This is a genomic window from Clostridium sp., from assembly GCF_021372645.1.
Classification (GTDB): Bacteria; Bacillota; Clostridia; order Clostridiales; family Clostridiaceae; genus Clostridium.
Genome location: NZ_JAJFUC010000057.1, coordinates 1 through 57,671 on the forward strand (window position 1 = coordinate 1; position 57,671 = coordinate 57,671).

At 28.3% G+C, this 57,671-nt stretch carries 54 protein-coding genes and 3 pseudogenes (1 of these 57 running past the window's edge); 48 read left to right on the forward strand and 9 right to left on the reverse strand.

Annotated elements, in window-relative coordinates:
- Nucleotides 1–122: 122 nt before the first annotated feature.
- From LLF98_RS09520 to LLF98_RS09605, 18 genes are all read left to right on the forward strand, one after another.
- Nucleotides 123–860, forward strand: coding sequence for a CpsD/CapB family tyrosine-protein kinase (locus tag LLF98_RS09520; RefSeq protein ID WP_291702970.1), 738 nt, complete (start codon nucleotides 123–125; stop codon nucleotides 858–860).
- Between the two features lie 169 nt (nucleotides 861–1,029).
- Nucleotides 1,030–1,809 carry a CpsB/CapC family capsule biosynthesis tyrosine phosphatase gene (locus tag LLF98_RS09525; protein ID WP_291702973.1) on the forward strand — a complete coding sequence of 260 codons (780 nt, stop codon included), beginning with the start codon at nucleotides 1,030–1,032 and terminating at the stop codon, nucleotides 1,807–1,809.
- 351 nt (nucleotides 1,810–2,160) lie between these two features.
- On the forward strand, nucleotides 2,161–2,823 hold the full coding sequence (locus LLF98_RS09530; protein WP_291702975.1) for a sugar transferase: 663 nt from the start codon (nucleotides 2,161–2,163) through the stop codon (nucleotides 2,821–2,823).
- 249 nt (nucleotides 2,824–3,072) lie between these two features.
- Nucleotides 3,073–4,425, forward strand: a complete 1,353-nt coding sequence (locus tag LLF98_RS09535) for a UDP-glucose/GDP-mannose dehydrogenase family protein (protein WP_291702977.1) — start codon at nucleotides 3,073–3,075, stop codon at nucleotides 4,423–4,425.
- A gap of 95 nt (nucleotides 4,426–4,520) precedes the next feature.
- Nucleotides 4,521–4,970: a PssD/Cps14F family polysaccharide biosynthesis glycosyltransferase gene (pssD, locus tag LLF98_RS09540; protein ID WP_291702978.1), complete on the forward strand. Its 450-nt coding sequence runs from the start codon at nucleotides 4,521–4,523 to the stop codon at nucleotides 4,968–4,970.
- Nucleotides 4,967–5,455: a PssE/Cps14G family polysaccharide biosynthesis glycosyltransferase gene (gene pssE / locus LLF98_RS09545; RefSeq protein ID WP_291702979.1), complete on the forward strand. Its 489-nt coding sequence runs from the start codon at nucleotides 4,967–4,969 to the stop codon at nucleotides 5,453–5,455. Before pssD ends, pssE begins: the two co-directional genes overlap by 4 nt.
- An 82-nt stretch (nucleotides 5,456–5,537) precedes the next feature.
- Nucleotides 5,538–6,614: a glycosyltransferase gene (locus LLF98_RS09550; protein WP_291702980.1), complete on the forward strand. Its 1,077-nt coding sequence runs from the start codon at nucleotides 5,538–5,540 to the stop codon at nucleotides 6,612–6,614.
- Between the two features lie 14 nt (nucleotides 6,615–6,628).
- A complete protein-coding gene (locus LLF98_RS09555) occupies nucleotides 6,629–7,183 on the forward strand; it encodes an acyltransferase (protein WP_291702981.1) in 555 nt (184 codons plus the stop codon).
- A 104-nt stretch (nucleotides 7,184–7,287) separates the two neighbouring features.
- Entirely contained in the window at nucleotides 7,288–8,505 is a 1,218-nt protein-coding gene (locus tag LLF98_RS09560) for a hypothetical protein (protein WP_291702983.1), read from the forward strand.
- Nucleotides 8,506–8,555: 50 nt separating this feature from the next.
- Nucleotides 8,556–9,698, forward strand: a complete 1,143-nt coding sequence (locus LLF98_RS09565; RefSeq protein ID WP_291702985.1) for a glycosyltransferase family 1 protein — start codon at nucleotides 8,556–8,558, stop codon at nucleotides 9,696–9,698.
- An 85-nt stretch (nucleotides 9,699–9,783) separates the two neighbouring features.
- Nucleotides 9,784–10,752 (forward strand): glycosyltransferase, encoded by a 969-nt coding sequence (locus LLF98_RS09570; protein ID WP_291702986.1) that lies wholly within the window; start codon nucleotides 9,784–9,786, stop codon nucleotides 10,750–10,752.
- A 113-nt stretch (nucleotides 10,753–10,865) separates the two neighbouring features.
- Nucleotides 10,866–12,047 carry a glycosyltransferase family 4 protein gene (locus LLF98_RS09575; RefSeq protein ID WP_291702988.1) on the forward strand — a complete coding sequence of 394 codons (1,182 nt, stop codon included), beginning with the start codon at nucleotides 10,866–10,868 and terminating at the stop codon, nucleotides 12,045–12,047.
- 95 nt (nucleotides 12,048–12,142) lie between these two features.
- The gene (locus LLF98_RS09580; protein ID WP_291702989.1) at nucleotides 12,143–13,573 is read left to right on the forward strand and encodes a lipopolysaccharide biosynthesis protein; all 1,431 of its coding nucleotides are present in this window, start codon (nucleotides 12,143–12,145) and stop codon (nucleotides 13,571–13,573) included.
- A 76-nt stretch (nucleotides 13,574–13,649) separates the two neighbouring features.
- Nucleotides 13,650–14,180: a VanZ family protein gene (locus tag LLF98_RS09585; protein ID WP_291702990.1), complete on the forward strand. Its 531-nt coding sequence runs from the start codon at nucleotides 13,650–13,652 to the stop codon at nucleotides 14,178–14,180.
- A gap of 115 nt (nucleotides 14,181–14,295) precedes the next feature.
- Nucleotides 14,296–16,263 carry an ABC transporter ATP-binding protein/permease gene (locus LLF98_RS09590; protein WP_291702991.1) on the forward strand — a complete coding sequence of 656 codons (1,968 nt, stop codon included), beginning with the start codon at nucleotides 14,296–14,298 and terminating at the stop codon, nucleotides 16,261–16,263.
- A gap of 216 nt (nucleotides 16,264–16,479) precedes the next feature.
- On the forward strand, nucleotides 16,480–17,589 hold the full coding sequence (locus LLF98_RS09595; RefSeq protein WP_291702992.1) for a PrsW family intramembrane metalloprotease: 1,110 nt from the start codon (nucleotides 16,480–16,482) through the stop codon (nucleotides 17,587–17,589).
- A 266-nt stretch (nucleotides 17,590–17,855) separates the two neighbouring features.
- A complete protein-coding gene (locus LLF98_RS09600) occupies nucleotides 17,856–19,427 on the forward strand; it encodes a hypothetical protein (protein ID WP_291702994.1) in 1,572 nt (523 codons plus the stop codon).
- A 299-nt stretch (nucleotides 19,428–19,726) separates the two neighbouring features.
- Nucleotides 19,727–20,359: an ankyrin repeat domain-containing protein gene (locus LLF98_RS09605; RefSeq protein WP_291702996.1), complete on the forward strand. Its 633-nt coding sequence runs from the start codon at nucleotides 19,727–19,729 to the stop codon at nucleotides 20,357–20,359.
- A 129-nt stretch (nucleotides 20,360–20,488) separates the two neighbouring features.
- Here LLF98_RS09605 and LLF98_RS09610 read toward each other — a convergent pair whose 3' ends face one another.
- The 4 genes from LLF98_RS09610 to LLF98_RS09625 form a co-directional block, all read right to left on the reverse strand.
- Nucleotides 20,489–21,043 (reverse strand): 3D domain-containing protein, encoded by a 555-nt coding sequence (locus LLF98_RS09610; protein ID WP_291702997.1) that lies wholly within the window; start codon nucleotides 21,041–21,043, stop codon nucleotides 20,489–20,491.
- A 420-nt stretch (nucleotides 21,044–21,463) separates the two neighbouring features.
- Complete coding sequence (aguB, locus tag LLF98_RS09615; RefSeq protein WP_291702999.1) at nucleotides 21,464–22,342, reverse strand: N-carbamoylputrescine amidase; 879 nt, start codon at nucleotides 22,340–22,342, stop codon at nucleotides 21,464–21,466.
- 19 nt (nucleotides 22,343–22,361) lie between these two features.
- On the reverse strand, nucleotides 22,362–23,408 hold the full coding sequence (locus LLF98_RS09620) for an agmatine/peptidylarginine deiminase (protein WP_291703000.1): 1,047 nt from the start codon (nucleotides 23,406–23,408) through the stop codon (nucleotides 22,362–22,364).
- Nucleotides 23,409–23,609: 201 nt separating this feature from the next.
- On the reverse strand, nucleotides 23,610–23,774 hold the full coding sequence (locus LLF98_RS09625; protein WP_291703001.1) for a hypothetical protein: 165 nt from the start codon (nucleotides 23,772–23,774) through the stop codon (nucleotides 23,610–23,612).
- Nucleotides 23,775–24,185: 411 nt separating this feature from the next.
- Here LLF98_RS09625 and LLF98_RS09630 point away from each other — a divergent pair, with 411 nt between their 5' ends.
- The 10 genes from LLF98_RS09630 to LLF98_RS09675 all read left to right on the forward strand — a co-directional run bounded on the left by LLF98_RS09630 (nucleotide 24,186) and on the right by LLF98_RS09675 (nucleotide 37,004).
- Nucleotides 24,186–24,575: a thioesterase family protein gene (locus tag LLF98_RS09630; protein WP_291703002.1), complete on the forward strand. Its 390-nt coding sequence runs from the start codon at nucleotides 24,186–24,188 to the stop codon at nucleotides 24,573–24,575.
- A 217-nt stretch (nucleotides 24,576–24,792) separates the two neighbouring features.
- Complete coding sequence (locus tag LLF98_RS09635) at nucleotides 24,793–25,179, forward strand: thioesterase family protein (RefSeq protein WP_291703003.1); 387 nt, start codon at nucleotides 24,793–24,795, stop codon at nucleotides 25,177–25,179.
- A gap of 895 nt (nucleotides 25,180–26,074) precedes the next feature.
- Nucleotides 26,075–27,637 carry a CoA-transferase gene (locus LLF98_RS09640; protein ID WP_291703004.1) on the forward strand — a complete coding sequence of 521 codons (1,563 nt, stop codon included), beginning with the start codon at nucleotides 26,075–26,077 and terminating at the stop codon, nucleotides 27,635–27,637.
- Between the two features lie 52 nt (nucleotides 27,638–27,689).
- Nucleotides 27,690–28,106 (forward strand): VOC family protein, encoded by a 417-nt coding sequence (locus LLF98_RS09645; protein ID WP_291703005.1) that lies wholly within the window; start codon nucleotides 27,690–27,692, stop codon nucleotides 28,104–28,106.
- A 150-nt stretch (nucleotides 28,107–28,256) separates the two neighbouring features.
- On the forward strand, nucleotides 28,257–29,033 hold the full coding sequence (locus tag LLF98_RS09650) for an acyl-CoA dehydratase activase (RefSeq protein ID WP_291703007.1): 777 nt from the start codon (nucleotides 28,257–28,259) through the stop codon (nucleotides 29,031–29,033).
- 57 nt (nucleotides 29,034–29,090) lie between these two features.
- Entirely contained in the window at nucleotides 29,091–30,359 is a 1,269-nt protein-coding gene (locus LLF98_RS09655) for a 2-hydroxyacyl-CoA dehydratase family protein (RefSeq protein ID WP_291703009.1), read from the forward strand.
- Entirely contained in the window at nucleotides 30,352–31,470 is a 1,119-nt protein-coding gene (locus LLF98_RS09660) for a 2-hydroxyacyl-CoA dehydratase family protein (RefSeq protein WP_291703010.1), read from the forward strand. The genes LLF98_RS09655 and LLF98_RS09660 overlap by 8 nt, the downstream gene beginning before the upstream one ends.
- 286 nt (nucleotides 31,471–31,756) lie before the next feature.
- A complete protein-coding gene (locus LLF98_RS09665; protein WP_291703011.1) occupies nucleotides 31,757–33,262 on the forward strand; it encodes a hypothetical protein in 1,506 nt (501 codons plus the stop codon).
- A 516-nt stretch (nucleotides 33,263–33,778) separates the two neighbouring features.
- A complete protein-coding gene (locus LLF98_RS09670) occupies nucleotides 33,779–34,087 on the forward strand; it encodes a nucleoside triphosphate pyrophosphohydrolase (RefSeq protein WP_291703012.1) in 309 nt (102 codons plus the stop codon).
- A gap of 34 nt (nucleotides 34,088–34,121) precedes the next feature.
- On the forward strand, nucleotides 34,122–37,004 hold the full coding sequence (locus tag LLF98_RS09675) for a DEAD/DEAH box helicase (protein ID WP_291703013.1): 2,883 nt from the start codon (nucleotides 34,122–34,124) through the stop codon (nucleotides 37,002–37,004).
- Between the two features lie 147 nt (nucleotides 37,005–37,151).
- Here LLF98_RS09675 and LLF98_RS09680 read toward each other — a convergent pair whose 3' ends face one another.
- On the reverse strand, nucleotides 37,152–37,550 hold the full coding sequence (locus LLF98_RS09680; RefSeq protein ID WP_291703015.1) for a (deoxy)nucleoside triphosphate pyrophosphohydrolase: 399 nt from the start codon (nucleotides 37,548–37,550) through the stop codon (nucleotides 37,152–37,154).
- A 471-nt stretch (nucleotides 37,551–38,021) separates the two neighbouring features.
- On the opposite strand from LLF98_RS09680, the gene LLF98_RS09685 reads away from it, so the two are divergent.
- Entirely contained in the window at nucleotides 38,022–38,651 is a 630-nt protein-coding gene (locus LLF98_RS09685) for a DUF975 family protein (protein ID WP_291703017.1), read from the forward strand.
- 421 nt (nucleotides 38,652–39,072) lie between these two features.
- On the forward strand, nucleotides 39,073–40,443 hold the full coding sequence (locus LLF98_RS09690) for an AAA family ATPase (protein ID WP_291703019.1): 1,371 nt from the start codon (nucleotides 39,073–39,075) through the stop codon (nucleotides 40,441–40,443).
- A 129-nt stretch (nucleotides 40,444–40,572) separates the two neighbouring features.
- Here the strand turns inward: LLF98_RS09690 and LLF98_RS09695 are convergent, their stop codons facing one another.
- A complete protein-coding gene (locus LLF98_RS09695) occupies nucleotides 40,573–41,661 on the reverse strand; it encodes a leucine-rich repeat protein (RefSeq protein ID WP_291703021.1) in 1,089 nt (362 codons plus the stop codon).
- Nucleotides 41,662–41,798: 137 nt separating this feature from the next.
- On the opposite strand from LLF98_RS09695, the gene LLF98_RS09700 reads away from it, so the two are divergent.
- The 4 genes and pseudogenes from LLF98_RS09700 to LLF98_RS09715 all read left to right on the forward strand — a co-directional run bounded on the left by LLF98_RS09700 (nucleotide 41,799) and on the right by LLF98_RS09715 (nucleotide 44,332).
- Nucleotides 41,799–42,086, forward strand: a complete 288-nt coding sequence (locus LLF98_RS09700) for a hypothetical protein (protein WP_291703023.1) — start codon at nucleotides 41,799–41,801, stop codon at nucleotides 42,084–42,086.
- 152 nt (nucleotides 42,087–42,238) lie between these two features.
- Nucleotides 42,239–42,418 carry a hypothetical protein gene (locus tag LLF98_RS09705; RefSeq protein WP_291703024.1) on the forward strand — a complete coding sequence of 60 codons (180 nt, stop codon included), beginning with the start codon at nucleotides 42,239–42,241 and terminating at the stop codon, nucleotides 42,416–42,418.
- Nucleotides 42,403–42,618 (forward strand): annotated as a pseudogene (locus LLF98_RS09710) (transporter substrate-binding domain-containing protein); the annotation flags it as partial. The gene LLF98_RS09705 and the pseudogene LLF98_RS09710, both read left to right, overlap by 16 nt.
- A 319-nt stretch (nucleotides 42,619–42,937) precedes the next feature.
- Nucleotides 42,938–44,332, forward strand: coding sequence for an amino acid permease (locus LLF98_RS09715; RefSeq protein WP_291703025.1), 1,395 nt, complete (start codon nucleotides 42,938–42,940; stop codon nucleotides 44,330–44,332).
- 207 nt (nucleotides 44,333–44,539) lie between these two features.
- On the opposite strand, the pseudogene LLF98_RS09720 reads toward LLF98_RS09715, so the two are convergent.
- Nucleotides 44,540–44,761: pseudogene (locus tag LLF98_RS09720) on the reverse strand (lysozyme inhibitor LprI family protein); the annotation flags it as partial.
- Nucleotides 44,762–44,773: 12 nt separating this feature from the next.
- A complete protein-coding gene (locus LLF98_RS09725; protein ID WP_291703026.1) occupies nucleotides 44,774–45,502 on the reverse strand; it encodes a lysozyme inhibitor LprI family protein in 729 nt (242 codons plus the stop codon).
- 323 nt (nucleotides 45,503–45,825) lie between these two features.
- Here LLF98_RS09725 and LLF98_RS09730 point away from each other — a divergent pair, with 323 nt between their 5' ends.
- Both LLF98_RS09730 and LLF98_RS09735 read left to right on the forward strand, forming a co-directional pair.
- On the forward strand, nucleotides 45,826–46,128 hold the full coding sequence (locus LLF98_RS09730; protein WP_291703027.1) for a hypothetical protein: 303 nt from the start codon (nucleotides 45,826–45,828) through the stop codon (nucleotides 46,126–46,128).
- Nucleotides 46,129–46,283: 155 nt separating this feature from the next.
- Entirely contained in the window at nucleotides 46,284–46,703 is a 420-nt protein-coding gene (locus LLF98_RS09735) for a GNAT family N-acetyltransferase (RefSeq protein WP_291703028.1), read from the forward strand.
- Between the two features lie 3 nt (nucleotides 46,704–46,706).
- On the opposite strand, the pseudogene LLF98_RS09740 reads toward LLF98_RS09735, so the two are convergent.
- Nucleotides 46,707–46,865: pseudogene (locus tag LLF98_RS09740) on the reverse strand (MFS transporter); the annotation flags it as partial.
- A 239-nt stretch (nucleotides 46,866–47,104) separates the two neighbouring features.
- Here LLF98_RS09740 and LLF98_RS09745 point away from each other — a divergent pair.
- The 12 genes from LLF98_RS09745 to LLF98_RS09800 all read left to right on the forward strand — a co-directional run.
- Nucleotides 47,105–49,771, forward strand: a complete 2,667-nt coding sequence (locus tag LLF98_RS09745; RefSeq protein WP_291703030.1) for a DEAD/DEAH box helicase — start codon at nucleotides 47,105–47,107, stop codon at nucleotides 49,769–49,771.
- On the forward strand, nucleotides 49,772–50,488 hold the full coding sequence (locus LLF98_RS09750) for an SWIM zinc finger family protein (RefSeq protein WP_291703032.1): 717 nt from the start codon (nucleotides 49,772–49,774) through the stop codon (nucleotides 50,486–50,488).
- A 140-nt stretch (nucleotides 50,489–50,628) separates the two neighbouring features.
- Nucleotides 50,629–52,302, forward strand: a complete 1,674-nt coding sequence (locus LLF98_RS09755) for an AAA family ATPase (protein ID WP_291703034.1) — start codon at nucleotides 50,629–50,631, stop codon at nucleotides 52,300–52,302.
- Between the two features lie 151 nt (nucleotides 52,303–52,453).
- Complete coding sequence (locus LLF98_RS09760) at nucleotides 52,454–52,579, forward strand: hypothetical protein (RefSeq protein WP_291703038.1); 126 nt, start codon at nucleotides 52,454–52,456, stop codon at nucleotides 52,577–52,579.
- Nucleotides 52,580–52,589: 10 nt separating this feature from the next.
- Complete coding sequence (locus tag LLF98_RS09765) at nucleotides 52,590–52,721, forward strand: hypothetical protein (RefSeq protein ID WP_291703039.1); 132 nt, start codon at nucleotides 52,590–52,592, stop codon at nucleotides 52,719–52,721.
- A gap of 126 nt (nucleotides 52,722–52,847) precedes the next feature.
- The gene (locus tag LLF98_RS09770; RefSeq protein ID WP_291703040.1) at nucleotides 52,848–53,189 is read left to right on the forward strand and encodes a hypothetical protein; all 342 of its coding nucleotides are present in this window, start codon (nucleotides 52,848–52,850) and stop codon (nucleotides 53,187–53,189) included.
- A 106-nt stretch (nucleotides 53,190–53,295) separates the two neighbouring features.
- Nucleotides 53,296–53,469, forward strand: a complete 174-nt coding sequence (locus tag LLF98_RS09775) for a hypothetical protein (RefSeq protein ID WP_291703041.1) — start codon at nucleotides 53,296–53,298, stop codon at nucleotides 53,467–53,469.
- A 30-nt stretch (nucleotides 53,470–53,499) separates the two neighbouring features.
- Complete coding sequence (locus LLF98_RS09780; RefSeq protein ID WP_291703042.1) at nucleotides 53,500–54,084, forward strand: ATP-binding protein; 585 nt, start codon at nucleotides 53,500–53,502, stop codon at nucleotides 54,082–54,084.
- Nucleotides 54,085–54,133: 49 nt separating this feature from the next.
- On the forward strand, nucleotides 54,134–55,330 hold the full coding sequence (locus LLF98_RS09785) for a plasmid pRiA4b ORF-3 family protein (protein WP_291703043.1): 1,197 nt from the start codon (nucleotides 54,134–54,136) through the stop codon (nucleotides 55,328–55,330).
- Between the two features lie 86 nt (nucleotides 55,331–55,416).
- On the forward strand, nucleotides 55,417–56,373 hold the full coding sequence (locus LLF98_RS09790; RefSeq protein WP_291703045.1) for a transglutaminase domain-containing protein: 957 nt from the start codon (nucleotides 55,417–55,419) through the stop codon (nucleotides 56,371–56,373).
- A gap of 496 nt (nucleotides 56,374–56,869) precedes the next feature.
- Nucleotides 56,870–57,493, forward strand: a complete 624-nt coding sequence (locus LLF98_RS09795; RefSeq protein WP_291703047.1) for a class I SAM-dependent methyltransferase — start codon at nucleotides 56,870–56,872, stop codon at nucleotides 57,491–57,493.
- A 70-nt stretch (nucleotides 57,494–57,563) separates the two neighbouring features.
- Nucleotides 57,564–57,671, forward strand: the 5' portion of a protein-coding gene (locus LLF98_RS09800; RefSeq protein WP_291703049.1) for a DEAD/DEAH box helicase family protein. The gene runs 2,418 nt beyond the window's last position; the window shows 108 of its 2,526 coding nt (coding positions 1–108); it begins with the start codon at nucleotides 57,564–57,566; the stop codon falls past the right edge of the window.

The window sequence follows — 57,671 nt, forward strand, 5'->3', positions numbered from 1 at the left end:
GAACGAATGTGAGTCGAGTTTCCTTTAAGCAGAGAACCAAAATCATTGATTTTGTGTGAATCGCTTACTCAGCGAACGAATGTGAGTCGAGTTTCCTTTAAAGATTAGAAAGGTGTGAAAGTATGTCATTATTAAAAAGAATAGGAAGCTATAAAAAAGAAAAAGTAATGCTTGATAATAGAGTTCATGCAGGTTTTATAGTGGAAGATAAACCAAAATCAATAGTTGCAGAAACTTATAGAACTTTAAGAACTAATATACAGTATTCTTCCTTTGATAAAGAAATAAAAACTATAGCTGTTACAAGTGCAGAAATGGCAGAAGGAAAATCGACGGTTGCAGGAAATATTGCTTTATCATTTGCTCAAGGTGAAAAAAAAGTTATTTTAGTTGATTGTGATTTAAGAAAGCCATCAGTACATAAGAATTTTAAAACTTCAAATTTAGTTGGAGTCTCAGAAGTTTTGCTTGGAAAAGCTGTCCTTGAAAAAGCAGTACAGAAGCGTAATGATAATTTTTATTTTTTAACCTCAGGAAAAATTCCACCAAATCCATCAGAAATGTTAGCATCTTCAGCTATGACAACATTGATAGAAAAACTAAAAGAAGAATATGACATAATAATATTAGATACAGCACCACTTAAAGCAGTTACAGATGCTCAAATACTTTCAAGAAAAGTTGATGGGACTATTTTAGTTGTAAGAGCAGCAAAAACAAAGAGAGATGTAGTAATAGAAGCAAAGAATCTTTTAGATAAAGTAGGAGCAAACGTAATAGGAACTGTTTTGCATGCAGTAGAAAACACAAGAGGAAAATACTATTACTATTATGGAAATGAAGAAAATAAGGATAATTAGAAACGCACAATTGACAATGAAGGAAGAAAAGCCTCAGGCTTTTCAAAAAAATATATATTAGAAATCTTCTCTGAAGATTTTATCCGTAATTGTTAATTGTGCATTAATTGTAAATTGAATAGTTCTAATTGCAATTCAAGAATTGAGCATTGAAAAGAGGGTGAAGTTTATGATAGATATTCATTCGCATATATTGCCGGGCATTGATGATGGTTCTAAGAATATGGAAATGACTTTAGAAATGTTAAGAAATGCAGAAAGGGATGGAACTAAAGAAATAGTTGCCACTCCTCATTATTTATTAGAGTACGGAGAAGCTACTATTAATGAAGTTAAATTACTAGTAAAAGAAGTTAATTCTCTTATAGATAAAGAAGGACTTAATATAAAAATCTATAGTGGACAGGAAGTTTATTTTAATGAAAATATAATTGAAAATTTTATGGAAGGTAATATAGGAACTATAAATGATTCAAGATATATGCTAATTGAATTTCCGATGCATAGATTTGATAAAAATATATTCGAAACACTTTATGAACTACAAGTTAGAAATATTGTTCCGATAATAGCTCATCCAGAAAGATATAAACCCTTTAGAGAACAACATTCACTTATTAATGATTTTATTGAGGAAGGATATCTATTCCAGATGAATGCAGGAAGCATAGAAGGAAAGTTTGGAGAAGGCATTAAAAAGACTGCTAATTTATTTTTGGAAAATAATATATATAATTTTATGGGCTCAGATGCACATAATATAGAAAATAGAAATACAGGACTACAAAAAGCAATAAACATACTAAATGAAAAAAGTAAAAATAATAAAAAAATAAATGAACACATATTTGAAGACAGTTCTAAAAAATTATTAGAGAATGATCTAGTGAAGTTTATTGGAAAAAAAGTTAAAATAAAAAAATCAATATTTTCATTTCTTAAAATTTAATTTCACTAAAAAATTATCTAAAAGATTATCACCTGAATGAAATAGATGAGGGGGAAGCTCATCTGCTAGACAGATACCATAAAAAAGAAGATTAATTAAATATTTGTCATAAAACGCTATATTAGCAACTATTCTTTATATTGCTTAATATAGCGTTAATTGTGCGTTGAAAATTAGTATAACTTCATTGTAATATATCTAGTATGAAGTGTTGAAAAACATAATATATTATCTGTTAAGCTTATCTAAATGCAACAATAATTAAAATTGTTACTATCTAATTTAATATAATATTGAACACAAAAAAGCAAAACATATGGTTAAAAATTAATTACATAGGGCGGTGATAAAATGCAGCAACTAGGAATTAATAAGGGGGAAGGTATCTTACAAAATAGAACAGAACCTAGTGTTGAGTACTACTTTTTTAAAAGAACTAAGGACATAGTTTGTTCTTTAATTGGATTAATAATTTTGGCTCCAATATTTTTGCTTGTTGGAATTCTAATTAAATTGGAATCAAAAGGACCTGTATTTTTCTCTCAGGAGAGAATTGGAAAAGATGGGTGTAAATTTAAAATGTATAAGTTTAGGTCCATGGTTATCAATTCAGAAGAATTAAAAGAAAAATTATATAGTAAAAATGAGATGAGTGGACCAATGTTTAAGATGAAAGATGATCCGAGAGTTACTAAATTTGGTAAGGTTATAAGAAAGACAAGCATAGACGAACTTCCACAATTATTTAATGTTTTAAAAGGTGATATGAGTTTAGTTGGACCAAGACCATCACTTCCAAAAGAAGTAGAAAAATTTGATAAGTGGATGATGAAAAGATTAGAAGTAAGGCCAGGGCTTACATGTTACTGGCAAGTATTAGGAAGAAATGATATTGATTTTGAAGATTGGATGAAATTAGACATCAAATATGTAAGAGAACGAAGTATTTTAGTTGATATTAAGTTAATATTCAAAACATTTTTTGTATTGTTTGGAGACAAGCATGCAAGATAAAAAAGTGCTAAGCACTTTGATTAATGATGAAAAATGAATGATCAAGGAGAAAAGCTCAAAGAGAAAGTTCGAATAACCAAATATGAAATTTGGACTCTCACTTTTCCATTAGGGAATTTTAAACTTGTTAGGTGCTACGCACATAACAAGTTTAAATTTTATAAAGCAAAATATCCGTAATCATTCATTAATTTTGCTTTGCAAAATTTGTGCATTGATAATTGAGTATTAAAATATATGGAGGTAAATATGAAAATAGTAGTTGCAGGAACAGGATATGTAGGATTAGTTACAGGTACATGTCTTTCAGAAATAGGACATAATGTAACTTGTGTTGATATAGATAAAAACAAAGTTGAAATGATGAAACAAGGAATCTCACCTATATATGAACCAGGTTTAGATGAATTACTTAAAAGAAATCATGATGAAGGAAGATTAGATTTTACAATAGATTATAAAAATGCTTATAAAGATGCTGATTTAATATTTATAGGGGTTGGTACTCCAGAAAGAGAAGATGGATCAGCTAACTTAGATTATGTATTTAAGGTATGTAAACAAATTGCAGATAATGTTGAAAAAGATTGTTTAGTAGTAGTTAAATCAACAGTTCCAATAGGTACTAATGACAGAATTGAAGAATTTTTAAAAGAAAATGTTAAAAATGATATTCATATAGAAGTAGCTTCAAACCCAGAATTCTTAGCTCAAGGTACAGCTGTTGTTGATACTTTATATGCTAAGAGAATCGTAATTGGAGTTGAATCTAAAAAAGCAGAAGACCTTTTAAGAGAATTATATGAAGGATATAATCAACCAATAGTTGTTACTAATAGAAGAAGTGCAGAGATGGTTAAGTATGCTTCAAATGATTTCTTAGCTCTTAAGATATCATTTATGAATGAAATAGCAAATTTCTGTGAAATGGTTGGAGCAGATATTGAAGATGTAGCTAAAGGAATGAGCTTTGATCCAAGAATAGGAGATAAATTCTTAAATGCAGGAATTGGATATGGTGGATCATGCTTCCCTAAAGATACTAAAGCACTTCATTGGCTTGCGAATGATAATGGATATGAATTAAAAACAATAAAAGCAACAATTGAAGTAAATGAAAATCAAAAATATAAATTATTTAGACAAGCTAAAAATAAATTTGGAAGCTTAAAAGGATTAAAAGTAGCTGTACTTGGATTAACGTTTAAACCAGGAACAGATGACTTAAGAGAAGCTCCATCAATACCAAATGTAAGAAGATTACTAGATGAAGGTGTAGAAATAGTTGCATACGATCCAGTAGGAATTGATAACTTCAAGAAGTTATACCCAAATGAAATAACATATGTAAATACTCCAGAGGAAACTTTAAAAGATGCAGATATGGCATTTATATTTACAGAATGGAATGAAATTAAATCTTTAGATTTAAGGGAATATGAAGAGTTGATGTACACTCCAATTATTTTTGATGGAAGAAATTGCTATAAAGTAAAAGACGCTAAAGAAAGACAAGTAGATTATTATTCAATTGGAAGAAAAGCTGTATTAAATTTAGAAGAAACTGTTGCAAGCAAAGTAAAAACGGAAATGGCAATATAATAAGTATTTAAAGGGTTATAAGGCACAATCAAAAAAATAATAGACTAGTGTGCTTGTCTATTATTTTCTTTCATGTGTCTAAGGAGGAGAATATTATGAAGGTATGTTTTATAACGTCAAGTGGTGGCCACTTAACTCATTTAATTCAATTAAAAGAGTGGTGGAAATACAAGGAAAGATTCTGGGTAACTTTTGAAAAGGAAGATTCAAAATCTATTCTTAAAGATGAAAAAAAATATTGGTGCTACTTTCCTACCAATAGAAATATAAAGAATTTAATTAAAAACACTTTTTTATCAATAAAAATACTACTAAAAGAAAAGCCAGATTTAATTGTTAGTACTGGTGCAGCACCTGCAATTCCGTTTTTTTACATAGGGAAATTATTAGGTGCAAAGGTTGTTTATATTGAAGTATACGATAGAATTGAGAAGCCAACTATAACGGGGAAGGTAGTTTATCCAATAAGTGATTTGTTTATATTACAATGGGAAGAACAAAAGAAATTTTATCCAAAAGGACAAGTGTTGGAGGGATTATTTTGATATTTGTAACAGTAGGAACACACGAACAAGGAATGGACAGATTATTTATCCAATTGGATAAATTAATTGAAAGTGGGCATATTAAGGAAGAGGTATTTGCACAAATTGGATACTGCAATTATGTGCCTAAAAATTATGGGGTCAAAAAAATGATTGGGTATGATGAAATGGATGAATATGTGAGAAAGAGTGATATAATCATAACTCATGGAGGTCCAGGTAGTATATTTCATCCCCTTCAATATAATAAGGTTCCAATTGTGGTACCAAGAAATCCTGAATTTCATGAACATGTTGATGATCATCAAATACTTTTTACTAAAAGATTAGAAAAGAATTCAAAGATTATAGGAGTATATGATATTGAAGATTTAGAAAATGCAATAAGTAATTATAAAGAACTTTCTAAAAAATGCAATACTTATAGTTCTAGTAAAAATGAATTCATTAGAAAATTTGATAAAGTAATTAGTAAAATAATGTAACATTATAGAAGAATCATTAAACTAAGAATTTATTCTTAGTTTAATGATTTTTTATAAATATTGATTTTTAATGAGGTGAATAATGAACATATTATACATTAATAGAGGTATGGGACTCGGTGGAGTTGAAAAATGCATTGTTCAACTTTCCAAAGTATTTAATAATAGCAATAAAATTATAGTTGCTAGTAAGGGTGGAGAATTAACTCAAGAATTAAAAAAATTAAATATTAAACATTATAATATAATAAATACAGACTCTAAAAATCCGTTGAAGATATTAAAGAATTTGATAACTATATATAAAATAGTGAAAAGAGAAGATATAGATATAATTCATAGTCATCATAGAATGACAACATTATTGGTTAAAGCAATATCAAAATTTACTGAAGTCAAGGTTATACATACTCAACACTTATGTATTGAAGATAAGTTTAAATTAACTAATCTAGCTTTAAAAAATATTCAAACAATAACTGTAAGTGAAACAGCAAAAAGAATATTAATTGAAAAGGCTAATTTAGAAGAAAAGAATATAACTACTATATATAATACAATAGAAACTTGTTGTAATAACAAGATAGTAGATAACAGGCTTTTAAATTTAAAAGAAAAAGGATACTTTGTAGTAGCTCAAGTCAGTAGGATAGTAGATTATAAAGGAGTTTATGATTTTATTGAAGTTGCTAAAAAAACTGTTTTAGATAATGAAAAAATAAAATTCGTATTATTAGGTGACGGACCAGAATTAAATAATATCAAAGAAATTATTAAAAAAGAAAATTTAGAAAATTGTATATATTTATTAGGTTCAAAAGATAATATAATAGAGTACTTAAAATATATAGATTTATTACTTTTATGTTCGTATATAGAAGGCTTGCCTTTAACTCCATTAGAAGCATTTTCACAAGGAGTTCCAGTTATAGCAACTAATATTGATGGAACTAATGAAGAAATAGAAAATGGATATAATGGATATTTAGTAGAAACTAAAGATGTTGAGGCATTCAAAGAAAAAATACTTGAATTATATGAAGATAAAGAAAAATATGCTAACATGAAAAGTCATTGTATAGAAACCTTCAATAATAAATTCAATAATGAAATATATTTTAAATCACATTTTAAAATATACAAAGAATTCTTAAGTTAGGTGAAATTGAGACGATGATAGAAAAAAGTATTAAGTATGCGAAGGCGTTAATAAGAATTGCCATATTAAAAATTATATACAAAAGTAAACTAAAATTTAAATTTAGTGGAATAAAATCACTTTATATAGGAAAAGGAGTAAGAATAAAGATAAATAAAGGAAATATACTATCTTTTGGAAATAATGTTTATATTGATGATTATTGTAGCTTTGAATGTATAGAAGGAAGCATTTATGTAGGAGATAATACATTTTTTAATACCAATAATAAAATAGTATCTTTAAAAAAAATATCCATTGGATCAAATTGCTTATTTGGACCTAATGTGGGAATTTTTGATCATGATCACCGTTATGCTATTAATGATCTTCCAATAACATCTCAAGGATATAACACTGAAGAAATAAATATAGGTAATAACATTTGGATTGGATGCAATTGTACTATTACACGTGGCATAAAAATATGTGATAAAGTAGTTGTCGCTGCAAATTCTGTTGTAACTAAAAACATAATATCAAAAGGTGTATATGGTGGAGTTCCAAGTAAATTTATTAAAAGCTTATAAAGATAAATATATATAAACTTAATTTTATGGTTAAACTAGATTAGTAAATGTTTTATATTGAATCTTGAAATGAGGCTTTTAGTAATTTCAGAAGGGAGTAACAGATGCTTTTTATCTTAAATGTAATATTTGATATCTTCATTTTTCAAAATTGCTTAATTGTATATATTCCACAAGTAAATTATATTGATGAATTATTTACATTTATGTTAATTATCCTATCATTATTTTACATATTAAATAGAAACAATCATATAGCATTGTATTCTAGTGAAGTAAAGACAGCAGTATTATTTTTTATTTTATTATTTGTGGGGGCAATAGGTAATCTTCTACATCATATTCAACCTGCAAAGATTGCAATATATAAGGATATTTTAGCTATAAGCAAGTTTGTAGTTTGTTATATATGCACATTAATTGTATCAAATAATATAGATAAAGATTTATTATTAAAAAAAGTAGCTAAAAGATCAAGAATATACTTAACAATAATATTTGTATTTCTAATTATTAATGTAATTTATAATGTAGGAATGTCAATGGATGTACGATATGGAATAAGAAGTTATAAATTTTTATATCAGCATCCAACATATCTGGTGTCATCAATTGTTATATTTTTATGTGTAATTTTGAGTGATAGAAGAAAGAAGTTTGATATTTTTATTATATTTGAAGCTATAGTTATATTGCTTTTTACATTAAGAAATAAAGCATTTGTATTTGTACTAGGATATATTTTTATGAAAATAGTAATGAAATATACTAAATCTATAAAAATAAGGTACATATTAATACTTGCTGTTATAGGTATTTTTGCGACTTATAGCAAAATAATGGAGTATGCATCATATTATCTTACAGCAGCTCGTCCGGCATTATTTATTGTAGGTTATATGTTAGCTCGTAGATATTTTCCCTTTGGAAGTGGTTTTGGAACCTTTGCTTCGGAAATATCAGGGCAATATTATTCACCAATATATTATGAATATGGAATAAATGTAGTTACTGGTTTGGAAGAAACTGCGCATTCATATATTGGTGATACTTTTTGGCCTTATGTATATGGCCAATTTGGATTTTTAGGATTAGTTATATTTTTGTTAATCATATTAAACATATTTAAATCATTACAAAACAGATACCATCATAATAAAAAAACACAATTTTCAGCTTTTTTAATATTACTTTATATTTTAATAGCATCTACAGCAGAAGCTATATTTACTGATGTAACTGGTTGCTTTAGCTTTGCTGTAATTGCTGGATATTTAGGAAATAATTTTATAGGTCATAATTATCAAAAAAAATGTGAATAATATCTTAAAATGCAAATTAATTTATTGATATTTATAAAGGAAAGATTGTTATGAGGAATAAAACTTTAAGGGTACTTCAAATTGTAGATTCATTAGGAGCTGGAGGAATTCAAGCATTCATATTAAACATAAATAAAAACATGCACCTAGATAAAGTCAAGTTTGACTATGTAGTGTACAGAAATGAAAGAGATACTGAATTTTATGATAAAAGTGCTGAAAAAATGGGCGGGCAAATAATATGTTTGCAAAAAAATAATGGTATTAAAAGAATAAAATCATTTATAGATTTATATAAGCTTCAAAAAGATAAAAAGTATTATGTAGTACATATACATGGAGATCGTGTAAAAAGTTTTTTTGAAGCAATTGTTTTTAAGCTATGTAAAACACCTACAATAATAATGCATTCTCATAATGATAGAATGAGTAAAGATAAGAAACTATATTATCTACATCTAGGGATGCAAAATGCTATAAAACACCTTTGGAAATTTATAGTTGATTATGAATTTGCATGTTCAACTAATGCAGCAGAATGGATGTATTCTAAGTCAGATATAAGAAATTCCAGAGTAAAAGTAATAAATAATGGTATTGATGAAAAAAAGTTTATTTATAATGAAGAAGTAAGGCAAAAGTATAGAAAAAAGCTAAATGTTGAAGAAAAATTTGTTGTAGCTCATGTTGGACGTTTCAGTTATCAAAAGAATCATGATTTTTTAATTGATATTTTTAATTCAGTTAATAAACAATATAGTAACTCAGTTTTACTATTAATCGGAGATGGAGAATTAAAAGAAAAAATCATAGAAAAAGTTAGATTGCTAAATCTAGAGGATAAGGTAATATTTTATGGCCTTTGTGATGAAATTCATAATATATTACAAGCAGCTGATGTATTTGTTCTTCCATCACACTATGAAGGTTTACCTGTGGTTGGAATAGAAGTTCAAGCAAGCGGGCTAATGGCTGTGGCTTCCGATGCTATAAGCAATGAAATAAAAATAACTGATTACTGGACATCAGTTTCATTAAATAAATCTGCAGAAGAATGGGCAAATATAATTTTAAAATATAAAGATGGATATACTCGCGTGAATACATCTAAAGAAATTATGAGCTCAGGATTTAGTGCTAAAGGAATATCAAAAAAACTAGAAGATTTATATATGAATAATAGTAATAATTAAAAATGGTAATGATAATTAAGAATCGTAATAATTTATATAATAATTTAACATGAGAATAATTTAGTGCCTTAAGGAGAATTAATATATGATAAGTATTATTATTCCAGTCTATAATGTTGGAGAATATATTAAGGAATGTTTAGATAGTATTTTAATGCAAACTTATAAGGATTTACAAATAATAATTGTTGATGATGGTTCAAGTGATAACACAATGAATATTGTTAAAGAATATGAAGATAAATTTGAAAACGTTATTATATTGTATCAAAAAAATCAAGGTGTATCTGTTGCAAGAAATACAGCATTTGATTATATAAAGGGAGAATACACAATATATATTGATCCGGATGATTTTTTAGAATTAGATATGCTTGAAAATATGTATAATAGAGCAAAAAAAGATCATGTAGATATTGTAATAAGTGAATATTATGTATATTACAATGACAAAGATAATAGAAATTATATTGAAAAATATAATGTTGATTCAAGAGAAATCTATAACAATTATGATGTTATAGATTTTATGTTAAATTATGAATTACAAGGACAGTTATGGAATAAATTCTTTAAAACTGAATTATTGAAACAAATTAAATTTAAATTTGAACCTAATAGATACATTCAAGATGTTTTTCCAGTTTTTAAGGCAATCTATAAAAGCAAAGGGATAGCTTTTATAGATAAACCATTATATTATTACAGACAAAGGGCAACATCAACTGTTCATAAGAAGAATGCTAAATTGGCAGAAGATTATTATTTTGCTATGAGCAGTATTATTAATTATATAAAAGATAAAAATATAAAAGTAAATAAGAAGAGCTTAAGTATTTTTAAAATTAAAGTGTTATCACATTTTATTGCTCATTATACTAATTCTAATGAATACAATAACTTAAAAAGTTTTAAAGAAAGTAAATATAGTGAATTAAGTATAAAAAATAAAGATTTTCTATTTTTAAATGAAATATCCAAAGATGATAAAATTAAATTGTTTTTATGGAATTGTGGTTTATATCCAATGTTGAAGAAAATAAAAAATAGATAATGAATTGATAATAATGTGAACATTTATAAGAATTAGTATTTAATATATGTTCTAATTTAAAAGAATAGTATTCATATAATTTAATTAATCCAACTTAGAAATAAGGTGAAAATATGAAAATATGCTTTATAACAACTACAATTTTTAATTTAGGAGGAGTTCAAAGAGTATTATCTGTTTTGGCTAGTGAGCTAAGTAAAAACAATAAAGTAGATATAATATGTACAAATAATGATTTTGAAATTAACAGAGACATGTATGATTTAAATTTTGATGTTAATATAAACATTAATTCACAATTATTAAATAAAAAATTTACTAATAAAGTTATTTGTAAGGTTTTTCAAAAAGTAAATTTATCAACTGGAGTTTTTAATAATTTAAATATGAATGATATATCAACATATATATATTATCCTAATGAAATTCAAAATAGATTTATAGATTATTTTAATACGCAAAATTATGATGTTGTTATAGGCGTTGAAGGTTATTATAGTTTATTGCTTGGAATAATAAATGATAAATTAAATGCTAAAACCATAGGATGGCAGCATAATTCTTATGATGCTTACCTAAATAATAAAGATAAATATTACTGGAAACAAGATGAATTATTTAAAAAATATATACCAAAACTTAATAAATATATAGTCTTAACAAATGATGATAAAGCCAAATATAAAGAAAGACTTGGTATAGACTGTGAAGTAATATACAATCCTTTGAGTTTTGAATCACATATAAAATCTACTTGTAATGAAAAAAATATTATATTTGTTGGGAGGTTAATGGAACAACAAAAAGGATTAGATTTTCTTATTGAGGCATTTAATATAGTACATAAAGCAAAAGAAGATTGGATTTTAGATATAGTTGGTGATGGACCAGATAGAGAAAAGCTTATAAATAATATAAACAAGTATAATTTACAAGATAATGTTATCTTAATTGGTCAATCTGATAATGTTAAGAAACATTATTTAGAGTCGTCAATTTTCGTTTCAACTTCTAGATGGGAAGGCTTTGGTTTAGCTATTACAGAAGCAATGGAATGCGGCTTACCAGTAGTAGCTTTTGATAATTCAGGTCCAAAAGAAATAATAAACAAACCTAACATAAATGGAATTTTAGTAAAAAATCATAATGTTACTGAATTGGCTAATAAAATTATAAAATTAATAGAAGATGATGAAAAAAGAAAAAGTATATCTTTACAATCCATAAAAAGAGCACAAGATTTTAATGTAGATAATATTATTAAACAATGGACTGAAATTATAGAAAAACTATAGATATAATATCTATAACCAATTGAGCTCTTTGCATCTTATTGATTTTGAAATAATTATAGAAAAACCACAGATATTTATAACTTATGGGAGGAACGATGAAAAAATATTCAAATTTAAAAAATGGAATAATGATTACATTTATAGCTAAATACAGTAATATATTTGCTCAATTAATTATAAGCTCAGTATTAGCTAGATTATTATTACCAGAAGATTTTGGTATAATTGCGGTAATAACTGTATTTATATCATTTTTTAATATGTTAGGGGATATGGGAATTGGTCCAGCTATAATACAAAATAAGTCTTTGGATGAAAAAGAATTATCAGATATATTTAAATTTTCAATAATTGGAGCTATGATTATAGCAATTGGATTTTACTTTTTTTCTTACTTTATAGCTTTTTTCTATAACGATAAGATATATATAAAGTTAGGAGAATTATTATCTTTTTCTGTATTATTTTCAATATGTAACATAGTGCCAAATGCTATATTATATAAAGCACAAAAATTTAAACAAGTTGGGATAATAAATATTATTGTAAATGTAGTAGTTGGTATTTTTACAATATCTCTTGCTTTTAATGGTTTTGCCTATTATTCATTAATATTTGATTCAATATTAAAAAGTTTATTTATTTTTATACTATGCTTTAAAACATGTAAAATAAAAATAAGGAAAGGTTATTCATATAATTCTATAAAAAAGATACAAAATTATTCGAGTTTTCAGTTCCTATTTAATTTTATAAATTATTTTACTAGAAATCTAGATAATATATTAGTAGGTAAATTTCTAGGTGCATCAACATTAGGATATTATGATAAATCTTATAAACTTATGCTTTATCCAGTACAAAATTTAACTAATGTAATAACACCTGTATTGCATCCGGTATTATCTGAATACCAAAACCAAAAAGATATAATTTATGAAACATATATAAAGGTTGTGAAAGTTCTTGCGTATGTAGGTATTTTTATATCTGTATATTGTTTTTTCTCGGCAGACGAAATAATACATATAATGTATGGCCCAAATTGGGATAAGTCAATACCTGTTTTTAGAATACTTTCAATATCAATAGTAATGCAAATGGTATTATCAAGTATAGGATCAATATTTCAAGCTACAGGATATGTTAATAAATTGTTTTACACAGGAATAGTATCAGCATGTTTTACTGTAACAGCTATAGTTATTGGAGTAATGAGTAAAAATTTAAGTATATTAGCATTAGGATTAGTTATAGCATTTATACTGAACTTTATTCAATGCTTTTATGTATTAATCACTCAAATATTTGAAAAGAAGTTTAGTTCCTTTTTATTAGAATTAAAAAATATACTGATTATTGGAGCTTTAATGATTAGTGGATACATATTAATAAATAAAATAATCATAAATAATGTATTGTTGAGTGCAATATTTAAATTACTCGTTGGAACTATAACTTATTCTATAGGATTATATGTAACAAAAGAATATAAACTACTTAAAAAAATAACTTTTAGAAAATAAAGTTATCATCTAAAATTATTGAGGGGATTTAGTAGTTATCATATATAAAATATGTAATAGGGGAAGAGGTGACTAATTGAAGAAACTTATAATATTTTTGTGCTTATTTTGGATGGGATTCATATTTTACATGTCAAGCAATAATGGACAAATTTCACATAATGAAAGTAGCCAAGTAGTTAATTTAATTGAGAATACTCAAGAAAAATTGCAAACTAAAGCTAAAGATAAAACAACCGAAAAGTTGCAGGGGAATAAAGACACTATTAAGGTACAGCAAGTAAAAGAAAACAAACTAGATTATATAGTTAGAAAGAATGCCCATGGATTTATGTATATGGTATTAGCATTTTTAGTAAGTAGTATATTCTTTGTTTATAATAAAAAAGGAAAGGATGCAATAGTCTATATATTATTTATTTGTTTGTTTTATGCTGTAACTGATGAATTTCATCAATCTTTTGTACCAGGAAGAACTTCTTTAGCTAGTGATGTTCTAGTAGATTTTGGAGGAGCTTTAATAGGATTAGCATTTTTTTATATCTTTTATTATAAAATGTATAAAAGATATACACTTAAAAAAAGTGAAAATATAAAAATTCAATAAATAAAGTTTATATCAGTTTAGAGAGCAATGCTCTCTTTTTTTTAGTAAATAATTTATTTATGGATATAATATTAACTAAATGAACACTAAAGTTTGGTGGAGGAGTTTATGATTAATGAGTTTATTAGAATTAAAAAATATTAATAAGTACTATAAATTAAAAGATAATGAAGAATTTCATGTACTAGATAATATTAATCTGTCTTTCAATAAGGGGGAATTAGTGTCAATTATAGGTGAATCTGGAAGTGGAAAGTCTACATTAATGAATTTAATTGGAGGATTAGATTCTAATTATTCAGGTGAATTATTTGTAAATGGAAAAGAAATTAAGAAATTGAGAAAAAAAGAACTTGATAAATATAGGAAAAATGAAGTAGGGTTTATTTTTCAAAGCTTTAATTTAATAGGACATTTATCTGTTTTAGATAATGTAACAATTGCTATGACTTTATCAAATGTTCGAAAAAAGGAAAGGATAAAACGTGCAAAAGAAATATTAACTGATCTTGGATTAGAAAAGCATATTAATAAAAAACCAAATCAATTATCAGGAGGCCAAAAACAAAGAGTTGCTATAGCTAGAGCTTTAATTAATTATCCAGAAATAATTATTGCTGATGAACCAACAGGTAGCTTAGATTCAAAAACTACAATTCAAGTTTTAGAAATAATGAAGGATATTGCTAAAAGAGGGAAACTTGTAATTATGGTTACTCATTCTGAAAAAGTAGCATCTGCCTCAAGTAGAATAGTTAAAATAGCAGATGGTGAAATCATTGATAATAAAGAAGTCCTAAAATTAGATAATTCAAATATTTATGAGAAACAAGTTGATATTAATAAACAAAAACAAAATTTAAATATCATATCATCTATAAAGTTAGCACTTGTTAACATGAAGGAAAAACTTCCTCGTAATATACTTGTTTCTATAGGTAGTAGTATAGGAATAATGAGTGTTATCTTAATGTTATCTTTAGGGAATGGAGTTAAAACTTATTTTAATAAAACTATGAATAGTTATGTTAATCCTTTAGTGATAGAAGTTAATATGCCTAGTCAAGAAGATGAAAATATTAATTTGGATGTTACAACCATACAAAAACCAGATGTTAATTCCACTAAGCCATTTGAAGAAAGTGATATTGATACTTTATCTAAAATAGAAAATGTATCTTCTGTAGAAAAGGGATATACTATAATTTCTTTGGGCGTTAATACACTAGTTTATAACGGTAAAGGTAGTAATTTAATGAAAATTTCAACTATATCATCAAATATAACAAATTCCAATGTTGAAAAAGGAGCTTTGCCTAAAGAGGGAGAAATATTAATTAATAAAGCTTTAAGTGATAAGTTAGGAGAAGGTATTATTAGTCAAAAAGTCAATCTACACATTCTGGTAAATCAAAAAGTTTTAAATAAAGATTTTATTGTAAGTGGCATTTATACTACAACAGGTGGAGATTTGACTGCAGCAATGAAATCTGTTTTTTTGAATTATTCAGATTTAGAAAAATTTTATTCAGATAATAATTATAAATTAAAGCCAAATGTAGTTTATGTTAATACAACTAGTAGCAAGTATACAACTAGAATTAAGGAAAAAGTTAAAGAACTTGGTTATTCAGAATCTTCTCAAGAACAAATGACATCTATGTTTAATCAAATGATAGATATTTTAACATATGTATTATCAGGGATTGCAGCAATATCTTTAGTAGTATCAGCAATTATGATAATAGTTGTTATGTATATTAGTGTTGTAGAGAGAACGAAAGAAATAGGAATAATTAAAGCTATTGGTGCCCGGAAAAAAGATATACGTAGAATTTTTGTTTCTGAAGCATTTTTAATAGGACTTTTCAGTGGTACCATAGGGCTTGTAGGTGCATATTTTATATCGAAAGGCATAAATATTATGTCAAATAAATTGTTTGATGTAAGCTTAGTTTTAATAAAGAATTTTTATGGAATACTTGGGGTAGGTGTAAGTATTGTTATAAGTACATTAGCTGGATTATTACCAGCTAATAAAGCAGCTAAATTAGATCCAGTAGAATCTTTAAGAAGGGAATAAAATGTAGTTTTGAGCAGTAATTTTATAAAAATAAATTACTGCCTTTTATAATATCCTTGATTATATGAGTGGGATTTAAATAACCAAATCCAAGTAGATAATAAAAAAGTTGCATTTTATCATTAGGGAGAACTTGGATTAGCAAATAGAAAACTTGAATTACAAAAAGAAAATCGGGGAAAAATAGTTGGATAGAAAAATAAGGAGGGTTAAGATATGGAGGAAAATATAAAGTATTGTCCAAATTGTAGAGAAAAAGTTTTGAACAATTCCAAGTTTTGTAGTACGTGCGGTTTTAATCTTTCTGATAATCAAAATTATGCTAAAAGGGAAGAACAAACTAAGAGTGAATCTGGTGCATTCACAAACACAGTAAATATAATGGCTGATGGAAGTGGGCAAGTAGATTTAAGATTAACAGATTTAATAATTAATGTATTTAAGAAACATACTTTAGAAGAAAGAGAGAATACTTTTATTTGTGGAACAGCAAAAACAGCGCCAAAAGAGGGAGATATTTGTTCGAAATGGCCTAAGCCTTGGTTATACTCAAGAGTATTTTTCTTATTTGCAATGACTTTTCTTGGATTGGTAGGCTTGTTAAGAATTTTTGAAAATATTTTAGCATATCCAGGAATTATATTTATAGGTGCTTTAGCAGTTCCATTTTCATTACTTGTTTTTTTCTGGGAATTAAATGCGCCGAGAAATATTAACATTTTTGATGTAATTAAAATATTCTTTTTTGGAGGTGTGTCATCTTTACTTTTAACAATGATATTAAGTCGTATAGTTGTTGTAGGAGAAGTGGATTATCACGGTGCAATTATGATAGCTATTATTGAAGAATCAGCAAAGTTTGTTGTAGTTGCATATTTTCTAAGAGGAAGTACTCGAAAATATATTTTAAATGGACTCCTACTCGGAGCAGCAGTTGGAGCAGGATTTGCAGTATTTGAAACAGCTGGATATGAATTTGCTTATGGATTACAAATTCCAATAATGATGAGAATAATATATACTAGAGGAGTTTTAGCCTTTGGAGGTCATATTGTTTGGGCAGCTATGTCTGGAGCAGCATTAGTAATGGTAAAGGAAGATAACAAATTAAAAATGAAACATATTATGGATATTAGATTTCTTAAATATTTTATTATTACAATTGGATTACATGCAATTTGGGATATGCCTATAAGTATTAATAGTGAACTTCCATTTGTTCAAGTAATACTTACAATAACTGCATGGATTATTGTGATAATATTTATTAGTGCGGGTTTAAAACAAATTTCAAGCTTAAATCATGGTAGAAAAAAGATATTATAAATTTCAGAAGAATATGATACTATACTTAAATGGCTAGTTACAAAATTGAGTAACTAGCCTTTTACTTTATGTTATTTTTTAGAAATTCTTAATAATATCGTATAGTCCTATGAACAATAATGTTCATATATATAACTATCTGTGGTAAAATATACTAGTATAATGATAAGTAGTTCATTTTAGATAATATACTTGGTAAATATAAAAAAATACAGAGTAAATAAGTGATTTTCAAAAAGTATAATTAATATATAAAGGAGATAGACATGCCTAATATTTTTGATGGACTTAGAAAAATTTCGGACAAGGATATGATTGAACAAATTGCATTACTTGAAACTATGAACATAACTAATATATCAAAGCCAATTGTACAAAAGGCTAAGAAGAAGACTATAAGTATAATTAACTTTTTAGGGAATAAAATTGGGAAAAATAGTATGATAGAAGAGCCTGAAGTAAAAGAAATATGGACTTTGGTTGATGAAAAGAAAGATGAATTAAAAAATTATACAAGAGCAGACCTAGATGAAAGATTATTAAATATTCTTATTGAGAAATCTAAAAATGATATAGAAGATTCAACAGAAGATGAAATATCAATAGAAATAATAGAAGAAGCTGCTAAATTATATAAACTTTATAAAAACTCGACTCCATGTCAGAAAGCTGATAATATTTATTTGAAATACTGCGAAAAACTTAGTGGAAAAGCTAAAGAATATTTAAATGAGCAACCCTTCATTGATTTACAAGAGACAACCGAGAATATAGAAGAAATTTTAAATAATATGGATGAAGAACAAAAGAAAGAATTTACACAGTCGGTAGATGTTGAAAAATTAACATTAATGAATACTTGGAAAAAAATAGATAGACAGCATTTTGCAAGACTTATAATGTTATCAGTAAAAGCTTATGGAGGTAGATTTACACCAAAGGAAGAAATACTTCCAAGCTTTATAGAAAATGAAAAAGAAGATGAAATAACAAAAAGAGAAGAAGAGTTAAAAAAATCACAAGAAGAATTATTGAAATTTAAAAGTAAAATAGAATTATACAAAGATAAAATAAATACAGTAGAAAACAATTTACAAAAAGAAAATCGTTTATTAAATAATGCAATTAAAGATAAAAATCAAGCAGAAGAAGATATAATATATTTAGAGAAAATGGATAATAAGTTAGAAGCAGTAAAAAAATTACAAGAAGATGAATTAAAAGAAATTAAGGGGCAATTAGAAACTGCAGTATTAGTAGAAGAATTAGATTTATTAATGGAAAAATTCAAAGTAGTTAAATTTAATACAATTGATATTAATAATAAAATTTCTGATAATAATATAGAGTATATATATAAAAATCAACTAATAGCAGATAATAATCTGATAATAGCAAGCGAAGAAAAAACTATAAAAAAGATTGATAGTGAAGTTCAACAAATTAAAATGGAAGCAGAGAATTTAATAAAGGCTTATAATGAAAAAAAAGAAGAAGTACATAAAAAAGAAGAAGAAAAAAGAAATGAAATCTTTGAAAGTTGGAGCAAATTCTTCAATAAATTCACCTTTGAGTTTAATGACTTAAGCAATGTTGTGAAATTTTCTAGAAAGGAATTACTTCATATTGAAGAATGTTTATATGAATTGCACTTTATAAAAGATCCAATGGCAATAAGCATGGGATTAATAGAGAGTAACGGTAATAAAAAAGAAAAAGAGGACTATCAATATATAGATGTAAGTTTTCCCGATCAGTTTCAAGTTGAAATACAGTATAAAGTATTAGATAATGAAGAAAAAAATATACATATAGTAGAAATTACTACTAAATTTTAGCTAAGGTAATAACTGTAAATAAAAATTTCAGAAAACTATTGAATGACTAGTTATAAAATTAAGTAACTAATCATTTTAATTTTTACGGTATATCAGAGGTCTATGAGGTCGGGGGAGGCTTGTACTTACAATCAAGATTTCTAATATATCTTATATAAGATTGCCTGCTAAGTAGTCTATCATTTGATTTTTTTAAAATTGAAGAATACGGTATTTATTAAAAATGCTATAATAAGAGTATATTGTGATGATTAAATCACAAAATTAAAAACGTGACACATTATTAGGAGGCAATTATAATGAAGATTTATGATATTTTGTTTGGTTCAAGACCAAAATCTATTTCAAGAATAATAGAAGAGGGGAATTTGGATGAACTTAAAATTTTCATAGAAAATGAAGGCGATGTTAATGCAGAATATGATGGTAAGAGTTTGCTTCATTTCGCTATAGATAATTGTGAAAACAATTATTTTAAAGTAGTAGAAATTTTAATCAATAACGGTGCAGACATCAACAGTCACCAAAGCTATTTAAAAGAAACACCAATGCACAGAATATGTGCAAGAATAAAACCTAAAATTGATGTTGCTGAACTTTTATTAGATAGAGGAACTAAAGTAAATGCTGAAAATATATCAGGTAAAACTCCTGTCTTTTACTGCAATTTCAGTTATTCTGTAGAACTTTTGAACCTTCTTATAAAATATGGAGCAGATATCAAACATACTGATAAGTACAACAATACTCTCTTGCATGATGATTATTTGAATTGTAATACAGAAACTTTCGAAGATTTTTTAAAAGTTCTTATATCTCTTGATTTTGATATAAATTCAAAAAATAATGCAGGGCATACTCCACTGTATCTGTGTCAAGATAAATTTATTGAAAATATACTAATAAAATATGGAGGAAAGGTAAGCCTATAAGTAAACAAAAATTCATGATGTTATAAATATAAACTTGCTACAAAGATTTTAAGATAACTTTGCTGAAAGTATGAATATGGAAAGTGAATCTAATGTACATAGGAAAGAAATAGTATGATTTATGTGAAATTATATTTTAACTATATAACCCTGAACCTTCTGTACCCCATAGCTGTTTACTCTACGTGAGTATTCTCTATCACTTTCACCAGGTTCTCTTTCTATATAGACATCTAATCTATTGTCTACACCAAAATATTTATCAGAGCCTTTATCATTAACAATAACTTGACCATAACTTTCTAAATTTATTTTAGTGTTTTGAGGGATCACGTTATTAGCTACACCACCTGGTGATAGTGGTTTGTTTTGACAAGTAACTGCACCGGCACTGCTATTTTCAGATTCAAGAGACGTATAAAAAGTGAGTATAAACTCTTTTAATTCAGGTTCATTCTTTTTTTCTTCATTTTGCATTTCTATTTCTTTTTGTTTGAATTTTTCGTCTTGCAGTTCAATTGGATTTTCAATTAATTTAAGGTTATCTTTATGTACAATTTCTATATTGTTATCTTCTACAACTTCTGTTGCTAAAGCTTGAAATGGTGTTAATGTGCTTATATTATAAGTATTAAATAGAAATAAAAAACTTAATAAGCACATTAATCTATTTACTATTAGCATATAGCCACTCTCCTTTGATGCATATATAATGCAACATAATAGAATTTATTAATAAATTATAACTCTATTGTAAAATATTTACAATATTTTCTTTTTTCAAGAGTATTATTATCGATTGATTTAGGTGCTATTGAAATAGACCAAGTGGTCAAGGGATTAATTTCTATAAATATATCAGAAATCAATATAAATATTGAGATAATTTAAAGACATTTAAGATAGACAGAAACGAAAATATAATAACAGGGAGAGGTATTAAATCTAGGTAGAAATAATTCTAATGAAGAGTATACATGTTTTTATAATACTGTATTAAAGGACTTTGAACAGTGAAATTAGATACAAGTTTTGGGGAATAATTTCAATGCTAAAGTTTAAAATAAATAAAGCAAACTAGTTAAATTCTAGCTTGCTTTATTTTTATTTAATGATCAAGTCCCCATCATAAGATGTAATAATCTTGTATAAATCAGGACGGCGATCTCTAAATATTCCCCATTCGATACGTTGTGTTTCTAGCTGATCTAGGTCAAATTCAGCTACGAGTACGGTTTCTTCTGTACGGTTAGCTTCCGCAATCTTATTTCCTTGTGGTCCTGCAATAAAGGAAGAACCGTAAAATGTTATTTTAGAGCTGTCATCTTCCTCAACACCGATACGATTAGATGCAATCACAGGTATTAAATTAGCGGCAGCATGCCCGAGCATGCAAGTCTGCCAGTGATCTTTAGAGTCTATGGATTGATCCTCAGGTTCTGATCCAATAGCTGTTGGATAAAAGAGTATTTCAGCTCCCATTAAAGTCATGCATCTAGCTGCTTCTGGATACCATTGATCCCAGCAGACACCTATACCAATTTTACCATAGCGGGTATTCCATACTTTAAAGCCTGTATCTCCTGGATTAAAGTAGAATTTTTCTTCATAGCCTGGACCATCAGGAATATGACTCTTTCTATATGTTCCAAGTATTTCTCCAGTAGCATCAATTACTGCTAATGCGTTATATCTTGCATAATTTTTCTTTTCATAAAAACTTATTGGAAGTACAACCTTAAGTTCTTTAGCAATTTCCTTAAAATGATTGATTGCTTTATTTTGTTCTAATTCTGTAGCATATACATAATAATCAGATTTTTCCTTTTGGCAAAAATATGGTGTTTCAAACAGCTCTTGAAGCAGAATGATTTGAGCGCCTTGTTTTGCAGCTTCGCGTACAAGATTTTCTGCCTTAGAAATATTTTCATCAATATTATTAGAACAGCTCATTTGTGTAGCTGCAACTTTAACTTTTCTCATGTTTATCACCTCATCTTATTTATGATAATGTTTTAGCATTTTTAGAAATTGGCATTTGTTGAGTAGTGCAATGCACATTTCCACCCTCTTTAATAACAGCCATTCCATCTACTGTTCTAACTTTTCTATTAGGAAAAGCTTCACTTAATACTTTTTCAGCCATTTTATCAGTTGCATCAGCATTGCCACCAAAAGTAGGTAAAATAATACCATCATTTACAAAGTAGAAGTTTAAATAGCTTAAAGTTAACCTTTCACCTTCATACTCATATTTTGGAGGTTGACAAATAGGAATAATTTCAAACTTTCTTCCTTTTGCATCTGTTACACCTTTTAGTATTTCAAGATTTTCCAAAGTGATTTTGTAGTTTTCATCCTCTGGATCATCACAAGTCTGCATAATTATTTTACCTGGTGCTGCAAAACAAGCAATATTATCCACATGACCATCAGTTTCATCACAATATAAACCATTTTTAAGCCAAATAACTTTTTCTATATTTAAGTATTGCTTTAAGTAATTTTCGATTTGTTCTCTAGTAAGTTTTGGATTTCTATTAGGATTTAATAAGCATTCTTCCGTAGTAATTAGAGTTCCTTCTCCATCTACATGAATAGAACCTCCCTCCATAACAAGAGGTGCATCAAATTTCTTGACATTAAAGTGCTCTAGGATTTTAGGAGCTACTTTATCATCTAAATCCCAGGGCGCATATTTACATCCCCATGCATTAAAGTGCCAATTCACTCCTGCTAAATTTCCTTTTTCATCTATTAGAAATGTTGGACCATTATCTCGAAACCATGCATCATTATGATCAATAGGAAGACATTCTATATTAGATGATTGAAAAAGCTTTTGCACTTGTATTAATTCCTTTGGGTTTACAATGACTGAAACTGGTTCAAATTCAGCAATTGCTCGAATAAATGCAGCATACCCAAGGCATACACTTTCATGATTTTCTGGATGACACATAGATTCTTTAACTGGCCATGAAATGAACGTACGCTCATGAGTAGTCCATTCAGCAGGCATTTTATAATTAAAATCTTTTGGATACATATAATACCCCTTTTCTTTATCATTATTTATTATATTACCTATAATATAATAAACTTCCACTCAAATCAATGTCAATATTCTATTTCTAAGTCTGCTTTAACTAATGGATTCAAATGAAATTATAGATTGGAAAAAGATAATATTTGAATGCAAAATGTAACCAAGTGGATCTTCGCTTGGTTACATTTTGCATTCAAATATTTAATTACCGAATCTGTTGAAATGTCGACTTTTAAAGCCCTCATTCTTTATAGACTTATGTTTTGCATTAGGATTATGGTTATGTCCTTCTTCAGTTATTGGAGTTTGATAATTACATTTTTCCATTCTTGCTATTTTATTATCTGGTTGGCTATCTTTTCCCATTAAAATACCTCCTTAGTATAGTATTTTCACAGAGTTAGTTTATACAATACTATGCAAATTATCCACTTAAATTAAAAACAATGTAATAATGCTTTTATCTATAACTATAAAAACACTCGAAATCGAGGATTTTAAATTTAGGTATTAAAAAATATCAAATCTGAAAAACAAGACCCGGTTTATGAAGTTAGTTTTAAACTCCTGTTTTTATGCGAGGTTCTAGATAAAAAGTTTTCAGTAAACTGGACAAAAATATAGTTATATAGTATATAATATATATATTAAACTAATAAAAAATTACATGAGTAATAGTAAAATAAGAAGGAATAGGTGATTTAATTATCTGAAATTATGAAAAGATTAAATATTTAATCATATGATGATAGTTATGGAGAGGAGAAATGATGTTAAATGGAATTTAATTTAAAAGAGGGAACTTCAATTATTAAAGAATCAAAGGTTACTCAAAATGAGACAGCAATAAAAATGGGATCAGGGGATTTAGAAGTTTATGCAACACCGGCTATGATTACTCTTATGGAAAATGCAGCTAAGAGTTCGGTAATAGATGAACTTCCAGAGGGATATACTACAGTAGGTATTGATATGAATGTTCAACATATTAAGTCATCTCCAGTTGGTGCAAATATAAAATGTAAAGCTATTCTTATAAAAGTAGATAGAAAAAAATTGTTCTTTGATGTAGAAGCTAGTGATGATAAAGGTATTATAGGAAAGGGCTCTCATATAAGATATATAGTAAATGCAGATGATTTTATGGGAAAAATAAAAAATAGTTAAATTACATAAAAATAAGTCTAACATCAAATAAGGTTATGAAGTAGATAAAACTTCGTAACCTTATTCTTTTTTAAGATAAATAAAAAAAGATTAGAATGCATATTATTTATATTTGAAGTGACAGTTCATACATGATATAATTAAGATAATACAAATTATGAAAAGATTAAACATTTAATCATATTATGATAATTATCGAGAGGAGAAATGATGTTAAATGGAATTTAATTTAAAAGAGGGAATTTCAATTATTAAAGAATCAAAGGTTACTGAAAACGATACAGCAGCAAAATTGGGAGGAGATTTAGAAGTTTATGGAACGCCAGCTATGATTGCTCTTATGGAAAAGGCAGCTAACAGTTCAGTAAGAGATGAACTTCCAGAGGGATATACTACAGTAGGTATTGATATGAATATTGAACATATTAAGTCATCTCCAGTTGGCGCAAATATAAAATGTAAAGCTACTCTTGTAAAAGTAGATAGAAAGAAATTGTTCTTTGAGGTAGAAGCCAGTGATGATAAAGGTACTATAGGAAAGGGCTCTCATACAAGATATATAGTAAATGCAAATGATTTTATGGAAAAAGCAAAAAATAGTTAAATTGTATAAAGATAAATCTAACATTAAATAAGGTTATGAAGTAGATAAAAACTTCATAACCTTATTCTTTTTTTAGATAAATAAGAGCAATATCAATAGCGTTCTTCTTTCTTTTTAAAATACACAATATATTTTGTCTAGGTACCTTCCATATTAAAGCCATTTGATTTTAAATCCCTAAACATTTCTTGGTTGTCATGGACAAAACTTCATATAGTATTTTTTCTAATTCTGTTGTAATATATCCTTGATTGCTTAGTATAGCTAAGTCCTCCTTTTTATAAGTTTTTTGAATTAGACTTATATATTAAGGTTTAGCTATGTTTTTTTCTATATTTTTCTATTGGTAATTTAATCCTTGGTTAACTTGACCTTTTTAGTCTCCATAAGTCAGGTCCGATTACTTAACTTAACTTTGGCAGACACAGATCCTTGTACCACATGAAAGTTAGTCATCGATTTTCTATCCGAACTTACTATAAAACCACCCACTTTGTAGACGATATAGGCTACTTGAATTATTGATTTTAAATGAGATAAAGAATTAAATGAAATTTCTATAATAATTAATTAGTGAAATATATAAGGGGTGTAAAGTACGTAGTTAAAGGGTTACTAATGAAAAGGTAGAATTACACATTTGATTGAATAACTTGAATAATCATTTTCAACTAATTCAAGTTATGAAATAATTCGAATATATATCTTACAGTTGAATCAACATGCAAAAACAATAGTCAATTTTTTCTTGTTCCATTTCAAGTCATATGGTATTACAATGAAAACGTCAACAACAATCAGTGCAGAATTAAAGCATGAAAAATATAAATTACAATTTCTGTGCAGATTTAAAGTATGAAAAGAAATTATTAATTATTTGAGGGAGGGAGAATTGTTGAAGAAAGTTAAAATTTTTTCAAGCGCTGAAGAAGCAGTTCAATTAGTAAAAGATGGAGATACAATAACTACTACTGGATTTGTTCAAAGTAGTTTGCCAGAAGCATTAACTAAAGCAATAGAAAAAAGGTTTTTAGAAACTGGTGCCCCTAAAAATTTGACCCTATTCTATACATCATCTCAGGGGAATAAACAAGGCAAAGGTGGAGATCATTTTGCCCATGAAGGAATGATCAAGAGAGTTATAGCTGCTCACTATGCTACTGCTCCAAAACTTGGACAAATGTGTGTTGAAAACAAATGTGAAGGTTACAACTTACCTCAAGGAGCTCTAGTAAATCTACTTTGTGATATTGCAGCCCGCAGAGTTGGAACAATTACGGAGGTTGGATTACATACCTTTGTAGATCCAAGAAATGGTGGAGGAAAAATTAACGAGAGAACAACAGAAGATTTAGTAGAACTAATAAAAATAGATGGCAAGGAAAGACTTCTATTTAAAGCATTTCCATTAAATATTGCATTTATTAAAGCAACTTATGCAGATGAATATGGAAATATAACTTTTGAAAAAGAAATAACACCTCTTGAAGGAACTTCTACAGCTCAAGCTGTTAAAAATAGTGGTGGTAAAGTTATTGTTCAGGTTGAAAAGGTTGTAAAAGGTGGAACTTTAGATCCTAAACTAGTAAAAGTGCCTGGTATTTATGTTGATGCTGTTGTGGTAGCAAATAAAGAAGATCATGAACAAAGTTTAGGACAAGAGTATGAATCAGGAATTTCAGGGGAATCAAGAGCATTTGTTGAGGATGATTCTACACCTATGGCATTAAGTGCAAAGAAAATCATTGGTAGAAGAGCAGCTATGGAATTGCAACAAGATTCAGTAGTTAATTTGGGAATTGGAGCACCTGAGTATGTTGCTCAAGTTGCAAGTGAAGAAGGAATAGCAGATTATATGACACTAACTGTTGAGTCAGGACCAATAGGGGGCATACCTCAAGGTGGAGCTAGATTTGGATCAAGCTTAAACCCAGATTGTCTTCTTGACCAAAAATATCAGTTTGATTTTTATGACGGTGGTGGTCTTAATTTAGCATATTTAGGACTTGCTCAATGTGGTGAAGAAGGAAATGTTAATGTTAGTAGATTCGGTACTAAAATCGCAGGTTGTGGTGGATTTATTAGCATAACTCAGAATTCTAAAAAAGTATTTTTCTGCGGTACCTTTACAGCAGGTGGTTTAAAAACAAAAATTGAAAATGGAAAATTAATTATAGAACAAGAAGGTAGAGAATCTAAATTTATAAAACAAGTTCAACAGGTTACATTTAATGGTAAATATGCTGTAGAAAAAGGGCAGACTGTTTTATATATAACAGAGAGAGCAGTATTTGAATTAAAAGAAGATGGACTTCATTTAATAGAAGTTGCGCCTGGTATTGATATAGAAACACAAATTGTTGGTTTAATGGGATTTGTTCCTAATATGGATAATGTTAAGCCTATGGATTCTAGAATCTTTAGAGAAGAAAAAATGGGATTAAAAAATGATAAATAATTAATTTTAAATTATTTAAATATATTTGATGAAAATCAGGAGGATGATAAGTATGAAACCTATGAGAATGCACCATGTTGGTATTGTAATTCCTACTATGGAAGCAGCAAAAAATTTTTTGGAGACTTTTGAATTGGAAATAGATTACCAAGGATATGTTGAAGCATATAAAGCAGATTTAATATTCACAAAATACACTGCAAATGAAAGTCCAGTAGAATTAATTATTCCAAGTGAAGGCAGTGTTCTTAAAAACTTCAACAATGGAAAAGGCGGTATTGCACACATCGCTTATGAAACTGATGATGTTGAAGCTGTACGTAAAGACTTTGAAAGCAGAGGAATAGAAATGCTTGAAGAAAGTGCTGTACCAGGAACAAGCGATATTATAGTTAACTTTGTAAGACCAAAATATTCACAAGGGATACTTGTTGAATACGTACAAACAATTGCACCAATTCAAAGATAGATTTATCTTTAATATACAGAAATTACCTTTGAATTAATCTAAACTTTAAGGTATACTCTATATTATGAAGTTGTTAAACTCGACTTGTTTGTTAAATAACAATCAGCGATAAATACAGAAGAAAAATTTATGCAAGAAGGAGGGTATGCCATGTATACAATGGGGATTGACGTTGGTTCTTCATCATCTAAAGTTGTAATACTTAAAGATGGGAAAGATATAATTGTTGCAGAAGTAGTCCAAATTGGAACAGGTTCTACAGGGCCTAAAAGAGCTTTAGACACTGCACTTTCAAAGTCAGGACTTACATTAGAAGATATGAATAAAATAGTTGCTACAGGTTATGGAAGATTTGCCATAGAAGAAGCACACAAACAATTTAGTGAAATAAGCTGTCATGCTAAGGGAATTTTCTTTCTAGTGCCTACAGCAAGAACCATCATTGATATTGGTGGTCAAGATGTTAAGTCAATTAAACTTGACAGCAGAGGCGGCGTTAAGCAATTTTTCATGAATGATAAATGTGCCGCTGGAACAGGCCGTTTTCTTGATGTAATGTCAAGAGTACTTGAAGTTGAACTTAGTCAAATGGCAGAATATGATTCTATTGCAACAGAGCCAGCTACTGTTAGTAGTACATGTACAGTTTTTGCGGAATCTGAAGTAATATCTCAACTATCAAAGGGAGTTGCTAAAGAAAATATCATCGCTGGCGTTCATCAATCAGTAGCAAGTAAAGCTTGCGGGCTTGCCTATAGAGGTGGAGTAGAGGATGACGTTGTTATGTGCGGTGGTGTTGCTCAAAACGCAGGAGTTGTTAGAGCAATAATGAGAGAACTTAAAAGACCAGTAATAGTGGCACCAAATCCACAAATTACAGGTGCATTAGGTGCAGCATTATTTGCTTATGAGGAAGCTAATAAATAAAAGATAATAAAATTAAAAAGCTAAAAAGCTAATAAATAAAGGAAAGAGGTTTTAATAATGTCTGATATAGCAGAAATGAATTCAAAACAATTATTAGGTTACTATCAGGAAAAACTAGATGAAGAAGCAAGACAAGCGAAAAAAGAAGGAAAGCTTGTTTGTTGGTCAGCATCAGTTGCCCCTCCAGAATTCTGTGTTGCTATGGATATAGCTATGGTATATCCTGAAACACATGCAGCTGGAATAGGTGCAAGAAAAGGTGCAATGGATATGCTTGAAGTTGCAGATAAAAAAGGTTACTCAATAGACACTTGTTCTTATGCTAGAGTAAATCTTGGATACATGGAACTTTTAAAAGAAAAAGCTTTAACAGGAGTAACACCTGAAAAACTTAAAAATTCTCCAGCAGCAGATGTACCACTTCCAGACCTTGTAATAACATGTAATAACATTTGTAATACATTATTAAAATGGTATGAAAACCTTGCAAAAGAATTAAATATTCCTTGTATCGTAATCGACGTACCATTCAACCACACAATGCCAATTCCACAATATGCTAAAGATTATATAGCAGGACAATTCAAAGAAGCTATTGCTCAACTTGAAGAAATCTGTGGAAAAAAATTCGACTATGACAAATTCTTAGAAGTACAAGAACAAACTCAACGTTCTGTTGCTCAATGGAATAGATTAGCTGATATGTTACAATACAAACCATCACCATTAAACGGATTTGATTTATTCAACTTCATGGCTCTTATCGTTTGTGCTAGAAGTAGAGACTATGCTGAAATCACATTCAAGAAGTTTGCTGATGAACTTGATGAAAACCTTAAGAATGGTGTTTATGCATTCAAAGGAAGTGAACAAAAACGTGTTACTTGGGAAGGTATAGCTGTATGGCCACACCTTGGTCACACATTCAAAACATTAAAAAATAGTGGGGATATAATGACTGGTTCAGCATACCCAGGACTTTGGAACTTATCTTATACTCCAGGAGACATGAGCTCAATGGCAGAAGCTTATACTAGAATTTATATAAACACTTGTCTTGATAATAAAGTTAAAGTGCTTAGCGATATAATAGAAAAAGGAAAATGTGATGGTATCGTTTATCACCAAAACAGAAGCTGTAAGTTAATGAGTTTATTAAACGTAGAAACTGCTGAAAGATTACAAGAAATGAATGGATTACCATACGTAAGCTTCGATGGAGATCAAACTGATCCTCGTAATTATGCTCCTGCACAGTATGAAACACGCGTACAGGCGTTAGATGAAATGATGAGACAAGGCAAGGAGGATGAATCTAATGAGTAAAATAGAAAACATTATAAATGAATTATCAGCAATAGCAAGCAATCCAAGAAAAGCTATGGAAGACTATAAAGCAGAAACTGGTAAAGGTGCAGTAGGGGTTATGCCTTACTATGCACCAGAAGAAATAATTCATGCAGCAGGTTTCCTTCCAATGGGGATATGGGGAGGACAAAGAAGTATATCTAAAGCTCGTGCATATTTTCCACCATTTGCTTGTTCAATCATGCAATCAGTTATGGAAATGTCACTTGAAGGAATGTATAATGACTTAAAAGCTGTACTTTTCTCAGTACCATGTGATACATTAAAGAACTTTAGCCAAAAGTGGAAAGGAACATCTCCTGTAATTGTGTTCACTCATCCACAAAACAGAAAGTTAGACTGTTCAAATGCATTCCTTGTTGAAGAGTTTAAACTTATTCGTGAAAAACTTGAAAAAATATTAGAAACAGAAATTTCAGATGAAGCAATAAACAACAGTATCAAAGTATACAACGAAAATCGTAAAGTTATGCGTGAATTCTCTGATCTTGTTGCTGAGTATCCACAAGTTATTGATCCAACAAAACGTCATGCTGTAATGACATCAAGACATTTTATGGAAAAATCAAAACACACTGCTATGGTAAAAGAATTAATGGCAGAAATTAAAGCTTTACCTGTTGAACCTTGGACTGGTAAGAAGGTTATATTAACTGGTATTACAGCTGAACCAAATGAATTATTAGAAATCTTTAAAGAAAATGGACTAGCTGTTGTTGCAGATGACCTTGCACAAGAATCAAGACAATTCAGACTTGATGTACCAGAAGGAACAGATCCATTATTCAGATTAGCTAAATGGTGGCAAGATTTTGATGGATGTTCTCTTGCAACAAATCCTAAAAAACCAAGAGGCCAAATGCTTATAGATATGGTTAAGAAATACAAGGCAGATGCAGTTGTTGTTTGTATGATGAAATTCTGTGATCCAGAAGAATTCGATTATCCAGTCTACAATACAGAATTTGAAGAAGCTGGAATTAAGAGCTTATATATAGAAATCGACCAAGAAGCAACAGCTTTCGAACAAGTTAAAACAAGAGTACAAAGTTTCAGCGAAATGATGTAATCTCTAGATTATATAGTATCGAAAATATTTTATTAAAGATAAAAACCCTGTAAGGCTTAGAGCTAAGCCTTACAGGTTTTTTTTGCTCTATTAATACCTATAAAACTACACTAATATAGCACATAAGAGTTATTTTTTACTAGGTTATCCTAGCTGATTTTAGTGAAATTTGAATTTGTAAGCTATAATTGTTATAATGTATATTACGATTACATAATGAAATCTATATGAAAAGTAGTTGATTATAGAATAGAATTTGTTTTTTTACAAAAGTTGGAGGTGCTTCATGGAAGATACAAAAAATTACGGTTTTATTTTAAAAAAATTATTATGGTTTACGGACACTAAATTTGCGGTGTTATCTAAAGTTGTAGGATATGATATATCTTATATAAGTAAATGGTGCAATAACATTAAAATACCTACTTGTAAAAACACTGAAATTATTAATGAAAAAGCGTCAATATTTTTTTCAGAGCAAATAGTAAAACGAAATATAGTTACAGAGTTCTATAAATTATATGAAATTCCAGAGCCTATGGAGTCAGATGATTCAATAATTAAGAATATGCTTAAAAATCATATATATAATTTGTTAGAGAATGCATATAAAAAATCAGAAGCTGATTTATGCCAAAAAACTGAAAAAAAACATGATGAAAGTAAGGTTATCTTTGGCAAAAATAAAGTTACTAATTTTATTAGAGAAATTCTTTCTACGACTATTGAGAATTCAACAACGGACATTGAATTATTATGTACAGTTGATTTTTGCAAGACAACAGCTAATATTAATCTTGATACAATGATGGAATATAAGATTCATGATATTAAGGTAACCGCCAAGGTTGGATTTGATATGGATGAATTTGAGACAAATCCCAATTTTTATTTATGGAGAATATATTTCATATTAAATAAAAAGTGGAATATGGAATTTGAGTTTTTTCAAAATAAAAAAATGGATAAGCTAAATATAATAGCAATTAGAGATAAATTTGCAATTATTTTATCATTAGATTCTGATGGCAGTATAGATGTAGCAACGCTTATAACAGATTATGAAACAGTAAACACAATCTATGATAATACTATTGCTAAGTTTAGAAAGGGAGATCTTTTAATCAGGTGTGTAGAACCTTCACTATTAGAGCAATCTGGATATAGAACGGATTTTTATTCTAATGATGAGTTTAAATTTGTTTCTACTAGAGGGTTTGAATTTTTATTATCATCTGATATTACTTCAGATATTATAGAGACAGCTTATGAACAAGGTTATTGTAATGAAAAGGGGCTTTTACTTAGAAAATTACAAATTACATGGGAAGAAAGATTTGAAAAAAGTAAAATTAATTTTATTATCTTGAAGTCTGCACTTATGAAATATATTGAAGAAGGAGACATATTTTTTACTGATTTTAGGTATAAGTTGACAATAGAACAAAGAAAAAGTCATGTTCTTAAAATACTAGAATGCATGAAGAAAAACAATAATATTAAAATTACAATTTTAAATGATGAACCACTTAATTATGATGTGAATTTCTTTAAAATTTCAGTTAATGTAAATAACAAAAAAGTTTTTTTAAAGAAAAATATAGATTGGTCTTCTGATTGTGTACCTTCGGTTTATACAATAATAAATGAGAATCTTGTTAAACATATCAATGAGTTCCTACTATTTATAAAAGGCAAGGATTTTTGTACAGAATATAATGTTGATGAATTAGAACAAATTGTGGAACAATATGGTAATATGTTTTTTAGAATAATGGAAACAAAAAATTAGGTTTATCTTGATATTTTGTAACAGTATTAAAAAATAAATTAGAATATTTATAGAATTTTTTAGTGAATAGGCGTGTTAAGTAGGAGTTTATTTTTAAACTTCTATTTTTATGCTTACATATAATATATTGTATTCCATATGTTATACAAGAAGGAATTTTGTATTTTATATAGAATATTGAGTTATACTTATAAAAGAAAAGAACATGCCCATAAGAATATTTACAGGGAATTATAGATTAGAGAAAGAAAACAATGAGAATGATTATATGAACTTAAGTATAATATTAGCTTCCAGCGCCTGTATTCAGAGTAGCAGCAGAGATACAGGCAACTAGAAGAAAGGATATAAGTACTACATAGAAACACGGAAATAGGATAGAGTGATTGATAATGGCATTAAGAGAACAATTAGAGAGCATGACAACAAGTGGATATGGAATAGTATAAGCTATTCGATTTTGAAAAATTAATCTAGCTCCAAAATTAAATTTTATATAAATAAGGATGAATATTAATGAAGACATACGATAAATTAGTAAGAGATAAAATCCCAGAAATAATAAAAGCAGATGGAAAACAGTGCGATGTAGAAATTGCATCGGCAGAAGAAAAATACATACTTCTAGAGAACAAGCTAAAAGAAGAAGTTAATGAATTTCTGGAAGATAAAAATTTGGAAGAATTAGCTGATGTTATGGAAGTTTTGTTTGGACTTGCTGATTCTTTAGGATATAGTGAAGAAGATATTTTGAAGGCTAGAGATAAGAAAAAAGAAGAACGTGGCGGATTTAAAGAAGGAATTGTGCTTAAATCTGTTAAATAAGAACAACGGTCTTTGAGAAAACTAGGGGGATAATATGGATTCACTATTTAAGAATACAGAGATCATCAATAAAGAGGAATTTGAATTCTCAGATGTTCAACACAAAGAAATAGAAAATAAAGAATTTCTAATAAACAATAAATTAATAATTAACTCTGAAAAAGGTAATCTTCTTAATGAGCTAAAAAGATGCTTAAGTAAATGTGAAAAATTTTATTTTAGCGTTGCATTTATCAACTTTAGTGGCCTTCAGCTTTTATTAGATAGCTTTAAGGAATTAGAGGACAAAGGAGTTAAAGGAAAAATATTAACATCTACATATCTTAACTTTACTGAGCCAAAGGCATTAGAGAGAATTAATAAATTTAGCAATATTGATTTAAAAGTTTTTGTAGCTACGAAAGAGATAGGTTTTCATACTAAGGCTTATATTTTTGAAAACCAAGAAGAATATAAAATCATTATTGGATCATCTAATATAACACAGAGAGCATTAAAGAGTAATATAGAATGGAATGTAAGTGTTATTTCCAAGAAAGACGATACTTTTGTTAAGGAAGTATTAGAAGAATATTTAAATTTATGGGAAGATACTTCTGTTTTAAATGAAGAATTTTTAGAGAATTATAAAAGTTTTATAGAAGAAATTAGAAAAGCAGAAAAAAGAAAAAGTATAGATTTTAGTGATTATGAAATAATAAAGCCTAATAATATGCAAAAGAGGGCAATAGATAATTTAAATAGGCTGAGACACTGCGGAGAAGATAGAGCTTTAGTAATAGCTGCAACGGGTACAGGGAAGACTTATATGTCTGCTTTCGATGTTATAAACTATAAGCCACAAAAAATGTTGTTCTTAGTACATAAAGAAGAAATATTAAGAAGTGCAGAAAGAACTTTTAGAAAACTAGTTAAAAATAAGCAAAAGACTACAGGGCTTTTGACTGGTAATAGTAAAGACATAAATGCGGACTACTTATTTTCTACAATACAATCAATGAATATAAATCTTGATAAATTTAGTAGAGATGAGTTTGAATATATTGTAATAGATGAAGCACATCACTCAGCGAGTCCATCTTATAAAAAGGTCATGGAATATTTTAAACCTAAATTTTTGTTAGGTATGACTGCTACTCCTGAAAGATGTGATAGTGAAAGTATTTTTGATATCTTTAATAATATAGCATTAGAGGTAAGATTAAGAGAAGCATTGGAGTTAAATCTTGTAATACCTTTTCACTATTTTGGAATAACTGATATTGAAGGAATAGATTTAAAAGATGTAGATATGGATGATATAAAAGAAATATCTAAAAGACTAAAGGTTAATGAAAGAGTTGACTTTATAATTGAGAAAATGAACTTCTATGGCCATGACGGAGATAAACGAAAGTGTATTGGATTTTGTGTAGGTATTGATCATGCTATTTATATGGCAGAGGAATTCAATAAAAGAGGTATTAAAAGTGTTTATTTAACAGGACAAAATTCTGCAGAAGAAAGAGAGCATTATATTAAAAGGTTAGAATCTGAAGATGATGATTTAGAAGTTATATTTACAGTAGATATATTTAATGAAGGTGTAGATATACCATCTGTTAATTTAGTATTAATGCTTAGACCAACAGATTCCCCAATAATATTTATTCAGCAGCTCGGAAGAGGTCTGAGAAAACATGAAAATAAATCTTTTCTAACAGTATTAGATTTTATAGGAAACCATAATAAAGCATTTTTAATTGTTATAGCCTTGAATGGCTCAAGATATTATGATAAAGACAGTTTAAAGGTAGCAGTTTCAACTCAGTTTGCTAATATTCCAGGATGTACAAATATTCAAATGGATAGGATAGCACAAGAAAGAATATTAGAGCAGCTAAATGAAGAAAACTTTAATTCTATGAAATATTTAAGAGAAGAATATTTTGAATTTAAAAAGATGAATGGTAGAAAAGTACCATACTTGTTAATGGATTATTTAAAATATGATGGCGCACCAGATCCACTTAAGTTTTTAAATAGGGAAAAAACTTATACTGGTTTTGTTGCTAATATGGAAAAAGATGATGAACTAAAACAGTTATTAGAAGATGAAGTATTCTTAAAAATACTTAAGGAGCTTTCAAGTAAACTACCAATAAAAAGAATATATGAATTTAGCATATTAAAGTATATGTTAACTCATGAAGAAATAAGCATAGAAAAGGCTAAGCTTGAAATATTAAAATATATTGACTATGTAGATGATGAAAGTGTTAATCATGCTTTAAATTGTTTAAATAGAGCCTATTATGATTCAGCTCAACTTAAAAACAACGTAAAATCCTTTGAGTTAAAGGATGAAGTTTTAAATAGCACATGGGATTTTAAAAAGATAATTCAAAATAAGAAGTATAGAATATATATTGAAGATGTTATAAATTATGCTCTAATAAGATATGAAAAGGAATTTGAAAGTAAATATTATGGAGTTCCATTCTTTAAGCTATATGAGCAGTATCAAATGGTAGATACAGCACTTTTATCAAACTACACAAAAATACACAGTTCTTTTAGAGGTAGTGGACTTATTACTAATGGAAATGAATATTTCTTATTTATAGATCTTCATAAAGAAGACAACATAAAGGAAAGCATAAATTATAAGGATAAATTCTTAGATAGACAATATTTTCAGTGGCAAAGTCCTAATAGTACATCTCAAAGCTCTGAAAGAGGGAAAAATATTATTTTTAATAAAGATAGGAAGATCAACTTGCACCTTTTTGTAAGAAAATACAAACAAATAGATGGTGTTGTGCAGCCATATATTTATATAGGTAAAGGGAATACTGTTGAGTATTCCGGGGAGAAGCCTATAACAGTAAAAATTAAATTAGATAATATAGCTCCTGTAAACTTATCCGATAGCTAGCATCCGTAACACTCCCCCTTCTTCAAGCGGGAGATAACGGCTGCACGCTCCTGGATAAGTTCAACTAAATTCATGTGGAGTATAAAACTCCACATGAAAAGTTTCACTTTATATACAGAATTTGTAGAAAAGGTATAGCAATTTTAGCTATACCTTTTCTGCTATTAACTGCATTACAGCAGGAATATCTGCTGGAGCCCAATTTAAAGAAATTAAGTTTTCTCTTCTTAACCATATAAGTTTAGAGTGCTCAGTTGCTGTAGGTGTACCAGATATTAATTTACACTTTATAGTAATTAGATTTACTATAAAATTATCATATTCATGAGTATTGTCATTAAAAATATCTAAAAATTCAATATTACAATCTAACTCTTCTTGAATTTCTCGTTCTATAGCTTCCTTTAGACTTTCATCTTTTTCTACCTTACCACCAGGAAATTCCCACATGTTTGGTATTGACATATCAGGCGAGCGAAGAGCGCAAAATATTTCATTGTTTTCATTTTCTAAAATTGCTCCAACAACTTTAATTAGTTTTTTCATCTGTATATTAATTCCTTTCTTGAGGTAAAAAATATCATGAAATTATTTCTTTCAGATTTAATACCTTTATTCTAGACAAGTTTATCATAGATAAATTATGAAATGCAAATTTTTGATTTTATTGAATAATTGAGTCAGGGTATGGATATAGTGTATATTTAAGTGAACGAGGTTATAAAAGATTTTTTGATGAAGAGGATTTACACTTTATATTGAGAAATAAATAATATTTCATATTGCTTTGATTTTCCCTATGAAGTAAGAAAAATACAATTTAAGCAGTCGTTCAAAAAATGTATATAAAATGGAAGCTAAATTACAAGATGAAGTTAATGAGTTCTTAAGAGATAAAAATTTAGAGAAATTATATGATAAAATTTTATCATATTACCACAACTTTAAAATATAATTAAGAATAGGATATTATATTACTTCATATTTCATAATTTGTAAGATTAAGGAGGAGATTTCATGATTAATAGGGCAGAATTAAAAAGACATGCTAAGGACCAATTAAAGGGAAAATGGGGACTAGCTATTGGCAGTATTGTAGTTGTATTTTTAATACAAATTATGTTTAATATTATTTCAAGATGTGTTCAAGATAACACAATACTATTGATAATTACGACACTGGTATCAATAATAGTTAGTTCAGTAATGAGCGTAGGAGTGTGTAGATTATCATTAAACTATGCTTATGATGATAAACAACCAGCATTCTCAAATATTTTTTCTGGATTTAAAGTTATACTTAAAGTAATAGGATTATTTATATTATTGGGAATAATTATACTTGTAGGAACAATTTTATTAGTAATTCCAGGTATCATATTTACTTATATGTTTTCGCAAGCTTATTTTATTTTAGCTGATGATAATAGTAAATCTATTATTCAATGTTTAAAGGAAAGTGCAGGAATGATGAAAGGATATAAATTTAAATATTTTGTACTTTTATTAAGTTTTTTAGGTTGGACAATACTAGGATTGATTCCATTAGGTATTGGACTTCTATGGGTAGTACCTTATATGGATGTAACATTGGCTTCTTTCTATTTAAAAGTTAAAGATAATTACTACGGAGCTAATATTGAGTAATGAAATAAAATTTTTGTTAGCAATATTATTAATATGATATATTAAAAAAAGATTAAATAATAAAAAAACATAAAAGCAATAGCAAAAAATAAATGTAAAAAACCTCTGATTTTTCGGAGGTTTTTTAGTTGAGATATTAAATTCAAAGTATATCCAAGTAGTTTCTATTTCTTTTATAAATTTTATTTTAATAAAAGATTAAAATCATCATATTGGGCAAACACAAGCTCAAATAGCATAGTTAAAAGCTTAATAGAAAACAAATATGAACCTATAGCTAAAGTAATTTCTACAAGCTTTATTGCTGGCATATTTAAATAGTGGTAAAATTATTATTGAAAAATAAATTTTAAGATATAAAGCTTTATAAATAGGAGATATTAAATAAGATTATAGCTTAAATTGTAAGGAAGTGAGAAACATGGAAGAACAAATAATAGATCTTAAAAGAGATGCATACAAAAAACTATTAGATTGGAAAAATAATCATAATAATAAGGTATTACTAATAGAAGGTGCAAGACAGGTGGGTAAAACTTATTTAGTGAAAAAATTTGCAAGAGAAAATTACAAGAATTTAATATATATAAATCTATTAGAAGAAGCAGGAGAAGACTTACTTACAATTTATAATGTAATAAAAGAAGAACGTCTATCAGGAAAACTAGACAGAGAAAAAACAAATTCATTAAAAGAGATGTTTAAGAGATTTTCTAACAATTTTGAAGACAATGAAGAATGTATAATTATAATAGATGAAATACAAGAATCTTATAAAATTTATAATATGATAAGGCAATTTGCAAGAGAATTTAAGGCACATTTTATCATGACTGGAAGTTATTTGGGAAGAGTTGTTATGCAGAAAGAGTTTTGGTCTCCAATGGGTGATGTAGACTTCCTTGAAATAAAGCCATTATCATTTGCAGAATTTATTAAAGCACTTAATTTAACACATAGTTATGAATCATTAGACTTGTATGGAAATGGTGATAAAAAGGATTATGATTTATTTTATGATAAGTATAGAGATTACTTGGAAGTTGGCGGTTATCCAGAGATAGTATGCGAATACTTAAAAAATCATAAGGAAAATATTAATGATTTGTTTGAAAAATTATTAAGAGTATTTTGTGAAGAATCTTCAAGATATTTTGATGGAGATATATTGACTACAAGAGTATTTGAAGACTGTATAAGTGCAATAATTGAAATCCTAGCTAGAGGCAAAAAAGGAATTAAGGAAGGCAGCTATACAGAAGAATTACAGCAAATTATAACCAAACAATACTCAAGTAATATTACAAAGGAAAATTGTAATAGAGTACTTCAATGGTTTTATACATCTAAATTTGTCAAAGACTGTGATAAACTTATAGATTTTGATTTTACAAGTATAAAAAAGCGACAAAGATATTTTTTATCTGATGTTGGTATGGCAAATTATGTGATGAAAAAAGCAAACATATTAGCAGCAGAATCTAGCGGGTTATTAAATGAAACGTTCATTTATCATTGTCTTTTAGAGAAGATACCTGTGGTTCCTATGTTTGGTATCTATGGTGATGGGGAGCTTGATTTTGTCTACAGAGATAGGGAAAGTGGCTATGTCTATGGAATAGAAGTTAAAGCAGGTAAAAATCCAGGTAAAACTATAACAAAATCATTGGCTAATGGAAAAATAGATTTTGCAGTTTATCTAAAAGGGATAACACAAGGTGGAATAGCAAATAAAACTTATACAATTCCAATATTTTTATTTCCAAGATTTGAATTCAGAAAAGTAAAATAAGGAACATGAAAGAAAATGTGCCTTCAATTTAGAGTTGTTATTTATTTTCATGTACCTAATAACTACTAGCCTCGTCTCAACAGATATTAAAATTTTTATAATTAAAATACTATTTAATTACTTATATAATCAAGCGGTTACTATGATTTTGTTTGCACTTACACCAGAATTAACTAAAAGCTGTTTTGTTGTTTCACTCTTTACATAAACTGTAACATTACCGCAGCCTTCAAATAGATTAGTTTCTATTACCTTATTAAAAGGACCATTCTTATGAGTTTCTATATTTTGAACACTACTTGGAATAGTTATGCTTGTTAGACTAGTACAATCTTTGAATGCGCCCATTCCTATGTGTGTTACCCCATCAGGAAGTGTTAGATTTGTCAAACTGATGCAGTAGTAAAAGGCAGTATTACTTATATCTGTTACACCACTAGGAATTACTATGTTTTTTAAACTAATGCAACCTTCAAAGGTGCTTTCGCCTATACTATTCAGAGTATTTGGCAGTGTTATGTTTGTTAATTTAATACAACCAGAAAATGTAGCATTACCTAAAAATGTTATACCATTTTCTACTGTTACATTTGTTAAATTCAAACAACCACGAAATATACCATTGCCAAATTTGTTTACACTACTTGGAATTGTTATATTTGTTAAGCTTCTACAACCATCAAATGCATAGGTAGCAATAGTTTTTACACTATTTGGTATTGTTAAGTTTGTTAAATTGCTGCAACCAGAAAATGCTTTAACGCCTATAATTGTTACGGTGCTTGGAATTGTCACACTTGTTATTTTAGAAGAGCTAAATGCATAAGCTCCTATACCTGTTACTGTAATATTATCAATTTGAGTTGGGATATTTATGATGCTTTGAGAGCCTAAATAAGCCACTATTTTACCAGTCTGTTTGCAAAAAGCCCAGTCTCCATTTATTGTGACATTTGTAAATTGTCCGCTACTATTCATTCCATATTCTTTGTCAAAATACATCTCGTTGGGATTGCTTAACATGTAGCCATTTGATTTAAAGTAATATGAATATCTATCGATTTCTCTCCAACCTTTAGCCCATGAATTTCCTTCGGCATACCACCAACCCTTATTATCTTGTTTCCACTCTGCATTTGCAGCTATTGGATTTAATGTTAAGACTGACGCTATTACTAAGGTTCCAGCTAATAATTTTGTTAATTTTAATTTTTTCATATTCTTACCCCTATATTTTTCCTATAATTAAATATAATATAATAATATATAACATTTTAACACTATTTCAATTAATTATCCAGAATGTATTTTAATATGTATCAAAAGATGATGAAAAATAGGTTTGGTAAATTAAAATGATACCTATGTTTGGTGTTTTCGAAGATGGTGAACTTGATTTTATTTATAGAGATAGAGAAAGTGGATGTGTTTACGGAATTGAAGTTAAAGCAGGTAAAAATGCAGGAAAGACTATAACAAAATCATTGGCTAATGGAAAGGTAAATTTTGCGATTTATCTTAAAGAAATAACGCAAGGGGGAATTGCAAACAAGATTTATACAATTCAAATATTTTTATTCCCTAGGTTTGAATTTAGTAGTATAGCTGATATTTCTTCTGCTATGGCTGCTGATACGCTTTGAATTTTATGTAAGATATCTTTTTTATATGAGAAATATATATTTCATGTTTAAAATTTAATGTTTTATTACAAAATAGCAGTAGATATAAATTAAAACTACTGCTTTATTTCATGATCTGCGGTAGGATATTTTATTATTCAAAGGAGATTTATATGAGAAAAATATCACATAAATTATTAATTTTAATTGTTATTATAAATATCATAGGAATGATATTTGAAGGTACTAATGTGGTAAATAGTAGTAATACTACAGCAATAAATAATACAACAGAAAAAAATACATTGGAGACAATAAAAGAAAAAGGAGTAATTTTAAATATTCTTTATTAAAAGATAAAACTCTTGTGTTAAGAATGCTAAAAGACTATACACCTGAAGTATCTGGAATTGTAGGAATAGCAGTTAGAAAAAATGATACAGAGCTATTAAAGGCATTAAATGAAAAAATCAGTGAGATGAAAGCAGATGGAAGTTTATATGCTATGCTTGTTAATGACGGACTTGATAAAGATAATATGATTTCTGGCTGATGAACTACTTATTTTATTTTATGCAAATTTTGTTTACTTAGCAGCCTATTTATGGATTACAAATGATATTTCGGAGGAGAAAAATGATTCTGATGGAAAATGTTACAACAAAATAACGTCTATATTTATATAAATTTCATATAAAAACAAAGAAAAGTTGCAAGTTTGTTAAAAATGTATTAGTATTTAACAGTAAAAATTAAATTTTAGATGAATATATTTAGGAAATAATAGCTATTAATGATTCAGCTAATTAAAAAATACTTGTAAAAAAAGGCATTTTTAAGTACATGCTTTTTGACTAAGATGGAGGGGGAAAATGGATAAATTAACATCGGAAAAACAAGATTTATCAAGGGGACTGAAAAATAGGCATGTTCAATTACTTGCTATAGGAGGTGCAATTGGTACTGGATTATTCCTTGGGTCAGGAAGATCAATTCACTTAGCGGGTCCGTCTATTTTATTTGCGTATATAATAACAGGGGTAATTTGTTTTTTTATCATGCGTGCCCTTGGGGAATTATTACTTTCTAATTTAAACTACCATTCTTTTGTAGACTTTGTATATGATTATTTAGGAAATGGAGCAGCATTTATTACTGGATGGACCTATTGGTTCTGCTGGATTTCAGTTGGAATGGCTGACTTAACTGCTGCCGGACTTTACATACAATACTGGTTACCCAATATACCTCAATGGGTTCCTAGCCTTATTGCTCTTATGATTTTACTAGTTATGAACCTTACTGCAGTAAAGTTATTTGGGGAAATGGAATTTTGGTTTGCGTTAATTAAAGTTGTTGCAATTTTAGCACTAATTATAATTGGTACATTTATGATCATCAAAGGATTTTCTACAGATGCCGGTGCATCTAGCTTTGCAAACCTTTGGAGTCATGGAGGCTTGTTTCCAAATGGGGTAAGTGGTTTTGTCCTTTCATTCCAAATGGTTGTATTTGCTTTTGCTGGAATAGAATTAGTTGGACTCACAGCTGGTGAGACTGAAGATCCAGAGCGTGTTATTCCAAAGGCTATTAACAATATTCCAATTAGAATTATTATTTTCTATATAGGAGCACTTACTGTTATTATGGGAATATACCCATGGAATTCAATTAATCCAGATAAGAGTCCATTTGTGCAGGTATTTGCAGCAGTGGGAATTGCAGCAGCAGCAAGTATTGTAAATTTCGTTGTACTAACATCGGCTGCATCTGCTTGTAACAGTGCTATCTTCAGCACAAGCCGTATGGTTTACTCCCTTGCTAAAGAAGATAATGCACCTGAATCAATGAAAAAATTAACTTCTAGCCAAGTGCCTTCTAATGCTACAGTGTTTTCAGCAACAGTCATATTAATTTCAGTTGTTTTGAACTATGTTATGCCAGAAGGGGTATTTGTACTTATTACAAGTATATCAACGTTCTGCTTTATATACATTTGGGCAATTATAGTTATCTGCCATATGAAATATCGCAAAACTAATCCAGAACTTGCTGCAAAGAGCAAATTCAAAATGCCGCTTTATCCAATAATAAACTATATAATTCTAGCATTTTTTGCTTTTATTATAGTTGTATTGGCACTAAATAATGAAACTCGTGTAGCCTTATTTGTAACACCAGTATGGTTTATAGTGCTTAGAGTGATTTACAAGATACTTAAATCAAAAAAGACAGGTGAAGAAGATGGCAAAAGAAATTTAGCATAGGCTTATACTAAAGGAGATTTGTTCCTTATTGTTTTGTAATAAGATTTTATAAAAATTAGTGGATTTTGAAGGTTATGATTATAACCTTTACTATGAAACAAGCCAACGACAATACAAAATGTGTTGCCGTTGGCTATTTTTTTATATTAAATGATACATATAGAGACATTGAATAACATTTAGTCCTGTTATTGTTTATTGATTCAATTATTCCATGTATCTATATACTAATTCGTAACATCTACTTTGAGTTGTATGTGCCAAAGATGATTTGTATGCTACATTGCCTAATTGACTTCCTACGCCTTGTGTCTCTTCAGATTTTTTGGCTTTATTTTCTTTTTGTGTTATCCATTGTGCCTCTTCTTTGTCTAATTTTTTCATTTCTTCAGAAGGTAATTGTTGTTTTAATAAATTATAAATTTCATTTAATGCCCCATCTCAGTCATTGTATTCTTTATCTGCTAAGATTATCATTTTGCTAGTTACTCCAGTTGCTGCATTTTTATATTCTGGAGATAAAAGTATTTTATTTTCCATATTATCTAGTTTATTTATATAGTCTTGTTTATTGGCATTTATTTTTATTTTTGAATCTGTCATATAATTGTTAACTAATTCATAACATCTGTTTTTGGTTGATTCGTATAAAGACATATTATATGCAACAAATTCAAAGGTTCCACCCTTATATTGTGATGCTGACTTATTTGCTGTATCTTCTTTCTGCTTTATCCATTTAATTTCTTCAGCTTGCAAATTTCTCATTGTATCCTGAGATAACTTCTCCTTCAATAAACTGTAAATTTCATTTAATACTTCATCATACATATCATAGGATTCTCCATAATAACTTCGCATAGCATTTGTTATTCCAGCATCTGAGTCCTTCTTTTCTGGTAAATTATCAAGTTGTTTTTGTATACTGTCTAATCTTCCTAGAAATTCTTCTCTTCTTCCATCTATTTTTGTTACTATATTTGTTGTATTAGTTTCCTGAATATTATTATTTACTGTTGTCTCATCTGTTGAAACTGATGAATCTGTTTTGCTTGTATTATCAACTGTGTTTACGCTATCTTGTGTTCTTTTAGTATCTTTCGTGCATGCCACTAGTATAATCATTGACAATACTATTACCATAAGAAATGCAGTTTTTATATTTTTCATTAGCATTCTCCTTTTAATTTTATTTATAATAATATGATTACATTATATGAATAATATTACATTTTTTCAAATATGGCTAAAAATTAATGAAATGCTTGGAGATTACGACTTGAATGGAAAAGAGAACTTGGCGAAAGAATACTATAATTTATAATAGTGAGGTGAGACATATTCAAAAAAATTGAAGGGGTAACAGATTAATGATTGTAATAGATATAAGATGTTATATAATATTAGTGACTCAATAAGAAATTTAAACGAAAGACATTTAGAAACATACATTTGTAAAAGGAAGAAAAATACAAATGATTATAGGAAAATAAATGAGTGAAGAAAACATAATACCAATTTATAATGAATATCAACATGTATTTGATGCAATAAGTAACACATATGAATTGAATATACCAAAAGAAAAGGCAGTAGAAATATATTCAAAAATAACTGGGAAGCCATTAACTCAAAGTTTAGATAACTTAAAAGTTGAATTTGTTATAGGTGATGATGGATATCTTCAAAAAGCCAACGTGAAAGCAAGTATTGGATCAAATTATGTTGAAGTGAATACTGATTATTTAAATTATAATAAGAAATTTGATATAGTATTACCTAATGTTCCTAATTGATTTTTTTATGGTTAAAAATATTGGATTTTATTGAGTTTATGTAAAAGTAAACTCTTATTTAATTTTAGTATGTTTGGAACAAAGCTCAAAGGAAAAATGGAAGTAAATTCAGAAAAGAACAAAGAAATTTTATAAATTAGGAGGATTTTATAGTTATGATTATAGAAAAGTTAAAAACAGAGGATCTATCACAGGTATTGGAATTACTTAAAACCCTTGTACCTTTTGAAATTACATTTGATAAATCACTTGAAATATATGAAGAAATGTTGATGAATGAAAATTACTATTTAGTAGTTACGAAAGAAGATAACGATGTTATTGGCTGCGCAATTGGCATCTGCTGCAAATGCTTGGCAGTATCCTTTTTGGTGATTGAAGATGTAATTGTTAAAGAAGGATTAAGAGGAAAAGGCATCGGGCAAAAGTTAATGGAATCACTTGATGAGTTTGCTAAAAGAAAAAAATGTGCTTATGCAATTCTTGTATCATCTGATTTTAGAAAAAATGCACATAAATTCTATGAAGGTATGGGATTTACTGATAGTGTAAGAGGGTTTAGAAAAGTTTATTAGTTATTATAGCGTACTCTTATATAAAACTGGTATTGCCCCTGTTATAAGGATCATACCCATGAAAGCAGGTGCGGCATGACCAAGTGATACATAGATTTGACCTCCAATTATAGGTCCAATCATTCTTGCTAAAGCCTGAATAGATTGGCTGCCTCCTTGAATAAGAGTTTATGTAAAGTAAGCTCTTATTTTTATGGGATTTTTGTTTTACGTAATTAGTTTTTAGGATATAATTTCTTATATGACAAAACATTGGGATAGCCAGGCAAAAATACGGAAAATAAAGAGATTCTAAATGTAGATTTTAAAGAGAGAGTTATATGTATGCATTTTATACTGGCGCAAGTTATAGGAATGTAAAGGGTACGATAGGTGAGTGGAAGAAAAAGGAGGATATTCTTTTGAATCAAAGTGAAAAAGAAAAGAAAGAATTAATAGTCATTTTTACACAGACAGGTTTTACAGTAGATTATGAAATAGCTGTTAAAAAAAATTTATCACAAGATTATCAGAAAAATCAAGAAGAATGGTATACAAAATTTATAGAAGATAAATATAAGGCATTATGGGATCTTGGATTTACTAAGCAGGAGGAGTGGATGTCACAAACCATAAGTTTTGTATACTTCTTAGCTAATAAATTAGTAAAGAAAATTTCAAAACAGTCAGATATAGAGATAACTAGGGAAGAAGCAGAGTTATTTTTAGAGTATGAAGAGATTGAAGAAATTAAAAATAGAGCCCCTTTTGCTATAGGGATGGAATTTATAAATAATGAATGGATTTCTATTATATGGGATAGAATCATTGAAGTATACAGAAGAGAGATATTAAGTTACAAGGGAACTGTTAGAGATTTCTTAATGGAAAAAAACACCAATATAAATGTAGTAGGAAGAGTATTTTTTCACTTAGTTGAAAACAAAGAGGAAAATTATCCATTTGCATTTTTAGCTACATATTCTACGGAAAATAAAGAAGCAGGCGTACATAAAGCAAAGCATATGCCACTCAAAAATGCTCTTTTAGAATATAAAGAAGATAAGGAAAAACTGCTTCAATTAATGTCAACTATAAGTAAAGCTGCAGATAAGAGCCACTTTATATCGGAACTTATGGAAAGTGGAGAATTATTTTCACCATTAAAGTTTACAAAATATGAAGCATATACCATATTAAAGGAAATACCTATTTATGAGGAAGCAGGAATAATGTGCAGAATTCCAAACTGGTGGAAGAAGAAAAGTAATTCTTTAAAACTTTCAGTATCCATTGGAGAAAAGGAACCTTCAAAGGTTGGAATGGATGCTTTATTATCCTTTGAACCAGAGATATTCTTTGGAGATGAAAAGATATCTAAAGAAGAATTAAAAAAACTCCTTTTAGAGTCAGAAGGTTTAGCTTTAATTAAAGGAAAATGGATAGAAATTGATAAAAATAAGTTATCAGAAGTTTTAGAAGCTTACGAAAAAGCTGACAGCTTAGCTAAATCTGATGGTTTAACAATTGCAGAAGCAATGCGAATGGAGCTTAATGCAGGCGAAAAGCTTGGGATTAATGAATCTTATGTGGATTTAGAAGTATCAAACGGTGCATGGCTTAAAAAGATTAGAGAAACTATGGGGAATCCTGAAATAATAAAAGAAAACAAAACTGTTGATAGTTTTAAGGCAGACCTAAGACCATATCAAAAAACAGGATTTTCCTGGCTTTCTTATATGCAGAAACTTGGGTTTGGAGCATGCCTTGCAGATGATATGGGACTTGGTAAAACAGTTCAAATTATTGCTTTTCTTGAAAAGATCAGGGTTGAAAGTGGAGGAAAAGCACTTCTTATAATTCCAGCTTCATTAATAGGTAACTGGCAGAAAGAAATAGAGAAGTTTGCACCTGAAATGAAAATAGCTGTACTTCATGGGAAGGAAACCACTATTGATTTAGAAGAAGATAGTCCATTTTTATATATTACTACCTATGGTATGGCAACCCGCTTAGAAGATATAAGAAATACTAAATGGGATATACTAATTCTAGATGAAGCTCAGGCAATTAAAAATCCAGGAACAAAGCAGACTAAAACTATAAAGCAGATTAAAGCTAAGACAAAGATAGCAATGACAGGTACTCCAATAGAAAATAGACTATCAGATCTTTGGTCACTATTTGACTTTTTAGATGCAGGTCTTCTTGGAAGCGCTAAGGAGTTTACAAATTTCACAAAGAGGTTAAGAGAAAATAATAGTGATTATGCAAAGCTTAGAAATATTGTAAATCCATTTATATTAAGAAGATTAAAGACAGATAAAAGTGTAATATCTGATCTTCCAGAAAAAATAGAGATCAAAGAGTATGCAGCTTTGAGTAAGAAACAAATTGTGCTATATAATAAACTTGTAAAAGAACTTGAAGCTAAATTACATAATTCAGAGGGAATAGAAAGAAAAGGCCTTGTTCTTGGAAGCATAATTAAATTTAAGCAAATATGTAATCATCCAGACCAATATTTAGGACTTGAAGAATATAAAACTGATAATAGCGGAAAATATCAGCAGCTTAAAGATATATGTGAAAATATATACGAAAAGAGAGAAAGAGTACTTGTGTTTACGCAGTTTAAAGAAATGACAGGACCAATAGCAGCTTTCCTTGAAAATATATTTAACAGAAAAGGGCTGGTTCTTCATGGAGGCACTTCTGTTAAAAAGAGAAGTGAAATGGTTGAAAGTTTTAATGGAGAAGAATATATTCCATATATGGTCCTTTCACTTAAGGCTGGTGGTGTCGGATTAAACCTTACAGCAGCTAATCATGTTATCCACTTTGATAGATGGTGGAATCCAGCAGTTGAAAATCAAGCAACAGACAGAGCTTTTCGTATAGGTCAGACAAAAAATGTAATGGTACATAAATTTGTAACTAAAGGAACTATTGAAGAAAAAATAGATTTAATGATAGAAGAAAAACAAAAAGTAGCTGGGGATATAATAGCATCATCAGGCGAAAACTGGATTACAGAACTTAATAACAGTGAACTTATGGAATTATTTAAGTTAGGTGGTGAAAAGTAAATGGGCTATTACGGATGGTATAAACAGGAGACAGCTGAAGATAAAAAGAAAAAATTTCAAAAAAGCCTTGATAAACTTAGAAAAACTAATCCAGATATATCACCTATCATTATTAGTGGAAATTTAATTGCATCAAAATGGTGGGGAAGAGCCTGGAATAAGAATTTAGAAAACTATGCCGATTTTAGAAATCGAATAAATAGAGGTAAATCTTATGTGAAAAATGGGGCAGTATTAGATTTGCAGATTACAGAAGGAAAAATTGAAGCTCTAGTCCAAGGCAGCGGCTCAAAACCATATAATGTTACAATTTCAATTGATAAATTAGATAAGAAAAAGTGGCAAAGAGTAATAGAAATTTGCAATCGAAAGATTGATACAATGGAAACATTGTTATTAGGAAATTTCCCTAAGGAGCTTGATGAAATGTTCAGTAATTCAACAAATGGAATGTTTCCAAATCCAAAAGAAATTCATTTTAAGTGCAGCTGCCCAGATTCAGCAAGAATGTGTAAACATGTAGCAGCAGTTTTATATGGAATTGGTGCAAGACTCGATGAAGACCCGATTTTATTCTTTAAACTTAGGTGTATTGATTTTCAAGAACTTCTTAAAAAATCAATTGAAGACAAAATGGAAAGCATGCTAAAAAATGCAGATAAGAAGAGCAGGCGTGTTATTGAAGATACAGAGGTATTTGATCTCTTTGGACTATAAATTCTACAAGTTTTAATAAGATAATATTTCGGTTATAATTAGTATATAAAATGAAGATGTTATACTATAAAAAGCAGGCATAGTCAAAAGTGAATTTGTTTTGATTATTCCAAAATTAAATGTAGAATGGAAGTGAGAAAATGAATTTTAAACCATTACCAATTGGTATAGATAATTTTGAAAAGTTAATAACTAGAGAATATTACTTTGTCGATAAAACATTGCTTATAAAAGAGTTATTAGATAATAAGGCAGACGTGAATTTATTCACAAGACCAAGAAGATTTGGAAAGACATTAAATATGAGTATGCTTCAATACTTCTTTGAGAATAACGAAAAAGATAATTCTTACCTTTTTGAAGGCTTAAATATAATGAAAATAGGAGAAAAGTATACTTCCCATATGGGGCAGTATCCTGTGATTAATTTGTCCTTAAAATCTGCGAAACAGCCAACTTTTGAATTGGCATTGAAATGTATTAAAGACGAGCTTGTAGATGAATTTAGGCGTCACGATTATATTTTGAAAAGTGATAAATTGATTAAAGAAAAAGAAGAATATGAGAGAATAGAAAGAAAAGAATCTGGTGAAGAACTTTATGTAACAGCCCTAAAGTTTTTATCGAAATGTTTAGAAAAATATCATGAAAAGAAAGTAATAATTCTTATAGATGAATATGATGTGCCTCTTGAAAATGCATTTTTTGAAGGTTTCTATGATAAAATGATTGCTTTTATAAGATCACTTTTTGAATCATCTTTAAAAACAAATTCTTCGTTGGAATTTTCAGTGATAACAGGATGCCTTAGAATTTCGAAGGAAAGTATTTTCACAGGCTTAAATAATTTAGAAATTATCTCAATATTAAATAAATCTTATGATGAATATTTTGGATTTACTCAAAATGAAGTAAACAAAATGCTTGGAGATTATAATCTAAATGAAAAACAAACTTTAATAAAAAACTGGTATAATGGATATATTTTTGGAGATGCCGAAGTTTATAATCCATGGAGTGCAGTAAGATTTGTGAAAGATTTAGTAGTTGATAAGAATACATTTCCATCATCATATTGGGCAAATACAAGCTCAAACAGCATAGTTAAAAGTCTCATAGAAAAAGCAGATACTAAAACTAAACAGGAAGTAGAACTGTTAATTGAAGGAAAAACAATAGAAAAGCTGGTTCATGAAGATATAACATACGATGAAATTTACGATACCATGGACAATTTGTGGAATTTTATGTTTTTCACAGGTTATTTCAAAAAAGTTAGTGAAAGAATGGATCAAGAAGATAATCATTATATAGAATTAAGTATACCAAATAGAGAAGTGAAATATATTTTTAGAAGTAAAATCTTAAAGTGGTTTGAAGAAAAGGTTAAAGCGAAAGATTTAAGTAAATTATATACTTCAATAATAAATGGAGAGGCTGAAATTTTTGAAGAAGAGCTTGGAAGACTACTTATGGAAACTATAAGCTTCAATGATGCTTATGAAAATTTCTATCATGGCTTTGTAGTTGGAGCTTTAGCTAATATGCATGATTATATTGTAAAATCCAATCGAGAGGGTGGCAAGGGACGTAGTGACCTTTTTATAAAATCTGTATCAAAAAGAGGCGTGGCAATAGTTATTGAATTCAAGATAGCCAAAAATATTGATAATTTGGAAAAAAGAGCAGAGGATGCATTAATACAAATTGAAGAAAAAGGTTATGATATGGAGCTAAGAAGTGAAGGATATAAGAATATTGTAAGATATGGAATAAGTTTTTGTGAGAAAGATTGTTATATAAAAATGAAATGATTAGTTATATTTATTGAGAGTTTATGTAAGGTAAGCTCTTATTTTTATGATAGAATACACTGTATGAAAAAGTATAGTGGGAAATTTTAGGTTGAATAAAAACTTAGAAGAATTAGCTAAGAATGAGTAATAAAAAGCTTTGGGGGTTCAAATGATAAAAGAAAAATACAACTTAATTAGTCGTTCAAAAGAAGAGTTGATCACGTTAATCGAGGAATTAATGAATAGAGTGCCTGAAAGAGAGGATAGAGTTTATTTCGAAATGGATAAGTCCTGAGGATGCACTTGTGGAAGCTGGTATATATGATAGCAACAGTTTTGGTAAAAGAGTGAAAGTGTTCTGTAAAGAATGTCTAAATAAGCAGTATTATATTGAATCAGAATATAATTATTACTATGGTAAAGAAGGGCATTCTTAATAATTTTAAGGATAACCCTCATATAGAAAAAGTAATTAGAGAAAATATTGAAGATAATAGTGAGTATTGGGCGATACAACATATCTTATATGAACTATTGAAGAGGCAATGGAGGAAGTTCAAAATGTGCAAATAATTTCAGATTTCAATAAAAAATTAGTGCTTCGCTTTGAAAATTTAAATAAATTTAATGAAGCATATGAAGTTGCAGTTAAAATGTTTAAGAATGACAATAGCCATGAATTATATTTGAGAGCAAGAGATTTAGCAGTTAAAATTGGTGAGCTCCATAGTTTTATTGGCAATATGCTAAAGTTTATTAAGTCTAACAAAAGATATGACTCAATTTCAACAATATTAAGGATACTTTCATTTGAAGGAAATACTTTAGAACTTATAAATACAGCATTGAAGTCAAAAGATTATTCACGCTATGATTACTTAAAATATACCAAAGCTAAGCAGTGATTTCTTTAAATTTACTCAAAAGCAGCTTAATGAGGAAAATCTTATAAATATTAAATTACTTAAGGAAGAACACGGAATTAAATATGCCACAAGAGCATTAATTCTTTTGACCAATAATTCACTGCATGATTATGCAAGAATAAAATGTGCAAGATTTAAAGGAAAGGATACTTATGAATTTATAGATCAAAAGGAATTTTCAGGACCTTTATATGAGCAAGTAGAGAGTGCGATAAAATTTGCAAAAGCTCATATTAATAAGAATGGAAGAATTACTTAGCTGCAAAGGATAGATAAATATGAGATACCTATGGTTGCAATTAGAGAAATAATATCAAATGCTGTAGTACATAGAGATTATAGTATATCAGGTGCTGATATTAAGTTTGCAATATTTGATGATAGAATAGAAGTAACATCGCCAGGTCTTTTGCCTAAAACTCTTGATATAGAAGATATTAAAATTGGAAGATCAGAAATTAAAAATAAGGTTATTGCTCGATTTTTCAAGGAAATTAATTTTATTGAAGAATGGGGTACAGGTATAAAAAGGATTATAAAATCCTGTACTGATGCGGGTCTTGAAGAACCTATTTTCATGGAGACAGGTATGTTCTTTAAAGTTACCATAAAAAAGAATAGTAGTGATAAAGTAGCGATAAGTGGCGATAAGATAAAAGAAAGATTCATTATTGATTCTGGTAGAACTCAGCTTAGCGATGCTGAAAATAAAATAATTCATTACTTAAAAGAATATGAAAGTATAACTAATAAGAAGGCAAGAGAAATAACAGGTTTATCAGCTTCTGGCGTTAGAAAAGTATTTGAAGGTTTAGTTCAGAAGAAATTAATTATTGCTTTTGGCGACAAGAAAAGTAGATGTTATAAATTATGAGTGCTGTTAAACACAAATAAACATAAAAACTGAGGATGGATGCATAAGAATGAATAATATTAATAGGACAATAAATGATTTTGAAAAATTTATAGAATTTATAGAAAATGAAAGACCTATACTGTCAGCAACTCAGGAAGTATTTGGAAGAAAGGATTGCTATAATTTAAATATGCTGCTTGAAAATAAAAAAGATGTAGCAACTTCTAGTTATAATCAAGATAAATATTTTGCAATAGATTTGATGTTTTCATTAGCTATTGCAAGTAAGCTTTATATAAAAGCTAACGATGAAAAAGGAAAAGTGAGGCTTTTTAAAACAGATAAGATAGAAAGCTTTCAAAATTTAAATGAAGATGAAAAATATGTTTTCTTACTCCAAACTTATTGGACTAAATATGATTTTGAAACAAAATTTAATAGAACTCATAATATAGCCGCTTTTTACAATATTTTGGCTGAGGTAGCTAGTGCTAAACAAGGGGATCTAATTGTAAAAGATGAAACGAATATTTCAAATATAATGTATTCTACAGGTGCTGCATTTTTTCATCATTTAAAGTTTTTTGGTTTTGGTGAACTTGATCAAATTAATGGTGCAAAAGGTAGATATGAAGATTTAATAAAAAGTTTTTCTCCAAATGAATTTGGGATTAAAACAAGTATTTTCCTCTTAACAAAGGCTATGCAGTACTGGAATAAAGAAGATGTTTCATTTTTCTTAGAATATTTCAATTTAAAAGTTAAAACTAATGAAAACGAAAAGGCATTTGATGTTTTTAAAACTATCTTTAAAGGGAACACTGTTAAAAATACAGTAGAGGAAGAAATTAAAACAAATAAAGGTGGAACGTATACTTTTAAAGTAAGTTTGTCAAAGACCGTATGGAGAAAAATAAATTTAGCATATAAGCATACTTTTGGAGATTTACATAATGCTATTCAAGAAGCCTTTGAGTTTGATAATGATCATTTATATGCATTTTATATAGGAGGCAATAGAAGAACAGGAAAAGGAATATATTGTGAGTATGCAGATTATGAAGGCCTTATAGCAGAGACTACGACTATAGAAAGTTTAAATCTTTATAAAGGAGAAAGATTTTTATACTTATTTGATTTGGGGGACGAATGGGAATTTAATGTAGAGCTTGTCGAAACAGATGGAGAAGTACCAGTTCCTTTAAAACCTATGATTATAGAATCAAAAGGAAAGTCACCGCAGCAGTACCGTGGAGGATGGTAATTTATTTTTATGTAATGAGGAAATAGAATGGATTACAAGAAATCTATGAATAATATACTATGAATGTATTAGAAAGGTAACAGAAGATGAAAAAGTTAAAACTAATAATTAGTTCACTAATGCTAATTTTAATATTAGTATTAAATTCAATAGGAGCAATTTCAGAATGGAAAAACCATATTACAGAGTGGTGGTATGCAAAAGGATATTCATGGGTAGTTGGCCAGGGGTTAATTGATAAAATTTCGTATTATTTTGATTCTGATGGATATATGGCTAAGGATAAAACTATAGATAGATATAATCCAAACAGTAGTGAAGCAGGGACAAGTGATATCCAAGTAAGCAAAGGAACTTCAGGATTAGATTATCTTAGTCAAAAGATACTAGATAATATAAGTGCAGAAAATCCATCATTTGATTTAGATTATAAAGGAGATATAAACAACGTAGGTAATGCTATTAAAGATAAGATAGATAATTTAAAGTATACAAATCCATATGAAGCATACAATATATCTAGCTATAATATTCAGGCATCATCCCTATTAGGTTCATCTACCGTAAGAGCAAGGGTTAGTTGCGTTTATAAGATGACATCAGAAATGGAAGCTGACTTGGATGCAAAAGCAAGAGTAATAGTTGCAAGGATAGCTCCAGATAGTATGAGTCAGTTAAAAAAGGAACGTGCTATACATGACTGGATAGTTAACAATACACGGTATGATCAATCTTATAAAATATATGATCCATACAATACTTTAATTAAGCATACTGGAGTTTGTGAGGGATATTCTCTACTCGCTCAAAAAATGTTTACTATTGCAGGAATTAAATCAATAATTGTAGAAGGCACAGCTAAGGGGCAAGCTCATTCGTGGAATATGGTTTATATAGACAACAAGTGGCGAAATGTAGATGTTACATGGGATGACCCCGTATCGTCTAAGGATATTTTAAGATACGATTATTTCAATATAACAGATAGTAAACTAAGTGCAGACCATACTTGGGATACTTTAAAATATCCAAGTGCTAATTAGTTTAATTTTTAAGTGTGCCTAAACGTAACAAGAACTATCCAAAGCACTGAGTCAAATATCAGTACTGGATAGTCTTGTTATTTTTTTGCTAGTGCCGTATGCCTAAAATATACGTAGAATAAAGAATAGTTTCAATTAATATATATAGGATTTTAGAAAAATATAAATGGTTAAAAATAAAAAAGTTTTAAATATACCAATAAACCTTTTTAAACAGAAATATTGTTTTAAAGTTTCCAATAAATATTTAAAAAAAGGAATATGGGTTTAAAGATAAATATTTTACAATATTAAAAAGGAAAAAATATAACAATATAACAATTTATAGGAAATATAAGGGGTTGGGGGCTTTTGGACATTTATGAGTTTAATTTTAGCAGCACCTATAAATGTAAGCTCTTATTTTTATGTTAAAATATAGTTAGGTTAATTTTTTAGAAAGTAAACCTAAAAGTGCAAAATAAAGATGATTCGTCAAGTGAAGAGGAGTAAAAAATTGAATAGTAAGCAGTTTTGGAATAATATATATGAAAATTTAAAGGAAAAGAAACCAAATTATGATTTATGGCTTGATTCATATGAAGATATTTTAAATAAAAATAATGAGCAACATATAATTGATTTAGGTTGTGGATCTGGGGGAGATACCTTATATTTAATCGAAAGAGGATATAAGGTTATCGCCTGTGATTATTCAAAAGAAGCCTTAAATATAATCAATAAATTTATTCCAGAGGTAAAGATAATTCAAATGGATATTTCAAAGACTTTACCTTTTGGAAATGAATTTGCTGAAGTAATAATAGCTGATTTATCGTTGCATTATTTTAATGGTGAAACTACTAGAAATATAGTTAAAGAAATAAGAAGAGTATTAAAGAGTAACGGATACTTAATTGGAAGAGTTAACTCAATAAATGATTTAAATTATGGAGCAGGAAATGGTGAAGAAATAGAAAAGAATTTCTATTTGACAGAAGAGGGGAATAAGAGATTTTTTAGTAAAGAGGATATATATTATTATTTTAAAGATTTTGTTATTGAAGAATGCACGGAAAAAAGTGTTATGAAATATGGGAATGAGAAAAGGGCTTTTGAATTTGTTGTTAGGAAGAGATGATATTTTAACTGCTAGTTAGAAATTACACGAAATTATGTAGTAAAATGTTTGTATATAATAGGGGGGAATTATGAGCAACTTTAAAATACTTGAAGATAGAAAATTAAATATAAACGAAAAAGAAGCAGTTTTTACTACTGGATACATAAACATAAGTGAGTTTAGAAATGTAAGCACA

What these genes read in the sequence shown, in the direction of transcription:
- LLF98_RS09520 (WP_291702970.1), top strand. Translation starts at nt 123, where the DNA reads ATGTCATTATTAAAAAGAATAGGAAGCTATAAAAAAGAAAAAGTAATG.
- LLF98_RS09525 (WP_291702973.1), top strand. Translation starts at nt 1,030, where the DNA reads ATGATAGATATTCATTCGCATATATTGCCGGGCATTGATGATGGTTCT.
- LLF98_RS09530 (WP_291702975.1), top strand. Translation starts at nt 2,161, where the DNA reads ATGCAGCAACTAGGAATTAATAAGGGGGAAGGTATCTTACAAAATAGA.
- LLF98_RS09535 (WP_291702977.1), top strand. Translation starts at nt 3,073, where the DNA reads ATGAAAATAGTAGTTGCAGGAACAGGATATGTAGGATTAGTTACAGGT.
- pssD (WP_291702978.1), top strand. Translation starts at nt 4,521, where the DNA reads ATGAAGGTATGTTTTATAACGTCAAGTGGTGGCCACTTAACTCATTTA.
- LLF98_RS09550 (WP_291702980.1), top strand. Translation starts at nt 5,538, where the DNA reads ATGAACATATTATACATTAATAGAGGTATGGGACTCGGTGGAGTTGAA.
- LLF98_RS09555 (WP_291702981.1), top strand. Translation starts at nt 6,629, where the DNA reads ATGATAGAAAAAAGTATTAAGTATGCGAAGGCGTTAATAAGAATTGCC.
- LLF98_RS09560 (WP_291702983.1), top strand. Translation starts at nt 7,288, where the DNA reads ATGCTTTTTATCTTAAATGTAATATTTGATATCTTCATTTTTCAAAAT.
- LLF98_RS09565 (WP_291702985.1), top strand. Translation starts at nt 8,556, where the DNA reads ATGAGGAATAAAACTTTAAGGGTACTTCAAATTGTAGATTCATTAGGA.
- LLF98_RS09570 (WP_291702986.1), top strand. Translation starts at nt 9,784, where the DNA reads ATGATAAGTATTATTATTCCAGTCTATAATGTTGGAGAATATATTAAG.
- LLF98_RS09575 (WP_291702988.1), top strand. Translation starts at nt 10,866, where the DNA reads ATGAAAATATGCTTTATAACAACTACAATTTTTAATTTAGGAGGAGTT.
- LLF98_RS09580 (WP_291702989.1), top strand. Translation starts at nt 12,143, where the DNA reads ATGAAAAAATATTCAAATTTAAAAAATGGAATAATGATTACATTTATA.
- LLF98_RS09590 (WP_291702991.1), top strand. Translation starts at nt 14,296, where the DNA reads ATGAGTTTATTAGAATTAAAAAATATTAATAAGTACTATAAATTAAAA.
- LLF98_RS09595 (WP_291702992.1), top strand. Translation starts at nt 16,480, where the DNA reads ATGGAGGAAAATATAAAGTATTGTCCAAATTGTAGAGAAAAAGTTTTG.
- LLF98_RS09600 (WP_291702994.1), top strand. Translation starts at nt 17,856, where the DNA reads ATGCCTAATATTTTTGATGGACTTAGAAAAATTTCGGACAAGGATATG.
- LLF98_RS09605 (WP_291702996.1), top strand. Translation starts at nt 19,727, where the DNA reads ATGAAGATTTATGATATTTTGTTTGGTTCAAGACCAAAATCTATTTCA.
- LLF98_RS09610 (WP_291702997.1), bottom strand. Translation starts at nt 21,043, where the DNA reads ATGCTAATAGTAAATAGATTAATGTGCTTATTAAGTTTTTTATTTCTA.
- aguB (WP_291702999.1), bottom strand. Translation starts at nt 22,342, where the DNA reads ATGAGAAAAGTTAAAGTTGCAGCTACACAAATGAGCTGTTCTAATAAT.
- LLF98_RS09620 (WP_291703000.1), bottom strand. Translation starts at nt 23,408, where the DNA reads ATGTATCCAAAAGATTTTAATTATAAAATGCCTGCTGAATGGACTACT.
- LLF98_RS09625 (WP_291703001.1), bottom strand. Translation starts at nt 23,774, where the DNA reads ATGGGAAAAGATAGCCAACCAGATAATAAAATAGCAAGAATGGAAAAA.
- LLF98_RS09630 (WP_291703002.1), top strand. Translation starts at nt 24,186, where the DNA reads ATGGAATTTAATTTAAAAGAGGGAACTTCAATTATTAAAGAATCAAAG.
- LLF98_RS09635 (WP_291703003.1), top strand. Translation starts at nt 24,793, where the DNA reads ATGGAATTTAATTTAAAAGAGGGAATTTCAATTATTAAAGAATCAAAG.
- LLF98_RS09645 (WP_291703005.1), top strand. Translation starts at nt 27,690, where the DNA reads ATGAAACCTATGAGAATGCACCATGTTGGTATTGTAATTCCTACTATG.
- LLF98_RS09650 (WP_291703007.1), top strand. Translation starts at nt 28,257, where the DNA reads ATGTATACAATGGGGATTGACGTTGGTTCTTCATCATCTAAAGTTGTA.
- LLF98_RS09655 (WP_291703009.1), top strand. Translation starts at nt 29,091, where the DNA reads ATGTCTGATATAGCAGAAATGAATTCAAAACAATTATTAGGTTACTAT.
- LLF98_RS09660 (WP_291703010.1), top strand. Translation starts at nt 30,352, where the DNA reads ATGAGTAAAATAGAAAACATTATAAATGAATTATCAGCAATAGCAAGC.
- LLF98_RS09665 (WP_291703011.1), top strand. Translation starts at nt 31,757, where the DNA reads ATGGAAGATACAAAAAATTACGGTTTTATTTTAAAAAAATTATTATGG.
- LLF98_RS09670 (WP_291703012.1), top strand. Translation starts at nt 33,779, where the DNA reads ATGAAGACATACGATAAATTAGTAAGAGATAAAATCCCAGAAATAATA.
- LLF98_RS09675 (WP_291703013.1), top strand. Translation starts at nt 34,122, where the DNA reads ATGGATTCACTATTTAAGAATACAGAGATCATCAATAAAGAGGAATTT.
- LLF98_RS09680 (WP_291703015.1), bottom strand. Translation starts at nt 37,550, where the DNA reads ATGAAAAAACTAATTAAAGTTGTTGGAGCAATTTTAGAAAATGAAAAC.
- LLF98_RS09685 (WP_291703017.1), top strand. Translation starts at nt 38,022, where the DNA reads ATGATTAATAGGGCAGAATTAAAAAGACATGCTAAGGACCAATTAAAG.
- LLF98_RS09690 (WP_291703019.1), top strand. Translation starts at nt 39,073, where the DNA reads ATGGAAGAACAAATAATAGATCTTAAAAGAGATGCATACAAAAAACTA.
- LLF98_RS09695 (WP_291703021.1), bottom strand. Translation starts at nt 41,661, where the DNA reads ATGAAAAAATTAAAATTAACAAAATTATTAGCTGGAACCTTAGTAATA.
- LLF98_RS09700 (WP_291703023.1), top strand. Translation starts at nt 41,799, where the DNA reads ATGATACCTATGTTTGGTGTTTTCGAAGATGGTGAACTTGATTTTATT.
- LLF98_RS09705 (WP_291703024.1), top strand. Translation starts at nt 42,239, where the DNA reads ATGAGAAAAATATCACATAAATTATTAATTTTAATTGTTATTATAAAT.
- LLF98_RS09715 (WP_291703025.1), top strand. Translation starts at nt 42,938, where the DNA reads ATGGATAAATTAACATCGGAAAAACAAGATTTATCAAGGGGACTGAAA.
- LLF98_RS09725 (WP_291703026.1), bottom strand. Translation starts at nt 45,502, where the DNA reads ATGAAAAATATAAAAACTGCATTTCTTATGGTAATAGTATTGTCAATG.
- LLF98_RS09730 (WP_291703027.1), top strand. Translation starts at nt 45,826, where the DNA reads ATGAGTGAAGAAAACATAATACCAATTTATAATGAATATCAACATGTA.
- LLF98_RS09735 (WP_291703028.1), top strand. Translation starts at nt 46,284, where the DNA reads ATGATTATAGAAAAGTTAAAAACAGAGGATCTATCACAGGTATTGGAA.
- LLF98_RS09750 (WP_291703032.1), top strand. Translation starts at nt 49,772, where the DNA reads ATGGGCTATTACGGATGGTATAAACAGGAGACAGCTGAAGATAAAAAG.
- LLF98_RS09755 (WP_291703034.1), top strand. Translation starts at nt 50,629, where the DNA reads ATGAATTTTAAACCATTACCAATTGGTATAGATAATTTTGAAAAGTTA.
- LLF98_RS09760 (WP_291703038.1), top strand. Translation starts at nt 52,454, where the DNA reads ATGATAAAAGAAAAATACAACTTAATTAGTCGTTCAAAAGAAGAGTTG.
- LLF98_RS09780 (WP_291703042.1), top strand. Translation starts at nt 53,500, where the DNA reads ATGGTTGCAATTAGAGAAATAATATCAAATGCTGTAGTACATAGAGAT.
- LLF98_RS09785 (WP_291703043.1), top strand. Translation starts at nt 54,134, where the DNA reads ATGAATAATATTAATAGGACAATAAATGATTTTGAAAAATTTATAGAA.
- LLF98_RS09790 (WP_291703045.1), top strand. Translation starts at nt 55,417, where the DNA reads ATGAAAAAGTTAAAACTAATAATTAGTTCACTAATGCTAATTTTAATA.